Origin of the sequence: Bradyrhizobium sp. CCBAU 45394, assembly GCF_028128655.1 — a bacterium.
GTDB classification, from domain to species: domain Bacteria; phylum Pseudomonadota; class Alphaproteobacteria; order Rhizobiales; family Xanthobacteraceae; genus Bradyrhizobium; species Bradyrhizobium diazoefficiens.
In genome coordinates, this window is the sequence record NZ_LBIX01000173.1 from 342,192 (window position 1) to 399,862 (window position 57,671).

Genomic DNA, 57,671 nt, shown 5'->3' on the forward strand with positions numbered 1-57,671 from the left:
GCGTCGGGTTGGCCGCGGTCGAGAACACGCCATAGGGCAGGTTCTGGATCGGGAAGTCGGAGGCCGGATCGACGTCGATGAAGGAGCGGAGGCTGGGATCGTTGGGGTGGGGCATTGGTTTCCTGCCGGATGTTCTGAGACGGTTTCTCCGCCGTCATTCCGGGGCGCGCGGAGCGCGAGCCCGGAATCCATAACCACGATCGTGAGTATGGATTCCGGGCCTGCGCCTCTGGCGCATCCCGGAATGACGAAGTCACTACGGCCTGTTCGGATCGAACCGCTTCTCCAGGCCCTTCCAGCAATCGGCGTAATCGTCCTGGAGCGTGGACGCGTTCGCGGCATGCGCGGTGACGCGCTGCGGGTAGCGGGTCTCGAACATGAAGGCCATGGTGCCGGTCAGCTTCACCGGCTTCAATTCGCCGTTGCTGGCGTGCTCGAAGGCATCACGATCCGGGCCGTGCGGCAGCATGCAATTGTGCAGGCTCATGCCGCCGGGGACGAAGCCCTGCGGCTTGGCGTCGTAGACGCCGTAGATCAGGCCCATGAACTCGCTCATGATGTTCATGTGGTACCAGGGCGGCCGGAAGGTGTTGTCGGCGACCATCCAGCGCTCCGGGAAGATCACGAAATCGATGTTCGCGGTGCCCGCGGTCTCCGACGGCGAGGTCAGCACCGTGAAGATCGACGGATCGGGATGGTCGAAGCCGATCGCGCCGACCGGAGAGAAGGTGCGCAGATCGTATTTATAGGGCGCGTAATTGCCGTGCCAGGCGACGACGTCGATCGGCGAATGCGGCAAGGTGGTCTTGAACAGCGACCCGCCCCATTTCACGAACAACTCGGTCGGCGTGTCCTTGTCCTCGTAGTTCGCGACCGGCGTCAGGAAGTCGCGCGCATTGGCGAGGCAGTTGGCGCCGATCGGCCCGCGCTCCGGCAGCGTGAAGGCGCCGCCGTAGTTCTCGCAGAGATAGCCGCGCGCCGGCCCGTTCGGAATCTCGACGCGGAATTTTACGCCGCGCGGGATCACCACGATCTCGCCGGGCTCGGCGTCGATGCGGCCGAACTCGGTGACGAGGCGCAGGTTCCCCTGCTGGAGCACGAACATCAGCTCGCCGTCGGCATTGTAGAAATGCTGGTCCACCATCGACTTGGTGATGAGATAGACATGCGCGGCCATGCCGGCCTGCGTATTGACGTCGCCGGCGGTCGTCATGGTCTGCACGCCCTGAACGAAGGTGACCTCCTCCTTCGGCACCGGCGTCGGGTCCCAGCGCATCTGAGCGATAGGCAGATCGTATTCATGGCACGGCGCCGAGCGCCACAGGCCGGCATCGGCCTTCTCGAAGCGCCCCGAATGCTTCACCGAGGGACGGATGCGGTAGAGCCAGGAGCGCTCATTGCTGCCGCGCGGCGCGGTGAAGGGCGAGCCCGAGAGCTGCTCGGCATAGAGCCCGTAGGCGCAGCGCTGCGGCGAGTTGCGCCCGATCGGCAGCGCGCCCGGCAGCGCCTCCGTCTCAAAGCTGTTGCCGAAGCCGGACATGTAGCCCGGCGTGACCTGGGCCGAGCTGCGGATGATCTGATCGGGCGAGGTATTGATGTTCATGACTATCCTCCTCCTTGCAAGGCGGTCCACATCTCCTGATCGCGCTTGTCGGTCCAGATCACGGGGTCGTCGATCCCCGACGCTTCGTCATAGGCGCGCGACACGTTGAACGGCAGGCAGTGCTCGTAGATGGCGAAGCTCGAAAACTTCGGATCCATCACCTCGCGCGTCGCTGCCATCGATTCCTTCAGCGAGCGTCCTTTGGCGACCGAGATTTCGGCGGCGCCATAGAGCGAGGTGACGAAGTCCCGCGTCATCGCGATGGCCTCGCGCACGGTGGCTGTGCCCTTCAGCGCATCGCCGCGGCCCGGCGCGATCGCCTTGGGATTGAAGTTGCGGATCTCGTTCAGCGTCAGCGGCCATTCGCGCAAATGCGCGTCACCGCAATAGCAGGCCGAGTGGTATTCGATGAGATCGCCGGAGAACATCACTTCCGCATCCGGCACCCAGGCGACGATGTCGCCGGAGGTGTGGCCCGCGCCGAGCTGCATCAGCCGCACTTCACGCTTGCCGAGATAGATCGACATCTCGCCTTCGAAGGTCAGCGTCGGCCAGGTCAGGCCGGGAATGCTTTGCGCATCCTGGAACAGGCGCGGGAAGCGGCCGTATTCGGAATCCCAATCCTGCTTGCCGCGCTCCTCGATGAGACGATAGGTCTCCTGCGAGGCAACGATACCTTGCGCCTTGTAGGCGGAGGCCCCCAGCACGCGCACGGCGTGATAGTGCGACAGCACGACATATTTGATCGGCTTGTCGGTGACGGCGCGGACGCGCTCGATCACCTTGTTCGCCATCGCGGGCGTTGCCTGCGCGTCGAACACGAGGCAACCGTCGTCGCCGACGATCACGGCCGTGTTCGGATCGCCCTCCGCGGTGAAAGCATAGAGATCGGCGCCGATCTCGGAGAAGGTGATCTTCTTCTCGGCGAGATCGCCGGTGGACGCGAAGTTCTTCGCCATCAATTCATCCTTAGGTCACAGGGTTATTGCTGTTGCTGTTGCTGCTGCTGGCCGTCGATCATGCGGCGCTTGGCGAGCCCGATCGCTTCCCGCAGCACATCGATGTCGCCGATATGGTTGGCGAGGATCAGCACCAATGCCGCATCGAAATCGGCGCTCTGCTCCTCCGTGAGGCCGCGATGCGCCTCGACGATGGCGCGAAAGGCGTCGTCCGGGCGTGCGAAGTTGGAACTGGTGGACAGCGGCATACCAAACCTCAATTCAAGCCTTCGGCGCGCGACAGCGCCGCAGCAATGGTCTCGCGCGTCGGATGACGGAACCGCGCAGCAACGTAACCATCGGGCCTGAGCAGATAGGCAGCACCCGCGTCGGCGTCGTAGCGCCTTGCGACGAGGCCCGAGGGATCGGCAAGGCCGCCCTCGCCGCCGATGCGGATATCCTTCACGCCTTCGGGCACGCCGAGCTGCGTGCCATTGCTGAACGACAGCAAGGTGAAGTCTGTTCCGCCCTTGCGGAATGCATCCGTCAGATAGATCTGCTCGCCCGCGCTTGTGGCAACCGGCGCATCCAACATGGAACAGCCGGGCCGCGGGCCAGCGCCCCACATATCCGCATCGGGCGACGACAGCGACGTATCATAGCTGCACGGCACCGAGAGCCGCCCACCATTGACCATGCGCTTGCCGAATTCGGTCTCCTTAGCGAGCGACAGCACCGCCTTGCGCAGCCGCGCCTCCTGGTGCGAGTTCGGCGCCATGAAATCGGTCGAGCGGGTGGATTCGCGGATGTTCTCGTCGGCCGCCATGCTGCGCTCGGCGTGGTAGCTCTCCAGCAGGCTCGCGGGCGAGGTGCCGCGCAGGACGCGGTCGAGCTTCCAGGACAGGTTTTCCGCGTCCTCGAGTCCCGAATTGGCGCCGCGCGCACCGAAGGGCGAGACCTGATGCGCGGAGTCGCCGGCGAAGATCACGCGGCCATGGATGAAGCGGTCCATGCGCCGACACTGGAATTTGTAGAGCGAGATCCACTCGAACTCGAACTTGTCGTGGCCCAGCATGCGCGCAATCCGCGGCCGCACGTTTTCCGGCTTCTTCTCGACGACGGGATCGGCGTAGCGATTGAGCTGGAGGTCGATGCGCCAGACATCGTCGGGCTGCCGGTGCAGCAGCGCCGAGCGTCCCGCATGGAACGGCGGATCGAACCAGAACCAGCGCTCGGTCGGGAATTCCGCCGTCATCTTGACGTCGGCGATCAGGAACTGGTCCTCGAACACCTGGCCGGCGAACTCGGCGCCAACCATCTGCCGCAGCGACGACCGCGCGCCGTCGCAGGCGACGACATATTGCGCGTGCAGGCGGTAGGCGCCCTCCGGCGTCTCGATCGTCAGCGCGACGGAATCGTTGCGCTGCTCCAGCGCCGTCACCTTGTTGCGCCAGCGCAGGTCGATCGCAGGCAGATCGCTGATGCGATCGACCAGATAGGCCTCGGCGTAATATTGCTGGAGATTGATGAAGGCCGGCCGCTTGTGACCGTCTTCCGGCAGCAGGTTGAACTGGTAGAGCTGGGACTCGCCATGGAAGATGCGACCGACGCTCCACACCACGCCCTTCCCGACCATGCGGTCGCCGACGCCAAGCCGGTCCCAGTACTCCAGCGAGCGCTTCGAGAAGCAGATCGCGCGCGAGCCTTCGCCGATGCGGTCGGCATCATCCAGAAGGACGACGCTCTGGCCGCGCTGCGCGAGGTCGATCGCGAGCGAGAGCCCGACCGGGCCCGCGCCGACAACCACAACCGGATGCTCGGCCGGGCTTTGCCCGGGACGGTCCTGATCGGGGTGGCGGCGATAGCCGAATTGGGTCTTGGTCTGATGCACATTGACCTGCGCCATGCGCTAACCTCGGCTCTGGTCAGGAGAGGGCTGATCTGCTAGATAGTCTCACGTGCAACTATTTTGGACCGGAGCCGGCCGGCCGTCAACTGGAATTCGGAGCGCAAGCCTTGGCGAGGACATCCAGCGATGCGGCACTGAAGAGACAAGAGGCGGGCGAGGCGTCGCCGCGGCAAAAAACGCGGCTCGATCTGTTCAAGTTCGTGCCGTTCCGCCTCAACCGGCTTGCCGCGGAGGTGAGTTCCGCGCTCGCGGTCGAATATCAGGAGCGTCACGGCCTCGACATTCCGGCCTGGCGCGTGATCGCGACGCTCGGTTTCCGCAACGATGCCTGTAGCGCGCAGTACATCTCGCAATGCACCCGCACGCACAAATCGACCATCAGCCGCGCCGTCACCATGCTGTTGCATGAGGGACTAATCGAGCGCGTCGAGAACGAAGCCGACCGCCGCGAATTCCGCCTGCAACTGACCAAGAAAGGCCGCGCGCTCTACGAAGAGCTGTTCCCGCAATTGCTGCGGCGTGAGGACGAGATCCTCGCCTGCCTCTCGGCGCAGGAGCGCAAGCAGCTCTCGGCTCTGCTCGGCAAGATCGAGCAGAGTCTCGACCTGATCCAGACCAGCGAAGAGGCGGATGCCAAGCAGGCGTATTAGGGTGCGGAATAGACGCTCCAGCATGTAGTTGCTGAGCCGTCTTTGTCGCGACTTTCCGCTCGGCCGACGGCGGCCCGATGCCGAAGCGACGACGCGGTCAAGACAACTGCGCTTGGCGGCGTCGGCACATTGCGGCCGGTCAGGACCGCCGCGCGGCCGATGCGGCTCACAGAACCTCAATACTCTAACGCTACGCCCGCAACTCTCAGCGGAGCCTCAGAGATCGATGCCGACCGCGATGTTACGGCCCTTCAATTCGGCAAAGGTTAGTGTGTGCGCGTACAGCTTTGTGAATGCTTCATCCTTTGCCAATGCCTCCTGTACCTTTCCGTACACTTCCCAACTGGAATAGCGCGTAGCGATAAGAAACTCCCCAGCCCACATACCAGTGTGAAATCGGGAAAGTCGAAGAAATTCAGCGCCGTGCTTTTCGAAGATTGCCTTCGCCTGCTTGGCGGTCTTGATCAATTCCTCAGGTTTGTCGCTCTTGAAGCGCGTAAATTGTACAATAGCCATGACCTAGTCCCTCCATTGACCCTCCCATGGGTAAGTCTAGGAGTGGCCGCGGAGGTTCACAGGAAGCCCCTATGATGCGAGGTCCGGGTGTTGGGCAAAAACGCCGGTCGAGAGCCGTGCGGCCAAAGACCGGTCTAGGGGTGCAGCGAACCCATGCGGCTTCCCGAACCTCTTCGCGTCGGGCCACAAGGAGCTGTCTCCGCATTTCAGAGAGACGCGCACGACAAAATTCGCGGTACAGAAAATCGAATATCGAGGGCATGGTCAAACCCCCTTGTTTGATCTTCGCTATGCACGTCCCACTTGCACTAGCTCTTGGTGTGCAACAGGCGAACTAGAACACACGAGGCTACCAAACTTTGTCGGATACTTCGCGACGTTCGGCCTCACCCCAATTTGTGAACCTCCCTTAGCCGAAAGATACCTACTCACAAGCGGTTACAGTTCGCCCGGAGGCACCATGGGGCGGCACTGCACAGCGTTGATCAAACGCGGGATTTCGCAAATCGCCATGAGCGCGGCTATCGCGATGGTGATGTCGCCGGCGCCGGCGCCGGGGCGCGATCTCGACGGACGCTACAGGAATTCACCACTTCTCGAATGGTTTGAGAGTTTGGCAAGCGGCAAAGGCCTCTGCTGTTCGCACGCCGACGGTCATGCCGTCGAAGACGTAGACTGGGAAGCCAGAGACGGCCACTACCGTGTGCGACTGCCGAAAACCGCCGACTCCAAAGTGATGATCTGGGTCGATGTGCCTGACGATGCCATCATCACCGTACCGAACAAAGTCGGACGCACCATGGTCTGGCCGATCTACAACGACCTCTATCCGGAGATATCGATCCGGTGCTTCTTGCCAGGGAGCATGACCTAGATTGGCGGGCGCTTGTAAAGGATTGACCGATGACCAGCGGCTATTTTGAAGACACCGAGATTGGCGATAGCCGCAAGGCCGGCCCCTATTTTGTCTCCAAGGACGAAATTATTCAGTTCGCCAAGCAATATGACGCACGGCCCTTCCACATCGATGAGGAAGCTGCTGCGCGCTCAGTTTTTGCGGGACTGACGGCATCCGGTGCCCACACGTTCGCGATCTTCATCTCGCTAACGAGCAAACTACAGCCTCCGCTCCGTGTCCTTGCCGGGCTCGGCTGGGATGAGGTGAGGCTGCCGAACGCGGTACGCCCCGGAGACCACCTTGATCTTGAATCGATCGTTCTGGAGAAGCGCGAGTCGAGGTCGAGCTCCGATAGGGGAATCCTTCGCAACCAAATCCACTTGCGCAACCAAAGACGCGAGACGGTGCTACAGTGCATCGGCAATGTTCTCGTTGCGAGGCGACCGGATGCGAAAGCATCGATGTAAGCCATTCAATAAGCTGCCGTCGGTTGGTTTCGCTCTGATGTCTCTTGTGCGTCACAAGGCGACATTCCGGATTCGGAGCTGGGTGTCCGCTTTACCCTAGAAAGCAAACATCCCGGATTTACGAAGTACACGCCCCTGCATTCCTGACGACTAGTTGACCCTCATGGTGAGGAGGCGCGCAAGCGCGCCGTCCAAAACTCAATCGTCGTCCCGGACAAGCAGTGCTCTAGACAACGCGAAGCGTTGTCTAGAGCGAAGCGCAGATCCGGGATCCATAACCACAGGGAGATCTTTGGCGAAGACTCGGAGTTGCCAGCTCGCGCGGCGACTCCTCCCTGGGGTTATGGGTCCCGGATCTACGCGCGCTTTTGGCGCGCTTGTCCGGGACGACGAGCGTGGGGCAGGTCTCAACCGCTATTTCGCAAACGACCGCGACGGCGGCAAATGCAGCGCCCAGGCGTCGACCTTGTCGCTGGCGCGCGGATAGATCTCCGTCACGATCGGATCGTGGCCGGGAATGAACCTGTCGGGGTGGCCGGCGAGACGCTCGATCGTCTCCCAGCCCTGTGCCATGTCGCCGACATTGTAGACGATCGGAAACGGGCTGCGGCGCTGCAGGTTGGCGTAGTAATGCGCGGCGTCGGACGCCAGCACCACCGGCCCGCGCGCGGTCTCGACCTTGACCACCTGCAAGCCGTCCGAATGGCCGCCGACACGGTGCACGGTGATTCCGGGCGCGACCTCGCCGTCGCCCGAATAGAAATTGACGCGCTCGCCATAGACATGGCGCACCATCTGCGTGACGTGCTCGACCGAGAACGGATGTCGCAGCAGTCCGTTGCACATGCAGCGGCCGGTCGCGTAGGCCATCTCGCGCTCCTGGAGATGGAAGCGCGCGTTCGGGAAGCGGTCGAGATTGCCGGCATGGTCGTAATGCAGATGCGTCACGATGATGTCGCGAATCGCCGACGCCTTGACGCCAAAGCGCTCCAGCGCATCGACCGGATTGAGCGTCAGCTTGCGCGCACGTAGCCCCGCCTCCTCGGCATTGAAGCCGGTATCGACCAGGATGTCGCGGCCGCCGCCGCGGATCAGCCAGACGAAGTAGTCGAGGTCCTGCGCCGCGCTGTCATGCGGATCCGGCGCCAGGAAGTTCATGCTGGGAGTGCGCGGCGACATGGTCGCATAGCGCAGTGCGTAGATTTCGTAGGCGTTTCCCATGATTTTTCTTTTGGTTTTGCTTCTTGTGTGGACCTTCGGGGAGGTACGAGCGCACCAAGCCATTGTCCGCCGGAAAGGTCAAACGCCACGCGTGATGCGCGGAGGCCCGTTCCAATGTGAGACCAATCACATTTTCGGCGCCAAGATTCCCCTAAAAAAGACTCCCTAACAGGGGTGCCCCGAGATGGGCGCTGCAATGCCCAACCGGATCGCGTCGAGCACGACCATGATGGCCCGTTTATTCCCCTCGCGGCGCGCCCCTGCGTTGCGGTCAATCGTCGCGATAATGCCGAATCTCCAAGCGGTTGACGCCCCCTCTCCCCGGTTTGATAATGCACATTGCGTAAGTTAAGGTCGCCGCGGCGCAAGCTGGGAACGGCGCCCTTTTGGCTGGACCGCGCTGATTATGAAAATTCGCTTCCTTTTCCTTCTTGCCTTGCTCGTTTCGCTCATCCCGACCGCACCGTCGCTTGCGGCCGGCGACCGTTATGCGCTGGTCATCGGCAACGCCAAATATCCGGATGCAGACGCCCCGCTGAAGGAGCCGCTCAACGACGCACGTGACGTCGCCGACGAGCTCAAGCGCGACGGCTTTTCGGTCGAGATCGGCGAGAACCTGACCGGCGACGGCATGCGCCGCGCCTTCGACAAGCTCTACGGCAAGATCAAGCCGGGCTCGGTGGCGCTGGTGTTCTTCAGCGGTTTCGGCATCCAGTCGGCGCGCCAGAGCTACATGCTGCCGATCGACGCGCAAATCTGGACCGAATCCGACGTACGCCGCGACGGTTTCAGCCTGGAAGCCGTCCTCGGCGAGCTCAACACCCGCGGCGCCGGCGTCAAGATCGCGCTGATCGATGCCTCCAGGCGCAACCCGTTCGAGCGCCGGTTCCGCAGCTTCTCGGCCGGCCTGACCCCGGTCATCGCGCCGAACGGCACGCTGGTGATGTATTCGGCGGCGCTGGCCTCGGTGGTGTCGGACGCCGGCGGCGAGCACAGCCTGTTCGTCCAGGAACTGCTGAAGGAAATCCGCGTCCCCGACCTGATGGCCGAGGAGACGCTGAACCGCACCAAGATGGGCGTCACCCGCGCCTCGCGCGGCGAGCAGGTGCCGTGGATATCCTCTTCATTGGCCGAAGATTTCTCGTTCATTCCGGGAGCCGGCGGATCGCGTCCGACAATGGCGCCGCCGCCCGCGCCCCCCGCGCCGCCACCCGTCGTCGCCAATAACCCGCCGCCGGCACCACCGGCGCCGCCATCACCGCCTCCGCCGCCGAAGCCGGCCGACACGGCAGCCGCACCGGCGCCCGCGCCCGTCCCGGCCCCATCACCGAAGCCCCAGGTCGAGGCCGCCTTACCCCCGCCGCCGCCGCCGGTGAAACCGGCCGACCCCGCTACCGTGCCGAACGCGGACGCCGGGCCTAGCGCGGCCGCCCTCGCGGAGGACCCCACCATCAAGGGCCTGACGGCCAAGATCGCGGCCAATCCTGATGACGTGAACGCGCTGTACCGGCGCGGCCAGGTCTATGCCAGCAAGGGCGCCTACAACCTCGCCATCAAGGATTTTGACGACACGCTCCGGATCAACTCGAAGGACGTCGAGGCGCTGAACAACCGCTGCTGGACCCGCACGGTGGTCGGCGATCTCCAGGGCGCGCTGAAAGACTGCAACGAAGCGCTGCGGCTGCGGCCGAACTTCGTCGATGCGCTGGACAGCCGGGGGCTCGTCAATCTGAAATCGGGAGCGGTGAAGAACGCGATCGCCGATTTCGATGCGGCCCTGAGGATCAATCCCCGCCTCACCTCCTCGCTGTACGGACGTGGCATTGCGAAGCAGCGCAACGGCTCCGCCCAGGAAGGGGCTCTGGACATTGCCAATGCCAAGGCGATGGATCCGAACATCGTTCAGGAATTCGCAAGCTACGGAGTACGCTAGTATTTTTTTGAATTGAGGCGACCGACGCCTCGAACCTCGGCGGCCCAGGCAAGACTAATGGACGGATGCCGCAGGCGGCCTTTCCCGGGGGGCCTATTGCAGGAATTTTGGAACCACGCAGCTCGGCTGCGCAGGAGGGACTGGCAATGAGATCGGCTGCAAAAGGACTTACCGCAATCCTGTCCATCATGGCCATTGGCGCCGCGCTGTCGCTGCCGGCCTCCCCCGCATTCGCCGGCGACGACGGCAACAGCAAGAACGTCACCGAGGACGAGATCGTCCGCGCGCTGGCGCCGCCGCAGAAGAAGCCGCTGACCCGCGGCCTCTCGATCGCGCCGCAGGCCGATCCCGCGCCGAGCGCGTCGGAGACCAAGCTGATCCAGTCCGTGCGCGGCCGCTCGACGCGCTCGCTGTCGTCGACCGAGCGCGAGGAAATCGCGTCGGTCGCCAAGGACAAGCCGAACATCGATCTCGAGATCACCTTCGACTACAACTCCGCCAACATCAGCACCAAGTCGCTGGCTTCGGTGCAGGCGCTCGGTCGCGCGCTGACCAGCCCCGACCTGAAGGGCTCGACCTTCGTGGTCGCCGGCCACACCGACGCCGCCGGTGGCGAGAGCTACAACCAGGACCTCTCTGAACGCCGCGCGGATGCGATCAAGCGCTACCTCGTCGAGAAGTACAGCATCTCCGCGACCGACCTCGTCACCGTCGGTTACGGCAAGAGCAAGCTGAAGGACCCGAGCCAGCCGATGGCCGAGGTCAACCGCCGCGTGCAGGTCGTCAACATGGAAAACAAGACCACCGCATCGAAGTGAGCACGACGCAATCCGTTGAAGTGACCGTGCGTGATGTGGTGTAAAGTCTCGCTTCCAAAGCGCGTCCCGCAGCCTTGCGGGACGCCGCTTTGTTTCAGGGAAACGCTCTCAGCAGGCCTCGTGCGGATGGCCGTGAGCCAGGCCAGGACAATCCGGCGATGAACGTCTCCGACTATCTCAAGCCTGCCGGAACCGTGGCGTTCATCGTCGCGCTCGGCATCGGCTATTATCTGTTCGAGCATCGGCGTCGCCCCGAGGCGAAGGAAACGCCGGGCGAGGCGCTCGTCATCGTGACGAAGTCGACCAATGCCTGCTTCTCCGACCTCGTCCGGGTGACCGGCTTTTTCGTGCCGCGCCGCGAGGCCGTGGTCGTCGCCGACCAGGAAGGCTCCCGGGTCACCGACCTCTTTGTCACCGAAGGCACCATGGTCACCGACAACCAGGAGCTGGCGCGCCTGACGGCGCCGCCGCAGATCCCGGGCCAGCCGCAGCGACCCGGCGCGCAAGGCCCGATCTCGCTGAAGGCGCCGGCGCCGGGCCTCGTCACCGAAGTTCGCACCATCGTCGGCGCGCCGGCCTCGCCGCAGGCCGGCCCGATGTTCCGCATCGCCGTCAACAACGAGATCGAGCTCGACGCCCAGGTCCCGGCCGTGCACATGCCCAAGCTCAGCGCCGGCGCGACCGTGCGCATCAGCCGCGACGACGCGCCCGATCTGATCGGCCGGGTGCGGCTGGTTGCGCCCGAAATCGACCGCGCCACCCAGCTCGGCCGCGTCCGCATCAGCGTCACCAACAATCCCTCGCTGAAGGTCGGCGTGTTCGCCCGCGCCTCGATCGACGCCAAGCGAAGCTGCGGCGTCGCGGTGCCCAAGACCGCGATCGACCATCTCACCGTGCAGGTCGTCAAGGGCAACACGATCGAGACGCGCAAGGTGCGGGTCGGGCTGTCGTCCGACACCGCGACGGAAATCCTGGAAGGGCTCGACGTCGGCGAAATCGTCGTGGCCGACGCCGGCTCTTCACTGCATGACGGCGACCAGATCAAGACCATGTTCGCCGATGAACTCGATCGCACGCGGGTACGCTGATGGCTCTCAATATCTCGGCATGGTCGATCCGGAATCCGCTGCCGTCGGTCGTCTTTTCGATCATCCTGCTGATCCTCGGCTGGACCTCCTTCGCCAAGCTCGCGGTGACGCGGCTGCCCTCTGCCGACATTCCCGTGATCTCGGTCGCGGTGTCGCAGTTCGGTGCTGCGCCCGCCGAGCTCGAATCCCAGGTCACCAAGACCATTGAAGACGCGGTCTCCGGCGTCGAGGGCGTGCGACACATCACCTCCTCGATCACCGACGGCCTGTCGCTGACCACCATCCAGTTCGCACTCGAGACCAATACCGACCGCGCGCTCAACGACGTCAAGGACGCAGTGACGCGGGTGCGCTCCAACCTGCCGCAGAACGTCACCGAGCCCTTGATCCAGCGCGTCGACGTCATCGGCCTGCCGATCGTGACCTATGCCGCGATCTCGCCCGGCAAGACGCCTGAGCAGCTCTCCTATTTTGTCGACGACGTGGTCAAGCGCGCGCTCCAGGGCGTGCGCGGCGTCGCCCAGGTCGAGCGCATCGGCGGTGTCGAGCGCGAGATCCTGGTCTCGCTCGATCCCGACCGCCTGCAGGCGATGGGCCTGACCGCCGTCAACGTCAGCCAGAGCCTGCGCGGCACCAATGTCGACGTCGCCGGCGGCCGCGCCGAGATCGGCAAGAACGACCAGGCGATCCGCACCCTGGCCGGCGCCAAGACGCTGAGCGACCTCGCCGGCACCATGGTCCCACTGTTCGGCGGCGGCGAGGTCCGGCTCGACGATCTCGGCACCGTCACCGACACCATCGCCGACCGCCGCACCTTCGCCCGCTTCAACGGCGAGCCGGTGGTCGCGCTCGGCATCAAGCGCTCCAAGGGCGCCAGCGACGTGAAGGTCGCCGACGCCGTGCAGAAGCGCATCGACGCGCTCAAGGCCGCCTATCCCGACGTCGACCTCAAGCTGATCGACACCTCGGTCGAATACACCAACGGCAATTACGAAGCGGCGATCTCGACCCTGTTCGAGGGCGCCATCCTCGCCGTCGTCATCGTGCTATTGTTCCTGCGCGATCTGCGCGCCACCATCATCGCCGCGATCTCGCTGCCGCTGTCGATCTTCCCAGCATTCTGGGCGATGGACCTCCTCGGCTTCTCGCTCAACCTCGTCAGCTTCCTCGCCATCACGCTGTCGACAGGTATTCTTGTCGACGACGCCATCGTCGAGATCGAGAACATCGTGCGGCACATGAACATGGGCAAATCGCCCTATCGCGCCGCGCTGGAAGCCGCCGACGAGATCGGCCTCGCGGTGATCGCGATCTCGCTCACCATCATCGCGATCTTCGCCCCCGCGAGCTTCATGTCGGGCATCGCCGGACAGTTCTTCAAGCAGTTCGGCATCACCGTCTCGGTGCAGGTGTTCTTCTCGCTGCTAGCGGCGCGCTTCGTCACGCCGGTGCTGGCCGCCTACTTCCTCAAGCATGGCCATCACGAGGAGCCGCCGCCCGGGCGCGTGCTGCGGTCCTATCACCGGATCGTGGCCTGGTCGGTGAAGCACTATTTCATCACGGTGCTGATCGGCTTCGGCATCTTCGCCGCCTCGATCTGGAGCATCACGCTGCTGCCGCAGGGCTTCCTGCCGGCGCAGGACAGCGCGCGCTCGCTGCTTGCCCTCGAGCTGCCGCCGGGCACCCAGCTCGCCTACACCGAAAAGGTCACCGAGGACATCGTCGCGCGGCTGCGCAAGCGGCCCGAAGTGAAGAGCATCTTCGTGGACGGCGGGCGCGTCCCACCCGGCACCCAGGAAGTCCGGCGCGCCGCCCTGATCATCAACTACACGCCCAAGGGCGATCGCGACATCACCCAGCGCGAGCTGGAATTCTCGATCAGCCAGGAGCTGGAGAACATTCCCGACATCCGCTTCTGGTTCCTCGACGAGAACGGCCTGCGCGCGATCTCGCTGGTCGTGACCGGCGTCGACGCCAACATCGTCAACAACGTCGCCAGCGAGCTCGCGACGCAGATGAAGCGGATCCCGACCATCTCCAACGTGATCTCGGAAACCACGCTGGAGCGGCCCGAGCTGCGCATCGAGCCGCGCGCCGATCTCGCCGCACGCCTCGGTGTCTCCACGGAAAGCCTGTCGCAGACCATCCGCGTCGCCACCATCGGCGACGTCGGGCCTGCGCTTGCCAAATTCGACGTCGGCGACCGCCTGGTGCCGATCCGGGTGCAGCTCGAGGACGCCGCGCGCGGCAACCTCAAGACGCTCGAACAATTGCGCGTGCCGCTCGGTGAGCACGGCGAGAAGGGCGGCGTGCCGCTCTCGGTCATCGCCGACGTCAAGCTCGACCAGGGTCCGACCAGCATCAACCGTTACGATCGGGACCGCCAGGCCACCGTTGCCGCCGACCTCGTCGGCTCCGCGGCGCTCGGCGATGCCACCAAGAAGATCAACGAGCTGCCGGTGATGAAGAGCCTGCCGAAGGGCGTGAAGGTCTCACCGTCCGGCGACGCTGAAAGCCTGAACGAGCTGTCCGACGGTTTCGCCACCGCGATCACCGCGGGCCTGATGATGGTCTATGCCGTGCTGGTGCTGCTGTTCGGCACCTTCCTGCAGCCGATCACCATCCTGTTCTCGCTGCCGCTGTCGATCGGCGGCGCCATCGCGGCCCTGCTCGTCACCGGCAAGCAGCTCACCACGCCGGTATGGATCGGCATCCTGATGCTGATGGGCATCGTCACCAAGAACGCGATCATGCTGGTGGAGTTCGCCATCGAGGCGATCCGCGACGGCAAGCCGCGCGACGAGGCCATGATCGACGCCGGCATGAAGCGCGCCCGCCCGATCGTGATGACAACGATCGCGATGGCCGCCGGCATGATGCCGAGCGCGCTCGCGGTCGGCGCCGGCGGTGAGTTCCGCTCGCCGATGGCGCTCGCGGTGATCGGCGGCCTGATCTTCTCGACCATCCTGTCGCTGGTGTTCGTGCCCGCGATGTTCATGGTGATGGACGATCTCGGCGCCCTGATCTGGCGCTTCGGCAAGCGGCTGATCGTGCACAGCGAGGATACCGAGGCCCCCGGTCATCACGAAGCTTCGCCGGCACAGCCGAAGCCGGCACCGAAGAGCATCGTGCATCCGGCGGCGGAGTAAGGTTCGCGAGAGCCCCTACTCGTTCCGCGCGATCGCCGTCAGCTTGGTCATGTTCCTCAGCAGGATGCGGCCACGCTGGAGATCGAGGATCGCGTCCTTGCGCCAGGCCTGAAGCTGGCGGTTGACGCTTTCGCGGGCGGCGCCGACGAAGACGCCGAGCTGCTCCTGCGAGATGTGCACCTCCGAGCCGAAATCGGCGGCGAGCGCGCAGAGCCGCCGCGCGAGGCGAACCGGCAGCGGCTGCAGCATGGACTCTTCCATGCGCTCGCTCTGCCAGCGGATGCGCTGGCACAGCAGCGCGATGATCTTGATCGCGACCTTCGGCTCGCGCTCGAGGAAGGAGAGAAAGTCTTCGCGCCGCAGCACGAACAATTCGCTGGCTTCGCCCGCGGTCGCGTCCGCGGTGCGGTTCTGGCCGTCCAGCACCGCGACCTCGCCGAACAGGTCGCCCGGCCCCATGAAATTCAGCGTCAGCCGGCTGCCGTCGGCGGCGCCGGTCTCGATGCGGACCTGGCCGCGGCGCATGCCGAACAGCGCGTCTCCGGCATCGCCCTTCTGGAACAGCACCTCGCCGTTCGCCAGATGCTGGGTGTGGCAGAGATTGGACAGCCGCTGGAGCTCGTCTGCGCCGAGATCGGCGAACATCGGGTTCATCTTCAGGATGACCGCAAATTCGGCCTGCTTGCTCATTTCAACTTCCTTGTGAATTTACTTGTCAATTTCGCTGGCAAATCGGCTGGAACCATCAACGTCCAGAATCGCGTAAAACCGCGCCGGAGAAGTGTGTCATAAGTCACATAACTTTGCAGCACCCCCTGACTATTTTTGACCGCTTGGAGCGGCTTCCCGTCCCGGGATAAACTCACGCGCATAGGACGGGTGAGCGGCCGGGTTCGGCACCGTTCGTCCGTCGTTGGAAAGTCGACATGAGAGCAGTGAAATTCGCCGGCGCCGCGGTCGCCGCTGTCGTCATCGTGATCGCGCTTCTCCTCGTGGTCGGGATCCCATCGGGCTTCCTGACCTCGACGATTGCGTCGCGGGTCGAGAGCGCGACAGGCTATCGCCTGTCGATCGACGGCACCACCAGGATCAGCCTGTGGCCGACGCTCAACGTCACCTTGAACGACCTCACGCTTCAGGATCCGAAGGACCGCAGCGGCATCACGCGCCTCACCGTCGACAGCGTGCAGGCCGACATGTCGCTCTCCAGCGTCTGGTCGGGCCGCCCGAAGATCAGCGAGCTCATCGTCACCCGCCCCGTGCTCTACCAGCCGCTGCTGCGTGAGCGTCTGCCGAATGCCGGCGCCTCGTCGAAGCCGCTGATGCTCGACACGGACGGCGCGACCATCGACCGCGTCAAGGTCACCGACGGCGAGGTCGCATTCGCGCGCGTGCGCGATCGCGTCGAGAGCCGCATCAGCGCCATCAATGCCGATGCCGTCGTTGGCCGCGACCGCAACGTCAGCATCACCGGCACCGCGCGCGTCGGCGAGCACCCGACCAAGTTCGACATCAAGGCGGCGACGCCCGCGCCGCCAACCGACCGGCCGACGATCCCGGTGGAGTTCGCCATCGACATGCCTGATGTGCTGAAGTCCCGGCTCGCAGGTCACGCCGAGATGCGGCTGAGCGGCGATCTCGTGATGATCAACGGCGTAAACGGCACGCTCGGCGACGGCGCGTTCAACGGCTGGGCCTCGGTCGACATCGCGAGCAAGCCTCTGGTCAAGGTCGATCTCGACTTCCAGCGGCTCACGATTCCGCTGGCGAAATCGCCGGACGGTGCGTCCGGACAGCCCTGGAGCAATGCGCCGATCGACGTGTCCGGGCTCAATTATGTCGATGCACAAATCAGGATCTCCGCGAACGACGCCGTGATCGGCGATGCGCGTCTTGCGCCGCTGGCGCTCGATGCAAAGCTCGCCGGCGGCGTGCTGAAGGCCGGCACCGCCAATCTCGGCGCCTATGGCGGCCAGGTCTCCGGCGAAGTGATCCTGGATGCGACCAGCGGCGCGCCGAGTTTTGCCATGCATTCCGACCTCGTCGGCGTGCGCGCGCTGCCGCTGCTCCAGGGCCTTGCCGAATTCGACCGGATCGACGGCAAGCTGCAAGCCAAGCTCGCATTGCGCAGCGCCGGCACCAGCCAGCGCGCCCTGATGGCGAACATGCAGGGCACGGCCTTCGTCAATTTCCAGGACGGCGCCATCCGCGGCATCAACGTCGCGCAGATGATCCGCTCGCTGACATCGGGCACGCTCTCCGGCTGGCAAGACAACCAGAACAGCGGCCAGGACCAGAGCACGGATTTGTCGCAGCTCTCGGCCTCCTTCCGCATCGACAAGGGACAGGCGGTGACGACCGATCTCAACCTGATCGGGCCGCTGGTGCGCGTGACCGGCGCCGGCACCATCGCGCTCGACACCAAGATGTTGGGCTTTCGCGTCGAGCCGAAGCTGGTGATGACCACCGAGGGCCAGGGCCGCGCCTCCGAGCCGGTCGGCTTCGGCATCCCCGTGATGATCCAGGGCAGCTGGTCGCAGCCGCGGATCTACCCTGACATGGCCGGCATGCTCGACAATCCCGACGCCGCCTACGCCAAGCTGCGCGAGATGGGCAAGGGCCTGTTCGGGCCTGATGGCGCCGGGCTCGGCAATATCCTGGGCAGCCTTGGTCTCGGCGGCACGACCGCGCCGGGTGGCGGCAATGCAGGCAGCAACGCCAATCCGCAAACCCAGCAGCCGGGCCAGAACAATCTGCTCGGCGGCCCGCTGGGCGAAGCGCTCGGCAATCTGATCCAGCAGGGGCTTTCCAGCGGAGCTGCAACCGGTGCTGGCACCGGCCGCAGCCGCAGCCTGCCCGCGACGCCGTCCACACCGGCACCGCAGGCCTCGCCCGCGCCGGCGCCCCCGGCCTCGGACGAGCCGCCGGTGGCGCAGCAGGACAGCCAGCCCATGAACGACGTGTTGCGGCAGCTCTTTAATAATCGATGATTGGCGGACCAACAGGCTGGACTCCACGCCAATCCCTTACATCGGCCCGGCCTTTCCCTGCTTCCTCCGAACGGATGAGCCTGCGACAATTCACCACCCTTTAGGCCCGACCCGGCGTCCACTTCGGGTAACCACGCCGGCCGGTCCTCCGGTCCCCGGGACGTCCCTTGGCCCAAATTGTGATAGAAGGGCGGCTGGGCCTGTACGGCCCGTAGCGCCGGCGTCGATGGCGGCGCAAGAGGATCCGGATGGCGGGAGCGAACGACAAGACACGGTTTCTGCGCGAGGGCCTGTTCGCCAAATACGTCGTCTCCCTCGTCGGCCTCGTCGTGTTCGTCCTCGCCGTCAGCGGCGCGATGGAGACCTGGATCTCCTATCGCGCCACCAAGACACAGCTGACCGACGGGCTGGAGGACAAGGCGCAGGCCGCGGCCCGGCGGGTGGAACAGTCGATCTCCGAGCTCGAGCGCCAGATCAGCTGGGTGACCCGCGCGAGCCAGGACACCCTCGAGAAGCGCCGCGCCGACTACGCCCAGCTCCTGCACCAGGTCGCGGTGGTCAACCAGCTGTTCCAGCTCAACGGCGACGGCCGCGAGGTGCTGCGCGTCTCGCGCCAGTCGACCACGACCGGCGGCAATGCCGACCTCTCCCGCGACATGCGCTTCACCGACACCGTCGCCCGCGGCGTCAGCTACGCGCCGGCCTGGTTCTCCGACAGGACTCCGTTGATGTCGATCTCGGTGGCGCATTCCGGCTTCAACGCCGGCGTCACGGTCGCTGAGATCGATCTCAGCTTCCTCTCCGAATTGCTGTCCGACGCCCAGGTCGGCAAGGCGGCCTTTGCCTATGTGGTCGATCCGCGCGGCCGCGTGCTGGCGACGTCCTCGAAAGGGCCCGATGTCGGCAAGGACCTCTCCAAGCTGCCGCAAGTGGCTGCCGCGATTTCGCCCGGCCGCGGGCCCGACACGTCAGGCACCGACTTCAACGGCTATTCGGTGCTGACCGCCGCGAGCACCGTACCGAAGCTCGGCTGGAGCGTGCTGTTCGAGCAGCCGACCACGCAGGCCTTGACGCCGATCCGCGATCAGCTGGTGCGCATCGCGCTCTTGATCGGCATGGGCCTGATGGTCGCGATCCTCGCCGGCACGCTGCTCGCCCGCCGCATGATCATTCCGATCACGGCGCTGCGCGACGGCGCGCACAAGCTCGGCGAAGGCGATTTCAGCCACCGCATCGACGTGCACACCTCCGACGAGCTGGAAGATCTCGCCGGCCAGTTCAACCGCATGGCCACCCAAATCCAGGAGACCTATTCGAACCTGGAGACCAAGGTCGAGGAGCGCACCCGCGATCTCGCGCAATCGATCAACGAGCTCAAGGTGCTGGAAGAGGTCGGCCGCGCCGTCGCCTCCTCGCTCGATCTCAACGCGGTGCTGCCGACGATCGCCGCCCGCGCGATCGAGATCACCCATGCCGATGCGGTGCTGATCTACGGCTTCGACGCCGGGACGCGTCGCTTCAACCTGGTCGAATCCAACGGCATCGACAAATCGGCTGACGGCGCCCATGTCACGATCGACGAAGGCGACAACATCCTGAGCGATGCCGCGGCGAGCTGTGAGCCGATCGCGCTTGCCGATCTCGACCATGCGGCCGAGCAGCCGCTGCGCGACGTCGCGATCGCGGCCGGCTTCCACTCCGTGCTGGTGGTGCCGCTGGTGGACCAGCAGGGCACGCTCGGCTCGCTCGTTGTTTTGCGCCGTGCCGGCGGCGAGTTCGCCGCCAGCATCATCGGCCTGATGCGCACCTTCGCCAACCAGGCGGTGCTGGCGATGCGCAATGCGCGCCTGTTCACCGAGGTCGATCACAAGAGCCACGCGCTGGAGGCGGCGCACGAGACCGTGCGCGCCCAGGCGGACAAGCTGCGCGTGCAGACCGAGCAGCTCAAGGACTGGAACAAGTCGCTGGAGGAGCGCGTCGAGAAGCAGCTCGGCGAGATCGAGCGCATCCGCAAGCTCGAGCGGTTCCTCGCACCGCAGGTCGCGCAGTTGATCGCTTCCTCCGACAGCCCCGAGGGGCTGCTCACCAGCCAGCGCCGCGAGGTCACGGTCGTGTTCTGCGACCTGCGCGGCTTCACCGCGTTCACGGAAGCGACCGAGCCGGAAGAGGCGATGAACGTGCTGCGCGAATATCACGCGGCGCTCGGCACGCTGATCTTCAAGTATGAGGGCACGCTCGACAAATATGCCGGCGACGGCGTGATGATCCTGTTCAATGCACCGATTCAATTCGAGGACCACACCCAGCGCGCCGTGAAGATGGCGGTGGAGATGCGCGACACCATCGGCCCGCTGACCGAGCGCTGGCGCAACCGCGGGCATAGCCTCGGCTTCGGCATCGGCATTGCCCTCGGCTATGCGACGCTCGGCCAGGTCGGCTTCGAGCAGCGGCTGGAATATGCCGCCATCGGCAGCGTCACCAACCTCGCCTCGCGCCTCTGCGGCGAAGCCAAGGCCAACCAGATCGTGGTCAGCCGCCGCGTCTACGGCATGGTCGAACCCTGGGTGGAGGCGCGCGCGCTCGACGATCTCGTGCTCAAGGGCTTCAATCACCCCGTGCTGGCGATGGAGATATTGAGCTGGCGCGAGGAAGTGGACAACGTGGTGGATGCCGCGGCGGCGCGCAGGCGGGGGTAGCCCTCGCTCTCAGCCGCACGCTCGCTGCGTTCCCTCCCCCCTTGCGGCAGGGCAATCGCATTTGGGGCCGTTGCTCTGCGGCCCATCCTTCGAGACGCCCGCCTTTGGCGGGCCCTCAGGATGAGGACGGAGTTCGCGGCAGCAATTTCGACCGGCAAAGATGCCGCTTAGCCTCATCCTGAGGAGACCGCGGAGCGGTCGTCTCGAAGGACGAGGCGCGCGCTCAGGCCCTGCCAAAAGTCATATGCGATTACCCTGCCGCAAGGGGGGAGGGTTGCGCAGTGGAGCAAGCCGCACCGTCGTCGCGACTCTCGCGACGACACTACGAACCACATCCCTCCAACCCGCGACTAACCATCGCCTCAACGGCGAGGCGGGCTTCGGATGGGAGACGATCGTGGCGTTTGCCTTGCCTTCGCGTGCGTATGATTTGCAGATGCTGGACCGTCCCGCCGATCGGGCACGCGATCACGGCTGGGTCTATGGCTTGCCGCCGGGCATCACATCCGAGCAATGGCCGCTCGATCCCGTCACCGGCTACCCGTTGATGCACGGGTTTACGCTTCTGCTGCCGGACGATTATCGCGTGCATGGCGAGGACATCGTCGCGGTGTCGTTCTTCGCGACCGCGCCCGATCACAATGACGGCGGCGCGCCCGACGACCCTGAGATCCGCGAGGCGGTGCTGGCGCGGCCGGCGCATCCGCGCCTGTCGCGCATGACCGACATCCTCGACTACGAATATGCCGCGCTGCTGCTGACCAAGACTGAATATGACGGCGCGTTCGCGACGCCGCCGGCGCCGCTTGCGCTGGCCACCGCCGACCGGCCGCGCTGGCTGGATGTCGGCGGCGCCAATGCCTTCTTCGAGGCCGCCGCGCCCTACGCCAGGAAGATGTTCGCCGCGCCGCCGCGCGCCGATCTCGCCGAGACCCGCGCGATTGGCTTGACGCCGCGCGCGGCCGATCCCAATGCCGGCAAGGGCCCGCAGGACGAGCACGTCCGCCAAAACCCCCCGACCGGCTATCAGCCCTATTACTATTATGTCGGCGGCGTGCCGAGCCGCGACAATTTTCGCCTGCACGATTGGAGCAAGGACCACGCCCACAACCATCTCGGCGGCACCATGCGGCCGTGCCAGGCGGTGCCGGAGATGAGCCCGTTCTACATCGAGTTCGAGGAATATTTCGGCGGCTACAATTTTGGCGGCGGCAATGCGCAGCTCGACTTCAGGGACATGAAGTTCGACTGGGCGTGCGGATGATCACGCCCCGCGCTTCGGTCCGATCGCCTCGAAGCCGGCCTTCTGCTCGTCGCTCAGGTCAGCCTCGAAATCGTCGAGCGCGTCGGCAACGCCGCTCACCGCTTGCAGCATCGTCTCCAACCGCGCCTTCACGGCCGCGAGGCGGCCTTTCGGTGTCGCGGCAGGCTTGGTCGGGCAGGCGCTCAGCGTCTCCATGGTGCGCAGCGTGGTGTCCTGGAGCACGTCGAGCCGGGCGCGGCCGACGTCGTCGAGGCGAAGCGTGGACGCGATGTCGGCGACGGGCCATTGCTGCTGCACGAGCTGCTCGTACTGGCGCTGCAGCTGGGGGTCATAGCGAGGATCGCTGTCCGCCGCGCAAGCCGCGGCTGCCTGCGCATCCTTGTGCTGGCTTGACACCAGCGCGGCGCGAGCCTCGTTGGCCAGCGCATCGAGCCTGGACTTCTGGTTCGCGTCGAGAAGATCGACAAATTTCGAAAGCGGCCGCGCGATCGCATCCGTTGCCTTGATCATGGCCTCCAGGCGCTCGCGCATCAGGCCGAGGCGCTCCGATGCGGTCGCAGGCACCTGCGCCGGGCAGGTCGCGCGAATGCTGTTGCGCGCCGCCGTCCAGGCGGCACTGAGATCATCGAGCGCGGTGCGCTGCAATTCGTTCGGCTGCACGGCGGCAGCAATGCGATCCGCCGGGAAGCCGGCGGGATCGCTGACGTCACAGATGTTTTGCGCCGACGGAATCCTGCGCGCAAACCGGCCTTGCGGCGCGGCGTAGGCGGCAAGCTCCTTGGCCGCATAGGGCGAGAACAGCGCGGCATAGATGTCGCCGTAGCCATAGAGCGAGATGCTGGTCGTATCGCCAAGGATGACGGCATTGGCGAGATCGTCATGGGCGAACGGCCAGAACACCGGACCGGCCCAGCCATAGCTGCCGTCGGGATGGCGCCACCAGCCCTGCGGGCGGCGGCCGCCATGCCAGCCCGACAGCGCCGCTTGCGCCGTGAGTGCCGCGCGCAGAATGGCGGGATTGGGCGGTTGCCGGCCCTCGACGCCGCGGGGATCCTGCGACCGCAACGCGGCGGAGCGGTATCCGCCGCCTCGCACCGCCATGCGGGCATGACGCAGGCGCGACAGGCCGATCACGTGGCCGACGGCGAACCGCGCCACGCCGAGCGGCCCGCCGCGCAGCCCGAACTGCGCTTCGGCCCTGTTCGGCAGCAGCACGGCCAGAACGACAAGGGCGGCGCCCGCCAGCACGGGGGCCATCCGTGATCCCGACATGATTGCTGACCTGACCACCTTGGCCCTCCTCCAGCGCCAAGCGCGCACCACCTCGCATCACATGACGCGCGGGGGAACCAAAGGTTCCGGGAGTACGACGGTCAAAGCGTCGCGGCGGCGAGAAGAAGCGCTGCGCTCATTCCGCCTTTTGCGGCAGCACGAGAGTCTGGCCGGGATAGATCAGGTTCGGGTTGTGGATCTTCGCGCGGTTGGCGTTGAAGATCACGGCGTAGCGGGCGCCGTCGCCGTAAGCGAGCCGGCTGAGCGCCCACAGGCTGTCGCCGCGGGAGATCACCCGACTGCCGCCCGCCTCCGCCGGTGTGCCGCTGAGGGCGTCGCCCGGCGACGCCGATGCGACCGTCGTGGCGGCAGGCGCTCGCGCCATGCTGCCCCTAGATTTCGTCGCGCCCATCATTCTGGGCCGCGTCGCCGGCCTGTCCGATGCCGACGGCAGGGATGCCACGACATCCGATTTCTCGGCCGGCGTCGCGGCCCGCTTCGTTTCCAGTTTGGCGGCGGGCGGTGCAACACGCGCCGGCGGCGGCGCCGCCTCCGCGATCGTCACCGGCATGGTGCGGCTGGACTGCGTGACGGTGCCATCCGGCGCCCTGGCGCGCAGGGTCAGCTCGTAGCTGCCGGCGGGAAGTTGCGGCGGCGTCATGACGAACTGGCCCGACGCATCGGCCACGACCGAATCAAGCGGCTGGCCGTCGCGCAGCAGCTCGACCTTTGCGCCCGGCGTGGCCTGGCCCGCGATCACCGCCGCTTCGCCATGGTCGTCGATGCGCGCGACGTCGAACCGGGGACCGGCGTCGGTCGCGGCCACCGGCGGCTTGACCGGCACGAGATCCGCCAGCGCCGTGACCTGCTTCTGCGTCTCGGCCAATGGACCCGCAGGCTTCGGCGCGGCGGCGGGCGCCGGCGACGCGGGCGGCGCGCCGGCGGCGAGCTTCGGTTCTTCGGGCGTCGGCGCTGCCTTGGTCTCGGCTTTAGGTTCGGTCTTGATTTCGGTGTTGGCTCCGACCTTGGCCTCAGGCTTGGCCGCGACGGCGATCTCGGTGCTCGTCCCGCCCGGCAACAGGCGGCGCAGCTCGGTGGGGCCGATCACCAGCACGGTGCCGACCACCGCGAGCAGGCAGAATGCAATGAAAGCCTTGGAAGCGGTCATCATCAGAAAGCAGACCCTTGCTGGCAAATCGGCCGATGACGGCAAGTTGCTCCGATTTGGCTACGGCAGCAAGACGGTCGAAGGGATTACCGCCCTCCGTTCCCGCCCGCCGCGGATGAACCGGCGCGGCCCCGTCGGCGTCCAATGATCGAGGCCGCATCGCGGCCTATTTTTTGAGGATTTTTCCCGTGACTGCATTTTGCCGCCCCGCGCCATGGCTGGCGCTTGCCGTGATGCTCGCCGCCACCCCCGCACTTGCCGCCTCGGGCCCGCCGCCGGACTACATCCTCACCGACAACGCCGATCTCGCCTTCACCTCGCCCGACGGCGCCACCCGGATCGAGCAGTACATGAAGGACAGCAAGGATTTCGACGTCAAATGGCAGGCCTGGGCGAGGAACGGCGAGCGGATGACGGAGCTGAAGCCCGAGCAGGGCTATGGCGCCGGCTTCCGCTTCACCAGCGACTCGCAATGGCTGGTGCGGATGCAGAAGACCGGCTCGGGCGAGCAGTATCTGTTTCTCTATCATGTCGAGAACGGCACCTTCGTCAGCGCGACGAAGAAGTCGCTCAGTGACCTCGCCTGGGCCTATTTCCACAGCCGGCCGGACACGAAGAAGATGAAGCTCGACTACCACATCTCGGCCAATCTGATGAAGGGCACCGAAGATGCTCATCGCTGGCTCGGCGTTGACTGGCCCAACAATCGCTACCTCCTGATCTCGCTGTCGGGCGAAATGGACAAGCATCCGAAGAACGTCGCCGTGAAGGGACTGGCCGACTGGAAATGCCGTTATGACCTCAAGACCGGCAAGTTCGACGTGCCGGCGATGTTCGCCAAGGGCAATGCGGAAGCGCTGAACTGGGAGATCAAGCGGTGAGATTTGGCCTCGCCGGCCCCCTCCAAAGCGGGGCGATCTCATATGTCTCCTTGGCGCCAGTCTACGCGCGCCTCGCCCTTCGAGACGACTGCTTCTCGCGGTCTCCTCAGGATGAGGCTAAGCAGCATCGGCGCCCGCAAAAATTGCTGCCACGCACTCTGCCCTCATCCTGAGGAGCCCGCCAAAGCGGGCGTCTCGAAGGATCGGCCGCCCGGAGAACCAACCTCCCGATTCCGTTCCGATTCATATTTTCGTAACCCTCACTGGTAACGGGGTCTTGTCGGTTTTGCTGCATCTTGCATCCCACGGGAGGGCTGGATGGGCACATCGATCCGATGGACCGCGCGGATGCGCGCGCTGCTGCGCCGTTGGCGCGGGGCGCCGCTGACATGGCTGATCGTCGGCGGCTTCGTGCTGATGGCTGCAACCGCCATCGGCACCGCGCTCACCGTCGATCGCTTCCGGCAGAATGCGATCGAGAGCGGCCGCGACAGCCTGGAGAGTGCCGTCCGCCTGCTGGCCCGCCATTTCGACCGCGAGTTCGCGGATTTCGCGGTGCTCCAGAAGAGCGTCATCGCCGAGCTCGAAAGCCACGGCATCGCCTCCACCGACGTCTTCCGCAGCGAGATGGGCACCCTCGCCATGCACGAGGCGTTGCGCGCAAAAGCCAGCGGCTGGTCCGACGTCGCCGGCGCCAATGTGTTCGACGCCAACGGCGTGCTCATCAACTCGTCGCGGCGCTGGCCGGTCGCCGACATCTCGGTCGCCGACCGCGGCTATTTCAACCGCCTCAAATCCGACCCGACCTCGCAGGAGGAGATCGAGGTCGTGCCCGGACGGTTCGGCAACGGACCGGCGATCGTGTTCGCGCGGCGCGTCTCCGGCCCCCATGGCGAATTCCTCGGCATGGTCTCGCGCGCGATCACGCCCGACCAGCTCGAATCCTTCTTTGCCTCGACGGGGCTCGGCGACGATTCCTCGATCGCGATGCACCACCAGAACGGCCAGCTGCTTGCGCGCATTCCGCATGTCGACGCGATGATCGGGCAGAACTACCACACCGGCTCCCCCGAGCAGAAAGCCGTGTTCGAGCGCACCTTCGTCACGATGCAGCTCGCGAGCCCGATCGACGGCAAGGACCGCATCGTCGCCTCCCGCCTCCTGACCGGCGCGCCGCTGGTGATCGTTGCGACCAGGTCGCTGGACGCGACGCTCACCACCTGGCGCACGCAAACGAAATTCTTCGTCACCGTGGCCGTGCTGTCGATCGGCTTGCTCGTCCTGACGCTGTTCCTGATCTTCCGCCAGATGACCCGCCGGCTCTCGCTGGAGAAGCAGCGGCTCGACACCGCGCTGAACACCATGACGCAGGGCCTTCTGATGTTCGACCAGGACGAGCGGCTGATCGTCTGCAACCGGCGCTACATCGAGATGTACCGCCTGTCCACCGACGTGGTGAAGCCCGGGGCCTATTTCCGCGACGTGATCCAGCACCGCCACGACACCGGATCGTTCGACGGCGACGTCGATTCCTATTGCGACGGCATTTTGGGCAGTGTCGGACGGACCCAGAGCACGATCGTCGAGACCGCCGACAGCCGCCTGATCGAGATCAAGAACCAGCCCGGCGCCGCCGGCGGCTGGCTTGCCACCCATGACGACGTCACCGAGCGCATCCGCGCCGACGAACGCATCGCGCATATGGCGCATTACGACGCGCTGACCGACCTGCCCAATCGCGTGCTGATGCGCGGCCATCTGGAACGCCGCGTGGCGGAGCTTGCCGAGGGCAAGCCGTTCGCGATCCTCTATATCGACGTCGACGAGTTCAAGGGCGTCAACGATTCGCTCGGACACGAGGTCGGCGACGAGCTGCTGCGCCAGGTCGCGAACCGCCTGCGCGCCTGCGTCAGCGGCAACGACCTCGTCGCGCGGCTGGGCGGCGACGAATTCGCCATCGTCAAGGCCGGCACCAGCGACCAGGCCGAGCTGACGGCGCTGGCGGAAGCGATCCTCAACGCATTGCGTGCGCCCGTGAACTGCAAGGGCCAGGAGGTTCCGACCGATGCCAGCATCGGCATCGCGATCGCGCCCGACCACGGCGACAATCTCGACGATCTGCTCAAGCGCGCCGACCTGGCGATGTATGCCGCCAAATCCGAGGGCCGCCGCACCTTCCGCGTCTTCGTGCCCGAATACGACGCCAAGGCGCGGCTGCGCCGGCAGCTGGAGCTCGATCTGCGGCAGGCGCTCGCGCGCGGCGAGTTCGAGGTGCACTATCAGCCGCTGGTCGACCTCGCGGCCAATGTCGTGACCGGTTGCGAGGCGCTGCTGCGGTGGCACCATCCGGAGCGCGGCATGGTCTCGCCCGCCGACTTCATTCCGGTCGCGGAAGACACCGGACTGATCGGCGAGATCGGCGAATGGGTGCTCAAGCAGGCCTGCACGGAGGCAGCCTCCTGGCCCGGCGATATCCACATCGCCGTCAACGTCTCGCCGGTGCAGTTCCGTTCCAAGACGCTGGCGCTCAAGGTCGCCGCCGCGCTTGCCGAATCGGGCCTCGCGCCCGGGCGGCTCGAGCTCGAGGTCACCGAAACCGTCCTCATTCGCGACGACGAGGAGGCGCTGACGATCCTCCAGCAGTTGCGCGAGCTAGGCGTGCGCATCGCGCTCGACGATTTCGGCACCGGCTATTCGTCGCTGAGCTATCTGCACCGCTTCCCCTTCGACAAGATCAAGATCGACCGCAGCTTCATCAGCGACATCGGCGAGCCCGAGGACTCCTCTCCGATCGTCCAGGCCGTGGTGCACATGGCCGCCGCCCGCCGCATGGCGACGACGGCCGAAGGCGTCGAGACCGAGGCGCAGCGCGAGGTGCTGCGCCAGCTCGGATGCAGCCAGATGCAGGGCTGGCTGTTCAGCCCGGCCGTCCCGGCCGCGAAGCTGAAGCGGTTGCTGTCGGCGCAGGCGGCCGCGGCTTAAGCGCCGTTTGCGCAGGCGATGACGGTGAAAACACCTCTCGCGCGGCCCGGAATAGGCTTCAGGTGGCGAATTGACGCGCACGGCGGCCTTATCGATTGACACGGCGGCCCGGGAGTGTTCACGTCGTCCCCGAACTGTATCGCGGCGACAAGCAGCTCGCGTGTTCGAGGCCGGCGCTGAAGATCGCCGTCACTGTCATCCTCACGATCGCAATGAAGCTCCTGCGCAATCGGCTGCGTGCAGGACTGCCGTATTTCGCAGCCGGACGAGGAGACACAATTGCAGGTACTTGTTCGCGACAACAATGTCGACCAGGCGCTTCGTGTCCTGAAGAAGAAGATGCAGCGCGAGGGCGTGTTTCGGGAAATGAAACAGCGGCGCTCCTACGAGAAGCCGTCGGAGAGAAAGACGCGCGAAAAATCCGAGGCCATTCGCCGCGCCCGCAAGCTCGCTCGCAAGCAGGCGATCAGGGAAGGCTTGCTGCCGGCGCCGCCGAAAAAGAAGCTTCCGGAGCGCAAGCCGCCGCTGCCGCAGACCGCTGCCAGGCCCGCGGGCTGAAACGGCGGCACGACAACGCCGTGAGACCGACCGGGCAATGAGAACAGGCCGGCATCGTTGCTGCGCATCTTGTATCCGGGAAGATGGTCCATATCTCATCGGCATGATGAAGCTCACACTCGTCCAGGACCAGGCTATCCAGGCGCTCATGGCAGGCATCGTCGGCGCCGAGACGTTCGATCGCGTCTTCGCGGGCATCCGCTTCGACAATATCGAGGGCACGATGCTCTACGCCTTCGCCGGGAACGCGGAGGTCGCGTCCGACATCGAGGACAGCTACTCGCCCTACATCGCCGCGGTCGCATCGCAGGTGCTGGACAAGCAGGTCGACGTCGTCATCGTGATGCCGAAAGTGCTGCAATAGGGTTCATCGAGCGAGACGGCGCACGCCCGCCGTCCGTCTCGCCCCGCGGCATCGTCCCACCCTGCAGACCTCATGGCGCCACCAACAAAAGCCGTGGCGTGACCTCGAAATAAATCCGCGCTAACCTCTTGGGCACAAGAACAAGAGGGAACGCCAATCGTGTACGACTACATTATCGTGGGCGGCGGCTCGGCGGGGTCCGTGCTGGCCCACCGGCTCTCCGCAAAGAGTGCCAACAAGGTCCTGCTCTGCGAAGCCGGACAGGACACACCACCCGGCAACGAGCCGGCCGAGATCAGGGACAGCTATCCGGGCACGGCCTATTTCGATCCGCGCTTCCACTGGACGGAATTGAAGGTCACGACGCAGGTCGTCAGCCACAACAATCCGAACGAAGCGCGTCCGCCCTTGCGCAAATACGAGCAGGCGCGCGTGCTCGGCGGCGGCTCGTCGATCAACGGCCAGATGGCCAACCGCGGCGCGCCGACCGACTACGACGAATGGGATGCGCGCGGCGCCGAGGGGTGGACGTGGAACGACGTGCTGCCGTTCTTCAAGAAGGTCGAGCGCGACCTCGATTTCGACGGCCCGTATCACGGCAAGGACGGCCGGATCCCGGTGCGCCGGATTCCGCGGGAGCACTGGACACGGCATTCGCAGGCCTTCGCCGATGCCTTCCAGCAGGCCGGTCATCAATTCGTGGCGGACCAGAACGGCGAGTTCGTCGACGGCTATTTCGCGGTGACGCACTCCAACCAGGCCGAGCAGCGCGTCTCCGCCGCGATGGGCTATCTCGATCGCGACACCCGCAAGCGCGCCAACCTCACGATCTCCACCAACACGCAAGTTCGGGAGCTGCTGTTCGAAGGCACGCAATGCGTCGGCGTGAAGGCCAGGGTCGACGGGCGGGAGCAGGAATTCCGCGGACGCGAGATCATTCTCTCCAGCGGCGCCATCCATTCGCCGGCGCATCTGCTCCGCGCCGGTATCGGCCCGGTCGGCCACCTCAAGGACATGGGGATTCCCGTGCTGACGGGCTTGCCGGGCGTCGGCCAGCGCCTGATGGATCATCCCTCGATTTCGCTGTCGTCCTTTGTCCGCCGCGGCGCGCGCATGAACGAGCATACCAGGCGCCACATGCAGCTTGGCCTGCGTTATTCGTCCGGGCTGTCAGGGGTGCCGAAGGGCGACATGTTCGTCGTCGTGCTCAGCAAATCGGCCTGGCACGCGGTCGGCGCGCAAATCGGCTCGCTGCTGACCTTCGTCAACAAGACCTATTCCGAGACCGGACAGGTCAAGCTTGCCTCGCGCGACCCTTCCGCAGAGCCGATCGTCGAGTTCAACCTGCTGTCGGACCGGCGCGACCTCGATCGGCTGATGAGCGGCTTCCGCAAGATGGCGGCGGTGCAGATGAGCGAAATCGTCAGGAAGGTGACGGACAAGCCGTTCCCGGCCGCCTATACCGACAAGGTCCGCAAGATCGGCGTGGTCAACACCAGGAACAAGATCCTGACCAGGATCGCTGCGGCGCTCATGGACGGGCCGGCGGCGCTGCGTCACTACCTGATCGACAATTTCGTGGTCGAAGGCTTCACCTTCGATGACGTGATGAACGACGACGAGGCGCTTGAAGCCTTCGTGCGCAAGGCGACCATCGGCGTGTGGCACGCCTCGTGCTCATGCCGCATGGGCCGGGCCGACGATCCGATGGCGGTGGTCGACAACCAGGGCCGCGTCAGGGGTGTCCAGGGTCTGCGGGTCGTCGACGCCTCGATCTTCCCGGTGGTGCCATGCGCCAACACCAACTTTCCGGTGCTGATGTCGGCAGAGAAGATCGCTGCAACCATGCAGTGAGCGATCCCGGCGGGACGAGGTCCGGAAGCGGAGGCGAGTCCAAACTGGACCTCGGACCGCAGACGTCGCCCTCGGGCGAGGCCGGCGATCGGGGAACAGCATCCCGGTCGGGACGAAAGTTCACATCAGCCGTTTGGCCGCGTGCACTTCGACGAACTCGGCGTCGGGATGCGTGACGATGGTGGCGAACATGATGCCGCTGATGATCAGCGACCAGGCGGTGTCCCAATAAATCCAAAACACGTGCCAGCCTCCGTTTTGGCGTCCTCCGCCCGCGAGATCAGGGGTAACGGCGGGAAGGGGGCTGCCGTTCCCTAGCGATCATGTGGCCCTGCGGCCTGAGATGGAGCAGAGGAAGCGCAGCGCTGTTCAAGTTTGTCGGAGAGACCTTGCGATCGGTTTAACCGGTGTGGCGCTTTGCCACGACATCCTCATCCCGCGGACCCTTTCATCCCCTTGGGCTGTGAACGAGTTCATAGAGGCGCGGCCGTTTGCAGTGCACGATGGTTCGCACGCGCCCCGGCGCATCGAACATTCGACCAACGGATTTTCGCCATGCGCAAACGACTCGTCGCCTGGACCATCCTGACCTCGGCATTGCTCGCGGTCGTCGTGTGGACCGTGCTCGGGCCGCCCGACCATCCTGCCGGCCCGAATCTGCACTTCCGCAACCTGACGGCCGCGGTGCGGTAGCCGCCTTCGGCGCGACGCAACCGATACCATTTCGGCATCGATCGATCTCATTTGGAATTTGGTGCGGCGAGGCGCCTGCCGCTATCCTCTGCGACAAAACAACAATGCCGCACTGGCCCCGAGGAGAACGCCCATGCCGAGACCGACACGCTGCGTCGCATCCAAAACGCCCCGCGCTGCGATCGCCACCACCCTCGCCTTCCTTGCCCTCATTTCGGGAGTTCGCGCCGGCATGGCCGAGACCTTTGCCTATGTCGGCAATGCCGACAGCAACGACATCAGCGTGTTCAAGCTGTCCGAAAGCGGCGAGATGACACCGGTGCAGACCGCCGCCTTCACGGGCGTCGAAAAGCCGGGCTCCTCGACGCCGCTCGCGATCACACCCGACCACCGCGTGCTGATTGCCGGCGTCCGCTCGCAGCCGTTCCAGGCGGTAAGTTTTGCGATCGACCCCAAGACGGGCCAGCTCAGCCATGTCGGCAACGGGCCGCTCGCCGACAGCATGGCGAACATCGCAACCGACCGCGGCGGCAAGGTCCTGTTCAGCGCCTCCTATGGCGGCAACAAGGTCGCGCTGAATCCGCTTTCCGCGAACGGCGTCGTGGGCGAGCCGAAGCAGGTGATCCCGACCGGGCTGAACGCGCACGCCTTCCTGCCCTCGCCCGACAACCGCTTCGTGTTCGCGACCAATCTCGGCTCCGACCAGGTGCTGAGCTTCGCGTTCGACGCCACGACCGGTACGCTCACGCCGAGCGATCCGCCGAACTACAAGGTGCCGGAAAAATCGGGGCCGCGGCACTTCGTGTTCCATCCGAACGGCAAGTTCGTCTATCTCATCCACGAACTGAACGGCGATGTCGCTGCTTTCACCTATGAGGCCAAGAGCGGCGCATGGGACGAGATCCAGCGCACCACCGCACTGCCGGAGGGTTTTAATGGGAAACCCTGGGCCGCCGACATCCACATCACCCCGGACGGGCGCTTCCTCTACGCCTCCGAGCGCACGACCAATACGCTCACCGCCTACAAGGTCGATGCGGCCAGCGGCAAGCTGACCACGGTCGGCAGCGTGCCGACCGAGAAGCAGCCGCGCGGCTTCAACATCGATCCGTCCAGCCGCTACCTCGCCGCGGTCGGCGAGCTGTCCGACGGCATGACGGTCTATGCCATCGACCAGAGCAGCGGCGCGCTCAGCAAGCTGAAATCCTACCCCACCGGCAAGAAGCCGAACTGGGTGGAGTTCCTGAGCCTGCCGTGAGGGGCCGCGGCCGGCCTAAGTAATCATCCGTAATTTCAAAGTCCGGGGCTTTTCATCATATGACGGTCATGGACAGTCATATTGTCTTCAAGTGCCCCCAGACCGGCATGAACGTGCAGCATCGGCTTGGCGACGAGCCGGCCGACCGCACGCACGTGTCCGTACCCTGCCCGGCCTGCACGCGACTGCATCTGATCGACCGTTCCTCCGGCAAGCTGCTCGGCGATCGCCGAAGCTGACCGGCAGCCAGGCAGAACCGTCGCACCCCATCTCGAACCACGAGCTGTGCGGTCGCCGCGCCCTGCCCGGCGGCGAGCGAACCTGTTCTCCAATCCCGCGACTAATCAAAGACTTGCCGCGGCAGCCCGGGCGGCGCGGCATCCCGCTTTGGGACAACGCTGCCGTAGTCCTTGCCGCTGCCATCTGCTATCGATTGGAGGCATAGCCCCCGTGGAATTTCCGATGCGCCATTTGCCCCGTGCCGCTGTTCGAGCCCTGTTTCCCGCAACCATCGCCGCAGTGCTCGTCTTCGGCCAATATCCGGCCGGAGCCGCCGATGACGACGCGCCCAAGGGGCCGGCCGTCACGGTGCTGAAGGTCGCAAAATCCTGCTTCTCCGACATCGTCGAGGCCACCGGCACAATCATCGCGCGCGAGGAGACCTCGGTGCGGCCCGAACGTCCTGGCCTGAAGGTAACGGAAGTGCTGGCGGAAGCCGGCGAGACCACCACCGCCGGCCAGGTGCTGGCGCGCCTCGCGCTGCCCGAAGGCGGCACGCTTCAGGTCACCGCGCCGGTCGCGGGTGTGATCGCCACCTCGACCGCGCAGATCGGCAACCTCGCCTCGGCCAAGGGCGAGGCACTGTTCACGATCGTGGCGCGCAGCGAATACGATCTCGTCGGCCTCGTGGCGACGACCGACATGCGCAAGCTCGCAGTCAACCAGCAGGCGACCGTGCGTATCGCCGGCGCCGGCGACATCGACGGCAAGGTGCGCCGCATCGGGCCGACCGTCGAGCCGAACATCCAGCAGGGCATGGTCTATATCGGCATCTCCTCGCAGAAGCGGCTGCTGCTGAATGCGAGCGGGCGCGCGCTGATCAAGACCGGGCAGAGCTGCAACGTCGCGGTGCCGCTGACCTCCGTGCAATATTCGTCCGCCGGCACCGTGGTGCAGGTGATCCGCCGCAACCGCGTCGAGACCAAGCGCGTCGAGATCGGCTTGATGTCGGGCGGCAATATCGAGGTCCGCGACGGCCTCAACGAAGGCGACGTCGTCGTCGCTCGCGCCGGCGCACTGCTCCGCGAAGGCGATCCCGTGCGCCCGGTGATGGCCGCGGAAGCGGCGAAGTAGCAGCCACGATCGTCATTGCGAGGAGCTCTTGCGACGAAGCAATCCAGAGTCTTTCCGCGGAAAGATTCTGGATTGCTTCGCTGCGCTCGCCATGACGGTGTAGGGGCAGATGTGCGTTACACACGCATATCGTAGGCTGGATTAGCCGAAGGCGTAATCCACCTCTTTGCTTTCCGCTCTGAGAGAGAAGTGGTGGATTACGCTTCGCTAATCCACCCTACAATCGCCGGGAAAAACTAGCCGCCGGCTTCGCCGAAATGGACGTCTTCGAGCAGCGAGGAGGAGACGGTCGGGACCTGGTCGCCTTCGGAGGCGCGGGAGATGGCGACGCGGGTCTTGTTGAAGGCGCTTTCGGCGCTGCCCTGCGCAGCGAGGTTGCCGAGCAGCTCGCTCACCAGCACGCTGTGCTCGCCCTTGCCGTCGTCGACGACCTTGCCGGGCGAAGCGGAGGAGAGGATCAGCGCATTGTCGGGCGCGCTGATCGGCGCGAGGCCGTGGCTGTAGGAGCGGAAGCGGCGCTCGTAGGGGTTACGGCGGGAGGCATCGACGACGACGAGCTTGGCCTTGGCGCCCTGCTCCTTCATCATGTCGAGCACGCCGTCGATGGAGACGCCCTGGCGGCGGACGTCGCTTTCCTTCCAGATCACGGCGTCGATCGGCAGCATGTAGCTCTGGCGGCCGGCCTGCACGCCGTAGCCGCCGAAGAACAGCATGACGACGGTGTCGCGCTTGATCCGGGACTTCAGGCGGTTGACGGCGCGGACCATGTCGTCCTTGGTCGCGTCTTCCACCATGTCGACGTCAAAGCCGTTCTTGCGCAGGGTCGAGGACAGCGCGCGGGCGTCGTTGATCGACTGCGTCAGCGGCGCGTTGGCGTCGGGATAATGTCCATTGCCGATGACGAGCGCGAGCCGGGAGGCCTGGCCGATCGACCCGGTGACCTGGTCGGTCGTAACAGCCTTGGCGGCATCGAGCGCGCGCATGTTGAGGGCAGCATGGGCGCCGATCACGAGCGAGACCGTGCCGATGAGGGCTGCGGCCACCGCAATCGTGCGTCGGGAAATGTCGAGCTGCCTTACATTCATCTCGCTTCATTCCTGTCAGTGCCAAAGACCGGCCACGCGCGCGCATACAGGTTGAGTAGCGCGATAGCGTCTTTAGGTTTGAGGGATTGGCCGGGGGAGTGCCCCCGAATTGCGCGCAATTTGCGGCGCCGCACCAAACAAACCTTTAACGGGATATAGGGTGTCCCGCAATAGATTGCCCAAAATTTGAGCTAAGTCGCTGAAGATGTTAGTTAATTACCTGACCTGGATTTCTCCGTTTTTGGTATCCCCGTAGCCTTCCGGGCTCTGATCATGCAGCCCTCGTGCCGACTTTTTCCGTGACTGCCATCACATTTGTTTTTCCTGCGAATCCGGGTAGCTTTTTCAAAGACTTGCAGGGGTGGTGCGCAGATGGGAGCGCACCGGCCGTCCCCGACCAAGGCCCCGCGACCAGGTATTTCATGAGCTTTCATTATTTTGCCGGCGCCGCCTGCCGGGCGCTGACGGCGCGGAAGGACGGCCCCTCGCTTTACGACGTCTGCGATCCCGTATTGTCAGGCCCCGCCAGCGGCGATCCGCATCTGGCCAAATTCTACAAGACCGCGCTCGGCAATCCCGCGCTGCGGGTGCTGCTCCGGCGGGCCGGGCTGCCCGAGTTGCGCAACGAGGCCAAGCTCACCCGGCTGCGCGAGGCACTCACCCGCGCCCGCGACGAGGCCGAGCCGGACTGGGCGGCGGTCGGCCAGCCCGTCGCCGAACTCGTCGACAGCATCACGCTCGACCATCCGAAGCCGCCGCCGGCGCCGTTCGTCGGCGCCATGCCGCAGGCTTCACAGATCGACGGCGTGATCCGCGACTGCGCGCAACATCTGCTCGGCTCGTACCGCAAGAACGGTTTCCTGCCGACCTATGCCGCCTTCAACCTGATCGGCGACCCTGATTTCCGCGGACGCGAGCTGACCATGGCGCTCACCGGGTTGAACGCGCGCGGCTACAAGAACTCCTCGCTGCTGTTCAACCTCGCCCGCGTCTTCATCGCGCGCTCGAGGGCAGCCGCCGTGGTCAATCCGCCCTGGACCGGCATCGCCGAGCCGATGTGGGAGCCGGTGCAGATCCGCCACCGCTCGGCCTATTACGATGCGTTCTTCATTGAAGCGCTGCTCAGCTTCGTCGAGACCGGGCTCGCTTCGCCGGCCGACAAGACGGCGGCAGAGCACGCCATCGCCGACATGGTCGATTTCTGCGTCAACATCAGCCGCGAGGAGGTCGAGGGCACCGACGGTGCGCGCTTCAATGTCATCACCGCGCTCGCGCCCGCGCCGCATCCGCGCTTTTCCCGCTTCTTCGCCCAGATCAAGCAGGATCTCGGCTTCGGCGTCTATGTGCCGGACTGCGACACCACGGCCTGCTCGATCTCGGCGGCGACGCAGGCGGGCTGCACTGATCCGATCATCGACCAGCCGCTGCTGGATTTCTACAGCAGTTACCAGGTGCGCGCCGGCGTCAACGAGCCGCGCGTGACCGTGCCGCTCAATGACAATATCGACTACGAGGGCGGGGTCGCGACCTGGATCGACAATCTCAGGGGCGAACGGCCCTACGGCAACGATCTCGATCCGACGCTCAATCTCGACATTCTAGAGGTCAGCTTCCGCAACCTCGTGCGCTGGAAGATTCTGGAGACGCCGGCCCGGCTTGCGACCGTGCATCGCATCATCGGCTTCCAGAAGCGGCTCGCGGCCAGCGGCGCCTTCGCCAATCCGCGCTCGCACATCTATTACCTGCCGGAACTCTACAGCGCCTATTTCGGCCGCTGCTATGCCGCTTTCCTCGCGCTGCCGCTGGCGGCGCAGGCGGCGATCGATCCGGACGGCGACTTCGATTTCATCCGCCACCGCGTGCTCTCCTACGTCAAGGGCGAGCTGATGGCCGCCGAGATGAACGTGTTCGACGCGGCACTCGCCTTGATCGCGCTCGGCCATCTCGGCGCCGACCCGCGTGCCTTCGCGCCGGCGCTGAATGTCATCGTCGCGAGTCTGGGCGAAGGCGGCCGCCGCGGCCCGTTCCGCGCCTATGAATGGAACAAGATGAAGACGCCGACGCGGATCCTGGTGGGCGGACCGGAGGTGACGTCGGCGTTCGTGCTGATGGCGCTGGCGGTGGCGAAGCGGGCGATGGCGCGGGGGTGACGTGTCTTCCCCCTCCAGGGGAGGGTAAGTGGCGTCCACGACAATGACGGGAAGTTGAAAGCTTAATCGTTAGGCAAGCGCTGGCCGGGCGGCCAAAAGCCGACCACAATTGCGCGGCTTATCGAGATTTTCCTGAACACTGGACCGGCATGTTGCGAAAATTCCTGCTTGCGCTGTCTTTGCTCGCCCCGACGCTCGCCCAGGCCGCCGACATCACCGGCACCGCAAAGGTCCGCGACGGCGATTCCGTCGTGATCGGCAACACGAGGGTCCGGCTCGGCGGCATCGACGCGCCGTCGTCCGACCAGCTCTGCCTCAACACCCATACCGAGCGCTGGACCTGCGGGATCGCGGCACGCGACGAACTCGCCAAATACACCGAGGGCAAGAACTGGGTCTGTCATGCCCGCGCGATCGACCGGCGCGGCCGCACCGTGGCGCGCTGCGAGGTCGGCGGCGAGGACATCCAGAAATGGCTGGTGCGCAGCGGCTGGGCGCTGTCCTACACCCGCGTTTCGCACGATTACGACGCCGACGAGGCTGCCGCGCGTGAGGCTAAGGCCGGCATGTGGCAGGGCGCCTTCATTGCGCCCTGGGACTGGCGCGTGCGCAACAAGAAGACGACGATATTGGGCGCCACCAAGCCGCCGGAGGGAGCGCATGCCGTGCTGCTCGCTTCGGCCTCGGGGCCGGTCGCGCCCTCGCCGGACTGCACCATCAAGGGCAACGTCAACACCGCCGGCGAGTGCATCTATCACCAGCCGACCAGCCGCTGGTACACCCAGATCAAGATGAAGATCAGCAAGGGCACCCGCTGGTTCTGCTCGGTGGAGGAGGCGGAAGCCGCCGGCTGCCGCGAGACCAAACGATAACCCAGCCCTGCATTTTGCGTGCTTTTCTTGGCTTCCAGCAGCGCGTAAAAGTACGACTCGAGCGACCCACCAGCCTGTCCTCCAGCAACAAGGACCAACAGCAATGACCGTTCGCGCGGGCCGGGAATTTCTGGCCATCCCCGGGCCCACCACGATGCCCGACGAGGTGCTGCGGGCGATGCATCGTCCGGCGATCGACATCTACTCCAAGGAGATGCTCGACCTGACGGAGAGCCTGCTCAGTGACATCTCGAAACTGTTTGCGACCAGGGGCAAGTCCTACATCTACATCGCCAACGGTCATGGCGCCTGGGAAGCCGCGCTGAGCAACGTGTTGTCGCGCGGCGACAAGGTGCTGGTGCTGGAGAGCGGCCGCTTCGCGATCGGCTGGGGCAATGCGGCAGCGCTGATGGGCGCCGAGGTCGAGGTGCTCAAGGGCGACTGGCGTCGCGCGGTGCGGCCGCACGAGGTCGAGGAGCGCCTGCGCCGCGACAAGGAGCACAGGATCAAGGCCGTCGTCGTCGTCCAGGTCGATACGGCCTCGGGCGTGCAGAACGACATCGAAGCGATCGGCAAGGCGATCAAGGCGAGCGGTCATCCCGCGCTGTATATGGTCGACACCGTCGCCTCGCTCGGCTGCATGCCGTTCGAGATGGACAAATGGGGCGTGGACGTCGCGATGTCCGGCTCGCAGAAGGGTCTGATGACGCCACCCGGCCTCGGCTTCGTCTCCGCCAATGCGCGCGCGCTCGAGGTGCACAAGAAGGCGAACATGTCGACGCCCTATTGGAGCTGGAGCGAGCGCGAGGGCACCGAGAATTATCGCAAATATGCCGGCACCGCGCCGGTGCATCTGCTGTTCGCGCTGCGCAAGGCGATCGACCTGCTGCACGAGGAAGGGCTTGAAAACGCCTTCCGCCGCCACAGCCTGCTCGGCGAAGCCGCGCGCCGCGCGGTATCCGCCTGGACGGAGGGCCAGGTGCTCGGCTTCAACATCGCCGAAGCCAGCGAGCGCTCCAACACCGTGACCACGGTGACCATGAGCAACGGCCATGATCCCGCAGTGCTGCAACGCTATTGCAAGGACAAGTGCGGCGTGGTGCTCGGCACCGGCATCGGCGACCTCTCCGGACAAGCCTTCCGCATCGCCCATATGGGCCACATCAACGCGCCGATGCTGCTCGGCACGCTGGGGGTGGTCGAGATCGGCCTCAACGCGCTGAAGATCCCGCACGGCAAGGGCGGGCTGGAGGCGGCGGTCGCGTATCTCGGCGAAGAGGTGGCGGCGTAGGCGCAAGCCACCGCTGTCGTCCCGGCGAAGGCCGGGACCCATACCGCGTGATCTATCAGTGACGCACGGTGTGCGTACCACGAGAAGACTCTTAACTACGAGTCTTCGCCAAATTCCTCCCTGGGGTTATGGGTCCCGGCCTTCGCCGGGACGACAGCGGGGTTTTTGGCTACTGCTGACCATCACAGCTGCAGTCTTGTAGCCCGGGTGAGCGAAGCGACACCCGGGATCTGCGCAAGGTCCCGCATATCGCTTCGCTCTTGCGGGCTACGGCTGCGGCACGCGATACGCCTCGACCTGCGCCTTCAGCTCCTCCAGCGACGCGAGCGGCGCCTTCGGATCGACCCGGTATTCCCCGCTCGCCAGCCATTTCAACACCATCGCGTCCACGGCCGGCGAATGGTGGATGACTCGCCGTAATTGTTGAGGTCGTGGGTCACCGCCTTGATCGCGCGGAAATCGTGGAGGCGCACGTTGGCAAGCTGCGTCAGGCGCTGCGCGATGCGGGCCGTGAGATCGGTGACGATGGTCAGCGTCGCCGGTGAGGCATCGCGCATCGCGACGAATTGCAGGATCGAATAGGGCGGGAAGTAGACGTCGAAGGTCACGTCCGGATGGCGCGTGATCAGGCTGGCGGCGTCACGCTCGAAATGCCTGATCATGGCGTCACGCTCGTAGCCCTCGCCGAGAAAGCTGCTGCGCACCGGATCGGTGATATAGGCGAAGGCGGCGCGTGTCCTCTCGGCGTTGTAGGCGCGCGCGACGTCGAAATCCCGTGGCAGCGCGTAGATGTCGTCGACGTCGGACAGCGCGAACTTGACGGGGAGAAACGGCGCCGCACGGCTCAGCGGCTCCCGCAGCGGCGGGACAGACCGCAGCAGCGCGAACAGGGATTCCTTCGCCATCGGCGCGCTGAACAGATAGGCCGCGATCCCCTTGGCCGTCCTCCGATAAAGATCGACGGACAGATAGGGATCGGCCTCGATGCCGGCCGCATCGACAAAGCTGAAATCGTCCATCGCCCAGATCACGCGCCGGGCGCCGCGATCGATCGCCTGCTCCAGCACAAAGCCCTGCTGGCGCGAATTGGATCCGGTCATCGCCAGCTTGAGCGAACGGACGCCGAGCGCGCGGTCGATGTCGCTCTGGCGGAAATGGATCGCGAGCGAGGTGCCGATGAAGGCGGTGTCGAACGACTGGCTGCGGATCAGCCCGGCATTCTGCATGCGCGTGTCGTCGGAATAGAACGGCGCGACGAGGCGCGACGGGCGGAACAGTTGCAGGGGATCGACGGCAAAGGTGAGCGCCGCGGCGCCCAGCACGCACGCGACGCTCGCAAGGAGAAGGCGCATCACGCTGGTGAACGATCCCCGCATCAGAACCGGAAGTAGATGAATTCGCTGTGGCTCTGGATGCCCAGAAGCCCGAATGCCAGCACGAGCGATGCACCATAGAGGAACAGCGGCCGCATGCGCCCTGCCCGCAAGCTTTCGCCGACCCTGCGATTGCCGTGATCGTAGCCCATGATTCCTTGCGTGTTCGGCGCCAGCCACACCAGCGCCGCATAGATCGCGACCTGCACCAGCGCCGCGATCTCCTCGCGGCCGAGGACGATGTTCAAGGGATCAGCCATGGCACTGATGATCCGCAACGCCCAATCGACCCGCTCGGCGCGGAAGAACACCCAGGCGACGACGACGGCGAGGAAGGTCAGCACGGCGCCAAGGATGCGGACCGGGCGCGCATGAAGCGATGGGATGGTCTGCACCAGCGCGCTGAAGGCGTGATTGACGCAGAGATAGGCGCCGTGCAGCGCGCCCCACACCACGAATGTCCAGGCCGCGCCGTGCCAGAGCCCGCCGAGCAGCATCGTGATCAGCAAATTGACATAGCGCAGCACGTGGCCGCGGCGGTTGCCGCCGAGCGGGATGTAGAGATAGTCGCGCAGGAATTGCGACAACGTCATGTGCCAGCGGCGCCAGAACTCGACGATGCTCGCAGCCTTGTACGGCGAGTTGAAGTTGACGGGCAGGAAGATGCCGAACATCAGGGAAATCCCGATCGCCATGTCGGAATAGCCGGAGAAGTCGAAATAGAGCTGGAACGTGTAGGCGAGCGCACCACACCAAGCTTGGTCGAAGCTCGGCGAGCGCGCGTCGAAGGCGAGCGCGACCAGGGGCTGGATGCCGTCGGCAAGGCAGGTCTTCTTGAACAGGCCGATGGCGAAGATGATGATTCCGCACAGGATCAGATGCGCGTGCGGCTGCTTGGACTCCTCCCGCTCGAATTGCGGGATCATGTCCTTGTGGTGGAGGATCGGCCCCGCGATCAGATGCGGGAAATAGGTCACGAACAGCGCGTAATGCGGCAAGGCATAACGCGCGACCTGGCCGCGATAGGCATCGACCAGGAACGCGATCTGGGTGAACGTGTAGAAGGAGATGCCGACCGGCAGCAGGATGTGGACCGCGACATGCGTGCCGAGCAGCGCATTGAGATTGTCGGCGGCGAAGCCCGCATATTTGAAGATGCCGAGCACGAGGAGGTCGCCGGCGACACCAAGGGCAAGTGCCGCCCGGCGCTGCGTTGGCATGAGCTCCGCTGCAATCAGGAGATGGCCGACACCGTAGTTGAAGGCGATCGACGCCAGCAGCAGCGCGACAAACTGCCAATTGCCGATGGCATAGAAGGCGAGCGAGGCGGCCGCCAGCCAGATCACCGGGGTCAGATTGCCGCGCCGCCCGAGCCAGAAGTACCCGGCCAGCGCAGCCGGCAGGAACAGCAGGATGAACGGGTAGGAATTGAACAGCATCAGGCTGGACCGGCGGCGGGGTACTGCCCCTAAAGCATACACGGGGGCGATCAACAACCCGGCGACTTGGCGCAGTCCTTTGTCCGGTCCTTGGCGCAGCGACGCTGGCAATCCGCGGAATCGGGACGATATAAGGTGGGACACGCTGTGCTAATTTCCCCTCTCCCCGTTCTTACGGGGAGACGGTCGGGGTGAGGGGCCTCTCTCCACACGCGAGATGGTCGAGAGACCTGTACCCCCTCACCCGGATTGCATCTCCGATGCAATCCGACCTCTCCCCGCAGGCGGGGAGAGGTAAGGAAGAGGCGCCGTACGGACGTGAGATGATGAGGATCGAGTGACCCAGATCAAGACACCTTCCCAGCCCCCCGTCGCCCCGCGCCGGCCGCACAGCTTTACCCGGCACGGCATCACCGTGACCGACGACTATGCCTGGCTGAAGGACGAAAAATGGCAGGAGGTGCTGCGCGACCCCGGGGTGATCGACCCCGACATCCGCAAATATCTGGATGAAGAGAACGTCTACACCGAGAGCCTGCTCGGCCATACCGCGGCGCTGCAGAAGACGCTGGTGCGCGAGATGCGCGGGCGGATCAAGGAGGACGATTCTAGCGTGCCGTCGCCGGACGGCCAATTCGCCTATTTCCGCAGGTTTCGCGAGGGCGGGCAGCACGAGCTGTTCGGCCGCATGCCGCGCGAGGGCGGCGACGGCCATATCGTGCTCGACGGCGATGCGCTCGCCAAGGACCACAAATATTTTAAGTTCGGCGGCAGCCGGCATTCGCCCGATCACAAGCTGCAGGCCTGGAGCGCCGACACCAAAGGCTCCGAATATTTTTCGATCCGCGTGCGCGACTGGGCGACGGGGAAGGACTTTGACGACCTCGTCGAGGAGACCGACGGCGGCATCGTCTGGAGCAAGGACGCGAAAAGCTTCTTCTATGTGAAGCTCGACGACAATCACCGGCCGATGCAGGTGTGGCGGCACCGGCTGGGGACGAAACAGGCCGACGACACGCTCGTCTATGAGGAGCAGGATTCCGGCTGGTTCACCCATCTGCACGAGAGCACCAGCGGCCGCTTCTGCGTGATCGCGGGCGGCGATCACGAGACCTCCGAGCAGCGGCTGATCGATCTCGAAAGCCCTGATACGCCGCCGCGGCTGGTCGCGGCGCGTGAGGAAGGCGTGCAATATTCGCTGGCCGATCGCGGCGATCAGCTCTTCATCCTCACCAATACCGATGACGCCATCGACTTCAAGATCGTCACCGCACCGCTTAGCTCGCCCGAACGGAAGAACTGGCGCGATCTGATCCCGTATCGTCCGGGGATCTACATCATCGACCTCGATCTCTATGCCGGCCATCTGGTGCGGCTGGAGCGCGCCAATGCGCTGCCGGCGATCGTGATCCGCGATCTCGCATCGAACGAGGAGCATGCCATCGCCTTCGACGAAGCCGCCTATTCGCTCGACACGATGGGCTCCTACGAATTCGAGACGACGAATTTGCGCTTCGCCTATTCGTCGATGACGACGCCGTCGGAGGTCTATGATTACGACATGGCCAAGCGGACGCGGACCTTGCGCAAGCGCCAGGAGATCCCGTCCGGCCACAATGCGAGCGACTACGTCACCACGCGCATCATGGCGAAGGCACAGGACGGCGCCGAGGTGCCGGTCTCGATCCTCCATCGCCATGGGCTGAAGCTCGACGGATCGGCACCGCTCCTGCTCTACGGCTACGGCTCCTATGGCATGGCGATGCCGGCCTCGTTCAACGCCAACCGCCTGTCGCTGGTCGATCGCGGCTTCGTCTATGCCATCGCCCACATCCGCGGCGGTGCCGACAAGGGCTGGGGCTGGTATCTCGACGGCAAGCGCGAGAAAAAGACGAATTCGTTCGACGATTTCGCCGCCAGCGCCCGCGCGCTGATCGACGCAAAATACACCAGCGCAAAGCGCATCGTCGGCCATGGCGGCTCGGCCGGCGGCATGCTGATGGGCGCGGTGGCCAACCGCGCCGGCGAGCTGTTCGCCGGCATCGTCGCCGAGGTCCCGTTCGTCGACGTGCTCAACACCATGCTCGACGACACGCTGCCGCTGACGCCGCCGGAATGGCCGGAATGGGGCAACCCGATCGAGAGCGAAAAGGATTTTCGCACCATCCTGTCCTACTCGCCGTACGACAATGTCGCGGCCAAGGCCTATCCGGCCATCCTGGCGATGGGCGGATTGACCGATCCGCGCGTCACCTATTGGGAGCCCGCCAAATGGATCGCGCGCCTGCGCGCCACCATGCGCGGCGGCGGCCCGGTGCTGCTGCGCACCAACATGGGCGCCGGCCACGGCGGCGCCTCGGGACGATTTGATCGTCTGGACGAGGTGGCGATCGTCTATGCGTTCGCGCTGTGGGCGGCGGGAATGGCGGAGGCCGGGATGTAGCCCCATCGTCGTCCTGGCGAAAGCCAGGACGACGATGGAGTGTAAACTACCTGCCGTTCTTCTTCCGCCATTCCGCGAAGTCGGTGAGCGTCTGCGGATCGGTGGCAGGATAGAGACCGAAGATGCCGCGCCCCTTGCCGACCTCCTCGGTGACGAAGTCCTCGAACGCGGTCATCTCGAACGTCTCGTTGGCGATATCGTCGGCAAGATGCGCGGGGATCACGATGACGCCGTCGGCATCGCCCAAAATGACGTCGCCGGGAAACACCGGCGCATCGCCGCAGCCGATCGGCACGTTGATCTCGATCGCCTGATGCAGCGTGAGGTTCGTCGGTGCGCTCGGACGATGGTGGTAGGCGGGGATGCCGAGCTTGGCGATCTCGGCGGAATCGCGAAAGCCGCCGTCGGTGACGACGCCGGCGACACCGCGCTTCATCAGCCGCGTCACCAGGATCGCACCGGCCGAGGCCGCGCGCGCATCCTTGCGGCTGTCCATCACCAGCACGCTGCCTGCCGGGCAGTCCTCGACCGCCTTGCGCTGCGGATGCGAGCGGTCCTTGAAGACGTCGATGGTGTTGAGGTCCTCGCGCGCCGGCATGTAGCGCAGCGTGAAGGCCTCGCCGACCATTGTCGGCTGATCAGGGCCGAGCGGGTGCACATCCTGGATCATCTGGATGCGCAGGCCGCGCTTGAACAGCGCGGTGGCGACCGTGGCGGTGGAGACGGATTTGAGCTTGTTGCGGGTGGCTTCGCTGAGTTTTGTCATTGGCGCTTTCTTTCTCGTTCGTCATTCCGGGGCGCGCCACTTGGCGCGAACCCGGAATCTCGAGGTTCCGGGTTCGCTTCGCGCCCCGGAACGACGGTGTTAGTAGATCGACGGCTCGCCGATCGGCGCGCCGAAATCGGTCTCGAGGAAGTCGAAGTCGCAGCCGTCATTGGCCTGCTTGATGTGCTTGGTGAACATCCAGCCATAGCCGCGCTCGAAGCGGCGCTCGGGCTGCTTCCAGGCGGCGCGGCGTTTTTCGAGCTCGGCTTCGCTCACATCGAGATTGATGGTCCGCGCGGCGACGTCGAGGGTGATGCGGTCGCCGTTCTGCACCAGGGCCAGCGGGCCGCCGATGTAGGACTCCGGTGCAACGTGCAGGATGCAGGCACCGTAGCTGGTGCCGCTCATGCGCGCGTCCGAGATGCGCACCATGTCGCGCACGCCCTGCTTCACGAGCTTGGTCGGGATCGGCAACATGCCCCATTCCGGCATGCCAGGTCCGCCCTGCGGCCCCGCATTGCGCAGGATCAGGATGTGATCCTCGGTGACGTCGAGATTGGGATCGTCGACCGCCTTCTTCATCGACGGATAATCGTCGAACACCAGCGCGGGTCCGGTGTGCTTGAGGAAGCGCGGCGCGCAGGCGGAGGGCTTGATGACGCAGCCGTCGGGCGCGAGATTGCCCTTGAGCACGGCGAGCGCGCCTTCCTTGTAGATGGGATTGTCGATCGAGCGGATCACGTCGTCATTGTGCACTTCGGCACGCGCGATATCCTCGCCGAGCGTCTTGCCGGTGACGGTGATGCAGTCGAGATGCAGATGCGGCTTGATCTGGCCCATCAGCGCCGGCAGGCCGCCGGCATAGAAGAAGTCCTCCATCAGATAGGCATCGCCGCTCGGCCGCACGTTGGCGATCACAGGCACCTTGCGGCTCGCGATCTCGAAATCGTCGAGACCGATGTCCTGGCCGGCACGGCGAGCCTGCGCGATCAGATGGATGATCGCGTTGGTGGAGCAGCCCATCGCCATCGCGACCGCGATCGCGTTCTCGAACGCCTTGCGGGTCTGGATCACCTTCGGCGTCAGATCCTCCCACACCATCTCGACGATGCGACGGCCACATTCACTGGCCATGCGGATGTGGTTGGCGTCCGCCGCCGGAATCGAGGAGGCGCCCGGCAGCGTCATGCCGATGGCCTCGGCGATCGCGGTCATGGTCGACGCCGTGCCCATGGTCATGCAGGTGCCGTAGCTGCGGGCGATGCCGGCCTCGATGTCGAGCCAGTCCTTGTCGGAGATCTTTCCGGCGCGGCGCTCGTCCCAGTATTTCCAGCCGTCCGAGCCGGAGCCCAGCGTCTTGCCCTTCCAGTTGCCGCGCAGCATGGGACCTGCCGGCAGATAGATCGCCGGGATGTTCATCGAGGTCGCGCCCAGCAGCAGCGCGGGCGTGGTCTTATCGCAGCCGCCCATCAGCACCACGCCGTCGACGGGATGGCTGCGCAGCAGCTCCTCGGCGTCCATCGCCAGCAGATTGCGATAGAGCATCGTGGTCGGCTTGAGCAGCGATTCCGATAGCGACAGCGCCGGCAGCTCGAGCGGCAGGCCGCCGGCCATCAGGATGCCGCGCTTGACGTCGTCGACGCGCGACTTGAAGTGCATGTGACAGGGCTGCGCGTCCGACCAGGTGTTGAGGATCGCGATGATCGGACGGTCCTTCCACTCCTCGGGGGCGTAGCCCATCTGCATGGTGCGGGAGCGGTGGCCGAACGAGCGGAGATCGTCGGGCGCGAACCAGCGCGCGCTGCGGAGCTGGTCGGGTGTTTTCTTCTTCTTGGTCATGATTGAGTGCCCCATTTCTGGACCGTGTTCCGCTCGATGGCGCGGAAGATCAGGTTCTCGACAAAGAGCCCGATGATAATCACCGTCAAGAGGCCTGCGAAGACGGCGGGTATGTCGAGGAGGTTGCGGTTCTCGAAGATGAACCAGCCGAGCCCGCCTTGGCCCGAGGACACGCCGAACACCAGCTCGGCCGCGATCAGCGTGCGCCAGGCGAAGGCCCAGCCGATCTTGAGGCCGGTGAGGATCGAGCCGAAGGCGGCGGGGATCAGGATTTTCGCCACATAAGGCAGCCCGCGCAGGCCGTAATTGCGCCCGACCATGCGCAGCGTGTTGGACACACTCTTGAAACCGGAATGGGTGTTGAGCGCGACCGGCCACAGCACCGAATGGATCAGCACGAAAACGAGGCTGCCGTTGCCGAGTCCGAACCAGATCAGCGCCAGCGGTAACAGCGCGATCGCCGGCAGCGGATTGAACATCGCCGTGACGGTCTCGAGGAAATCGGTGCCGATGCGGGTCGAGATCGCAAGCACGGTGAAGATCGCGGCGAGCACGATGCCGGCCGAATAGCCCATGAACAGGACCTTCAGCGAGGCCCAAGCCCGCATTGGAATCGTGCCGTCCTTCACGCGCTCATACATCGTGACGATGGTGTCGTGCAGCGTCGGAAACAGCAGCGGATTGTCGAGGGCGACGCCGTAGGCCTCCCAGATCGCCGCCAGGAACAGGATGATAACGGTCTTGCGGACAAAACCGTCGTTCCACAACAGCTCGGTCACGCTCAGCTTGCGCTCGACCTCGGCAGCGCCGCTGGCAGCAGCGACCGGCGCGTCACGCAGCAATATTCTCGCTTCGCCCATGTCGAGGCTCCCTCAATGCGCGGTGGCTTCGGCGGCGAACAGGAGATCGTGGATCTCCTTCTCCAGCCGGCCGGCGCTGCCGTCCGCACTCGAGACCTTGTCGACATCGACCACCTCGGCCTTGACGCGGCCGGGATGCGGCGACAGCAGGAGGATGCGGTTGCCGATGCGGATCGCTTCCGCGATCGAATGGGTCACGAACAGCACGGTGAATTTGGTCTCGCTCCAGAGCTGGAGCAGCTCGTCCTGGCAGGTCCGGCGCGTCAGCGCGTCCAGCGCCGCGAACGGCTCGTCCATCAACAGGATGTCAGGCTCCATCGCCATGCCGCGCGCGATCGCGACGCGCTGCTTCATGCCGCCGGACAGCGTGTGCGGATAGGCATCGACCACGCGGGTGAGGCCGACTTTCTCGATATAGGCCCGCGCGCGGGCCTCGGCGTCCTTGTGCGGCAGCTTTCGCGCCGTCAGCAACGGAAACATCACGTTGGCGAGCACCGTCTTCCACGGCAGCAGCTGGTCGAACTCCTGGAAGATCATCATGCGGTCGGCGCCCGGGCCGTGGATCTCGCGACCGTTGATACTCATGCGGCCTTCGCTCGGGCTCATGTAGCCGCCGACGGCCTTGAGCAGGGTCGACTTGCCGCAGCCGGACGGTCCGAGCAGCACGAAGCGGTCGGACCTGTCGACGGTGAAGCTCACCCTCTCGGTGGCGGTGACGACGGCGCTGGAGGTCTTATAGCGCAGCGTCACTCCGTTGACGTCGAGCAGCGCCATCAGTTGCCCTTCAGGTCGTGCGCGACGGGGAGATAATAGTCGGTCCAGGCCTTGGGCTGATTCTTCAGCGTGCCAGTCTTGTAGAGATGGGCGGCGAATTTCATCGTACCCTGCGGCTCGAGATTCCACTCCATCATGCCGGGCTCCTTCAGCAGATCGAGCAGCTCCTCCGCCGAGGTCTTGTCGCCGGTGATCTCCTTGTAGATCTCGACGGCTTGCCTGGTGTCGCTGCGGATCAGGTCCTGCGCTTCCTTGGTGGCGTCGCGCACGGCCTGGATGATCTTGGGATTGGCGTCGGCGAATTTGGTCGTGGTGAAGAACTGGGCCTGGCTGAGCGGGCCGCCCATCACGTCGGGCGACGACAGCACGACATGCGCGCCCGGCACGTTCTTCAGCTCCAGGAACGTGAAGGGCGGGATCGAGAAGTGGGTGTGCACCTCGTGCTTGGAATTGGCGAGCGCCGCATAGGCGTCGGGATGGCCGAGCTGCACGGTGTTGGCGTCGAGCTTCGACCATTGATCGGCGCCGAAGGCCTCGGCCGCCGCGATCTGAAGCACGATCGCCTGGGTCGAGACTTTCACCGTCGGCACCGCGATCTTGTCGCCGGGGCCGAAATCCCTGATCGACTTGATGTTGGCATCGCGGCTGATCAGCGTCATCGGCTGCGCCGAGGTTGCGACGATGCCCTTCACGCCGCCGCGGGTACGGTCCCACAGCAACAGGAGATTGCCGGTGCCGGTGTTGAGGATGTCGACGCCGCCCGCGAGCAGCGCATCGGTCTGGGCGCCGCCGCCGGAGAAGGTGACCCATTTGGTCGTGACGCCGGGCACACCGAGGCTGGCGGCATGCTTCTCGATCAGCTTCTGCTTCTCCATGATGTGGCTCGGCATGTAGAAAATGCCGGGCTGGCGCGACAGCGAGATCTCGGACTTCTGCTGTGCATGCGCCGCGGACACCGAGAGGGCGGTTGCGGCGATCAGGGCGGCAGCCGCAAGCTTGCTACGAAGATGCATCATCATTGTTGTGTGTTTCCTCCGGCCAGCGTCGAGCTGCGTTGACCCTGCTGATGCACTAATATATTAGTGCATCAAAGGCAAGCCCGCGGGACCCGACATGGAAGTAACCCATACCGCGCCGCGCGCGGCACGACCCGCCCGGCTCGACCGCGCCCGCCAGGCCGCGCCGCAGGTGTTCGAACGGCTGCGCAATGCGATCATCGCCCTGGAGCTGCCGCCGGGCGCGCCGCTGTCCCGCGCCGAGCTCGCCGGCCAGTTCGGCGTCAGCTCGACGCCGGTGCGCGATGCCTTGATGCGGCTCGAGGAAGAGGGCCTGGTCGACGTCTTTCCGCAGCACGCGACCGTGGTCAGCCGGATCGACATCGGCCGCGCCCAGCAGGCGCATTTCCTGCGCCAGGCGCTGGAGCTCGAGATCGTCCGCCTGCTCGCGGAGAAGCATGACGACGCCCTGATCATCCGCCTCGACCACGCCATCGCACTCCAGCAGCAATTCGCGAAGGCCGGCGAGTTCGAGGCGTTCATGGCCGCCGACAACGACTTCCACGCCCAGCTCTACGCCGCCGCCGGCAAGCAGGAGCTGTGGGCACTGGTGCGCAGCCGCAGCGGCCATATCGACCGGCTGCGCCGGCTGCATCTGCCCTCACCGGGCAAGGCCCAGAACATCGTGCGCCATCACAGGCTGATCACCCGCGCGATCGAGACCGGGGACGCCGACGCCGCGCAACAGCATCTGCGCAAGCATCTGTCGGGCACGCTGAGCGAGCTCGACAAGATCCGGAGCCACCACCCGGAGTACCTGACGGACTAGTCAGGCGGCGTTGCGCCGGTCCGGCCCGCGATAATCGGCATCGTCGCTGTTGCGGCGGTCCATCGGACCAGTGCGCAGCCTGACGAAGAAGGCCTGGACCTCGGTGGCGAGACGTTCGGCTGCTCCCGAAACGTGGTTCGCGGCGCCCATCACGTCGTCGGCCGAGCGGTTGGTTTCCGCGATGGCGCCGGAGACGGTCCCGATGCTGGTCGCCAGCGTCTGCGTGCCCGACGCCGCCATCTGGACGTTCTGCGAGATCTCCCGCGTCGCGGCGCCCTGCTCCTCCACGGCGCTGGCAATCGCCGCGGTCACCTCGTCGATCCGGCGCATGGCGGTTGCGACCTCCTTGACGGAGGCGACTGCGCTGCCGGTCGAGTTCTGGATCGCGGCAATGTGCTGAGCGATGTCCTGCGTCGCATTGCGGGTCTGGTCGGCCAGCGCCTTGACCTCGGAGGCCACGACCGCAAAGCCGCGGCCGGCCTCGCCGGCGCGCGCGGCCTCGATGGTGGCGTTGAGCGCCAAAAGGTTGGTCTGGCCCGCGATCGCCTGGATCAAATCGACCACCGAGCTGATGCTCTGGGCGGCGTGCGCGAGGCCTTCGATCTCGGCCTCGGAGCGCGCGGTCACCTCGCCCGCCGACCGCACGGTCTTGTTCGACAGTTCGATCTGCCGGCCGATCTCGACGATGGAGCTCGCGAGCTGCTCGGCCGCCGCGGCGACGGTCTGGACGTTGACCGCGGTCTGTTCGGATGCGGTCGCTGCGGACGCGGCCTGGCTCGTCGCATGGTTGGCGATGCCGCCGAGGCTCTCTGCGGTCTGCCGCATGGTGCCGGCGTTCTCGCCGACCAGCGCGAGCAGGTCGCGCGAGGTCCCGCGAAATTCCTCGACCGCGTCCTCCATGTTGCGGTTGGCCGCTTCGCGCGCCTCCGCCTCGCGCGCGAGAGACGCCGCCGCCTGCTGCTGGGCGATCACGTTGTCGCGGAACTTGGCCACCGCCTGCGAGACCACTCCGATCTCGTCGCCGCGCCCGGCCGTCTTGAATTCGACACTGGTGTCGCCCCCGGACAGGCGCGCGGAATCGCCCACCAGCTCGACGATCGGACGGGTGATGGAGCGCGCAACCAGGATCGCAATCGTTGTCCCGAGCGCAAGCCCCGCGGCGAGCAGGATCCATTGCAGCAGCAGCAACCTCTCGACCGCGTCGGCCACGCTGCGGGCGTCCTCGGCGAGCTTCGACTGCTGGTCGCTCTTGAGTCCGCCGGAGCGCTTGCCATCGGTGTCCTTGCGACCGTCGAGCAGATCGAGGATGCGGGCTGCGCGCGGCGCGGCCTCGGTGGACAGGATGAAGACCGGCGCGTTCCATTGCGGCGTCCGGCGGATCGCGAAGATCTTTTGCGGCAGCGGGGTGAAGGCCTCGTTCGCCCTGGCGATGGCCCGGTAAGCGGTCGCCTGCCTTTCGGTGAGCAGATCCGCCTGGGTGCCGACCGATGCGAGCGCGGCCCTGAAGGTCGCCAGCGGCTTTTCGAACTTGTCACGATCGGCCGCCTCGCCCGAGGCGACGTAGAGCCGCAATTGCGATCCCGCCGCGGCGAGATTGCCGCGCACGTCGGCGAAGGTCTTGAGCAGGCGCTTGCGCTGGGGCGTCGCCTCCAGCGCCTCCTCCTCGTCGATCATCGAGGGGCGAACATGGTCGCGATCAGCGGCGCGGCCTCCTTGGCCAGGAGCTCGCTCGCCGGATAGGCCGACGGGGTGAAGGCGGCGAGCTCGGCCTTGTCCTGGGCCTGGCGGAACTCCGCGATCAGCGCCCTGGCTTCGCTCCAGTTGGTCTTGTTCTGCGGGTTGGAAAACCCCTCCGCCATGCGGTCGACCGCGGCGGCGGTGCGATCCAGGTCGGCCCAGACCGCCGCCCGGTCACGCTTGCCCTGCGCATCGCCGGTCAGCAGATAGCCGCGCAGCACCGAGAGCGTGGAGTAGAGATTGCCGACGAGTTCCGTGCTTGCGACTGCGACCGGCGCTCGCAGATCCACGACCGTCTTGATCCGCGACGAGATGTCCGAGACGGCGGCGACGGTGTAGATCACGGTCGCGGCGAGCAGAATGCAGATCAGCGCAAAGCCGCCGAGCAGCCGGGTCCGAATTCCGGTGTTCGCAATCGATTTGAACATGGAAGATCTCGTGCTGGTGGTCGGTTGATCGGTTGGCGTGGTGGGACGCCAGAATGTGAGCAATGAAATGCGCGAAATACTGATACGAGGACTATCGGAGATTGTAGTCAGCGGCCTTTAATCCATAGTGAAGGCTCGGGTTCCGTACAACTACGGCGAGAGAAATATCTCCCGATGCTAAAACGGGTTACGATGTTTGGAACCAGGCCCGACCTCAAATGCACGCAAGAGTGCGTATGATGTGCAAGGCATTGCCTCCCGGCGCGCCAGGAAAGGCAATCGCGGCAGACGCGAGGCGCTTGCGGGGCGGATAGAATCCGCGCAACAATTTCGTATTTGATGCCTTGATTTGCGGTCACTGGAACGTCCCAGCCGACCCGGAGGAATTCAGACGTGGCCAACATCCTGATCGTGGATGACGACCCGGCCGTGCAGATCACGATCCGGCTGCTTCTGGAGAGAGCCGGTCATCACGTCACCGTCGCCGGCGACGGCCACAAGGGACTTGCGCTGTTCGAGGCCAGCCCGTTCGACCTCCTGTTTCTCGACATCTTCATGCCCGGCATGGACGGGCTGGAGACGATGCGCCACATCCGGGCGCTAGCCCCGGCGATTCCGATCATCGTCATTTCCGGCCGATCAATCACGCCGGACCCCTATGCGGAGCCGGATTTCCTGAAGATGGCGACCAAGCTCGGCGCAGTGGCAAGCCTTCAGAAGCCGTTCCGGGCAGACGCGCTGCTCGCCGCGGTGAGCGGCTGCCTCGACGCGGGCAAGCCGGAGGGGCCCGATGTCAGTACCGGCCGCCGATGACGAGGCGTCTCCTCTGCTGCAGGCCAGAACACGCACGGTCATCCGGGAACCCCTGTGAATATCTCCATGACCCTCGCAACCCGGCTGGCCATCGCGATGATCCTGCTGGTGGCGGCTACCGTGACCGCCGTCGGCTGGCTGGGCTATCGCAACATCACACAAGCCGTCATTCCGCGGGTGCTGGAGCGGGTCGAAGCCCAGTCACGCCTGCTGGCCACCAATCTTGAATCCTACGTTGCCGGCGTTCGCGGCGATTTGGTCGGCTATCGCTCCGCCGCGGCAATCAACGGTCTGATCCGGGCCCACCTCGGCGGAGGAATTGACGCTCTTGACGGCGTCTCGGAGCAGACCTGGCGCGAGCGTATCGCGGCGCGGCTCGCGGCCGAGATCGAGGCCAAGCCCAGCTATGGACAGTTTCGAATCATCGGTCTTGACGACGACCAGCGCGAGCTGGTCCGCGTCGATCGCTCCGGCCCGAACGGAGCAGTACGAGTTGCCCCCGACAGCGAACTGGAGCGCAAGAGCGAACGAACCTACTTTCAGGAAACGATACGACTGGCGCCGGGCGAGATTTATGTGTCGCCCATCGAACTCGCGACCCGCCAGGGGGGAACCACGGCCTTGCACACTCCGACCCTGCGGGCCGCGACGCCGCTGTTCACGCCCGACGGCAAGCCGTTCGGCATCATCATCGCCAATATCGACATGCGTCCGGTACTCGACCGCATTCGCTCGACGACGAGCTCGGGAGGCGAGATCTACGTCGTGAATGCGCGCGGCGACTATCTGGTTCATCCCGATCAGACGCGAGAATTCGGCTCGTTGCGCGCCCCCCCCACCAACTGGCGCAGTGATTTTCCATTTTTCTCAGCCCTGGCAGGCTCGCCGGGAGTATCCACGCAGCTCGCGACCGATGGATCGGGCCGGCCGAGCGGCGCGGCGATCGCGCCTGCGCTGCTTGCGAGCAAGGAATGGGTCGCAATCATCGTGACCATTCCCCCGGCCGTCTTTGGCCGCGTGCCGGCCGCCATTCAAAAAACGTCCTTGCTCGTCGGCTTGCTTGCCGTCCTCGCCGCGGCTTCGCTCGCGGTGCTGCTGGCGCGCTCCCTGACTCGCCCGATCGGGCGCCTGACCGCGGCCGTGGAGGCCATCGGCAGCGGACGGCCAGCGGACATTCCCGTCGATGCAAGCGGCGAGACGGGCGTGCTGGCGCGGGCCTTTGCCCACATGGTCGAGGAGATGAAGGCAAAGACGTCGGCACTGGAGCACGAGGTCGAGGAGCGGCGTCGCACCGAGGCCGTCCGCGACCAGCTCGCCGTCCGCGAAAGCCTGTTCAGCGCGGCGGTCCAATCCTCCGACGATTCGATCGTCCTGCAAACGCTCGACGGCATCATCATCGGCTGGAACGCGGCAGCCGAACGCCTCTACGGCTATTCGGCCGAGGAAGCGATCGGACAGCCGACGTCGATCCTGCTTCCGCCGGATCGCCGCGAGGAGGGCAAGGACTATCTTCGGCGGATTGCGAGGGGTGAGCGGATCGAACATTTCGAAACCGTGCGCCTGCGCAAGGATGGCAGCCCGGTCGAAATCTCGGTGAGCCTCTCACCGATCAGGGGCCCCTCCGGCGAGATCATCGGCGCCTCGGGCTCGGCGCGCAGCCTCACCGAGGCGCGACGGACCGAGCGGGCGCTACAGCAGCAGCTCGAGGAGCGGCGGCAGCTTTTCGACGCCTCGCAGGACCTGATCATGATCATGGACTCGCAGGGCCATATCGCGCAGATCAGCCCGAGCTGCGAGGCCATTCTCGGCTACCGGCCCGACGACATGATCGGCTACAGCGGCGCCGATTTCATCCACCCGGCCCATCTCGAACAATCGCGCGAGGAAATGCGCGCACTCAGGCGCGGCGGGCACCCGAAGCTCGCCGACACCCGCTGCCTCCACAGGGACGGACGCGAGATCTGGCTGTCCTGGCTCGGCAACTGGTCCGATCAGGCCAAGCGCTACTTCTTCGTCGGGCGCGACATGACCGAGGCAAGGCTGGCCGAGGAGTCCTTGCGCGAAAGCGAGCAGCTGGCCCGCAACATCGTCGAGACCGCGCTCGACGCCTTCGTCCAGACCGACGACCGCAGCATCATCCTGAACTGGAGCTCGCGGGCCGAAGAGCTGTTCGGCTGGCGCCGCGACGAAGCGCTGGGCAGGAATGCGATCGACCTCATCGTCGCCACAGGTGAGCGCGAGAGGGTCAAGGCGGGTCTCGCTCGCTTCCTCGATTCCGGAGACGGTCAGACGCTCAATCGCCGCCGCGAGCTGGTCTGCTGCCGCCGTGACGGCAAGGAATTCAAGGCCGAACTGAGCGTCACGGCGCTGAAGCGCCGCGAAGGCATTCTGTTCAACGTCTTCTACCGCGACCTCACTGACAAGATCGCGTCCGAGGAACGCATCCGCCATGCGGAGAAGATGGAGGCGGTCGGCCAGCTCACCGGCGGCGTGGCGCACGACTTCAACAACATCCTCACCGTGATCACCGGGACGATCGAAATCCTCAGCGACGCAGTGGCCAAGGAGCCCGAGCTTGCGGCGATCACCCGGATGATCGACGAGGCCGCCGGCCGCGGCGCCGAGCTGACCCAGCACCTGCTCGCGTTCGCGCGCAAGCAGCCGCTCCAGCCGCGCGAGGTCGACATCAACTCGCTGATCGTCGACACCGCAAAGCTGCTGCGGCCGACGCTGGGCGAGCAGATCCAGATCGAATCCGTGTTCGAGGAGGAGAGCTGCGTTGCGATCGTCGATCCCAACCAGCTCACCACCGCGATCCTCAACCTCGCGCTCAACGCCCGCGACGCCATGCCCGGCGGCGGCAAGCTGATCGTGGAGACGGGCGCCGCCTATCTCGACGAGGTCTATGCCAGCGTCAACGACGTCCGGCCCGGGCACTACGTGCTGATCGCCGTGAGCGACACCGGAACCGGCATTCCGTCCAACATGCTGACCAGGGTGTTCGATCCCTTCTTCACCTCGAAGGGACCGGGCAAGGGCACCGGGCTCGGGCTTTCGATGGTCTACGGCTTCATCAAGCAGTCCGCGGGCCACATCAAGATCTACAGCGAGGAAGGCCACGGCACCACGATCAAGATGTACCTGCCGCCGGGCAAGACGGCGACGGCGGTCGGCGACGGTGTGATCCCCGCGACGATCGAGGGCGGACACGAGACGATCCTGGTGGTCGAGGACGACCGGCTGGTGCGCGACTACGTGCTGGCGCAGCTGCATGCGCTGGGCTACGTCACCTTGCAGGCTGCGAACGCCGCGGAAGCGCTCGCGATCGTCGCCGCCGGAAAGCCGTTCGACCTCCTGTTCACCGACGTCATCATGCCCGGCAGGATGAACGGACGGCAGCTCGCCGACGAGCTGATGAAGACGCGCCCCGATCTCAGGGTGGTCTACACGTCAG

At 65.4% G+C, this 57,671-nt stretch carries 44 protein-coding genes and 2 pseudogenes (2 of these 46 cut by a window edge); 26 read left to right on the top strand and 20 right to left on the bottom strand.

Features of this window, described 5'->3' with window-relative positions; genetic code table 11:
• The 5 genes from fahA to WN73_RS33010 form a co-directional block, all read right to left on the bottom strand.
• Positions 1-115, bottom strand: partial view of a fumarylacetoacetase gene (fahA, locus tag WN73_RS32990; protein ID WP_271556300.1) — the start only. The gene continues 1,160 nt to the left of window position 1, outside the view; 115 of the gene's 1,275 nt are visible here — the first part of the coding sequence; the start codon lies at positions 113-115; its stop codon lies beyond the left edge, outside the window.
• Positions 116-256: 141 nt separating this feature from the next.
• On the bottom strand, positions 257-1,603 hold the full coding sequence (gene hmgA, locus WN73_RS32995) for a homogentisate 1,2-dioxygenase (RefSeq protein ID WP_028175658.1): 1,347 nt from the start codon (positions 1,601-1,603) through the stop codon (positions 257-259).
• Between the two features lie 2 nt (positions 1,604-1,605).
• A complete protein-coding gene (locus tag WN73_RS33000) occupies positions 1,606-2,562 on the bottom strand; it encodes an MBL fold metallo-hydrolase (RefSeq protein ID WP_028175659.1) in 957 nt (318 codons plus the stop codon).
• A gap of 23 nt (positions 2,563-2,585) precedes the next feature.
• Complete coding sequence (locus tag WN73_RS33005) at positions 2,586-2,810, bottom strand: DUF2783 domain-containing protein (protein ID WP_025032749.1); 225 nt, start codon at positions 2,808-2,810, stop codon at positions 2,586-2,588.
• 8 nt (positions 2,811-2,818) lie between these two features.
• Entirely contained in the window at positions 2,819-4,447 is a 1,629-nt protein-coding gene (locus tag WN73_RS33010; RefSeq protein ID WP_028175660.1) for an FAD-dependent oxidoreductase, read from the bottom strand.
• A gap of 110 nt (positions 4,448-4,557) precedes the next feature.
• On the opposite strand from WN73_RS33010, the gene WN73_RS33015 reads away from it, so the two are divergent.
• Positions 4,558-5,100: a MarR family winged helix-turn-helix transcriptional regulator gene (locus WN73_RS33015; RefSeq protein WP_028175661.1), complete on the top strand. Its 543-nt coding sequence runs from the start codon at positions 4,558-4,560 to the stop codon at positions 5,098-5,100.
• A 216-nt stretch (positions 5,101-5,316) separates the two neighbouring features.
• Here the strand turns inward: WN73_RS33015 and WN73_RS33020 are convergent, their stop codons facing one another.
• The gene (locus WN73_RS33020) at positions 5,317-5,616 is read right to left on the bottom strand and encodes a hypothetical protein (protein ID WP_028175662.1); all 300 of its coding nucleotides are present in this window, start codon (positions 5,614-5,616) and stop codon (positions 5,317-5,319) included.
• A 511-nt stretch (positions 5,617-6,127) separates the two neighbouring features.
• Between WN73_RS33020 and WN73_RS33025 the strand changes: the two genes are divergently transcribed.
• Together WN73_RS33025 and WN73_RS33030 are read left to right on the top strand one after the other, a co-directional pair.
• A complete protein-coding gene (locus WN73_RS33025; protein WP_060909787.1) occupies positions 6,128-6,490 on the top strand; it encodes a hypothetical protein in 363 nt (120 codons plus the stop codon).
• A gap of 29 nt (positions 6,491-6,519) precedes the next feature.
• Positions 6,520-6,981: a MaoC/PaaZ C-terminal domain-containing protein gene (locus WN73_RS33030; RefSeq protein WP_028175664.1), complete on the top strand. Its 462-nt coding sequence runs from the start codon at positions 6,520-6,522 to the stop codon at positions 6,979-6,981.
• A 414-nt stretch (positions 6,982-7,395) separates the two neighbouring features.
• On the opposite strand, the gene WN73_RS33035 is transcribed toward WN73_RS33030, so the two are convergent.
• Complete coding sequence (locus tag WN73_RS33035) at positions 7,396-8,202, bottom strand: N-acyl homoserine lactonase family protein (RefSeq protein WP_028175665.1); 807 nt, start codon at positions 8,200-8,202, stop codon at positions 7,396-7,398.
• 406 nt (positions 8,203-8,608) lie between these two features.
• Here WN73_RS33035 and WN73_RS33040 point away from each other — a divergent pair, with 406 nt between their 5' ends.
• The 4 genes from WN73_RS33040 to WN73_RS33055 all read left to right on the top strand — a co-directional run bounded on the left by WN73_RS33040 (position 8,609) and on the right by WN73_RS33055 (position 15,190).
• Positions 8,609-10,135: a caspase family protein gene (locus WN73_RS33040; RefSeq protein WP_028175666.1), complete on the top strand. Its 1,527-nt coding sequence runs from the start codon at positions 8,609-8,611 to the stop codon at positions 10,133-10,135.
• A gap of 146 nt (positions 10,136-10,281) precedes the next feature.
• Complete coding sequence (locus WN73_RS33045) at positions 10,282-10,953, top strand: OmpA family protein (protein WP_028175667.1); 672 nt, start codon at positions 10,282-10,284, stop codon at positions 10,951-10,953.
• A 158-nt stretch (positions 10,954-11,111) separates the two neighbouring features.
• Positions 11,112-12,041, top strand: coding sequence for an efflux RND transporter periplasmic adaptor subunit (locus WN73_RS33050; protein ID WP_060909784.1), 930 nt, complete (start codon positions 11,112-11,114; stop codon positions 12,039-12,041).
• Entirely contained in the window at positions 12,041-15,190 is a 3,150-nt protein-coding gene (locus tag WN73_RS33055) for an efflux RND transporter permease subunit (RefSeq protein ID WP_271556312.1), read from the top strand. Before WN73_RS33050 ends, WN73_RS33055 begins: the two co-directional genes overlap by 1 nt.
• A 15-nt stretch (positions 15,191-15,205) precedes the next feature.
• Here the strand turns inward: WN73_RS33055 and WN73_RS33060 are convergent, their stop codons facing one another.
• Positions 15,206-15,880 carry a Crp/Fnr family transcriptional regulator gene (locus WN73_RS33060; RefSeq protein ID WP_028175670.1) on the bottom strand — a complete coding sequence of 225 codons (675 nt, stop codon included), beginning with the start codon at positions 15,878-15,880 and terminating at the stop codon, positions 15,206-15,208.
• Between the two features lie 236 nt (positions 15,881-16,116).
• On the opposite strand from WN73_RS33060, the gene WN73_RS33065 reads away from it, so the two are divergent.
• From WN73_RS33065 to WN73_RS33075, 3 genes are all read left to right on the top strand, one after another.
• A complete protein-coding gene (locus WN73_RS33065; protein ID WP_271556314.1) occupies positions 16,117-18,180 on the top strand; it encodes an AsmA family protein in 2,064 nt (687 codons plus the stop codon).
• A 248-nt stretch (positions 18,181-18,428) separates the two neighbouring features.
• The gene (locus WN73_RS33070; RefSeq protein WP_271556316.1) at positions 18,429-20,876 is read left to right on the top strand and encodes an adenylate/guanylate cyclase domain-containing protein; all 2,448 of its coding nucleotides are present in this window, start codon (positions 18,429-18,431) and stop codon (positions 20,874-20,876) included.
• Between the two features lie 397 nt (positions 20,877-21,273).
• A complete protein-coding gene (locus tag WN73_RS33075; protein WP_271613135.1) occupies positions 21,274-22,140 on the top strand; it encodes a hypothetical protein in 867 nt (288 codons plus the stop codon).
• On the opposite strand, the gene WN73_RS33080 is transcribed toward WN73_RS33075, so the two are convergent.
• Together WN73_RS33080 and WN73_RS33085 are read right to left on the bottom strand one after the other, a co-directional pair.
• Positions 22,141-23,412, bottom strand: a complete 1,272-nt coding sequence (locus WN73_RS33080; protein WP_271556320.1) for a Spy/CpxP family protein refolding chaperone — start codon at positions 23,410-23,412, stop codon at positions 22,141-22,143.
• Positions 23,413-23,548: 136 nt separating this feature from the next.
• Positions 23,549-24,583, bottom strand: coding sequence for a LysM peptidoglycan-binding domain-containing protein (locus WN73_RS33085; RefSeq protein ID WP_271556321.1), 1,035 nt, complete (start codon positions 24,581-24,583; stop codon positions 23,549-23,551).
• Positions 24,584-24,768: 185 nt separating this feature from the next.
• Between WN73_RS33085 and WN73_RS33090 the strand changes: the two genes are divergently transcribed.
• From WN73_RS33090 to WN73_RS33110, 5 genes are all read left to right on the top strand, one after another.
• The gene (locus WN73_RS33090; protein ID WP_271556323.1) at positions 24,769-25,461 is read left to right on the top strand and encodes a hypothetical protein; all 693 of its coding nucleotides are present in this window, start codon (positions 24,769-24,771) and stop codon (positions 25,459-25,461) included.
• Positions 25,462-25,779: 318 nt separating this feature from the next.
• Complete coding sequence (locus WN73_RS33095) at positions 25,780-28,443, top strand: bifunctional diguanylate cyclase/phosphodiesterase (RefSeq protein ID WP_271556325.1); 2,664 nt, start codon at positions 25,780-25,782, stop codon at positions 28,441-28,443.
• A 279-nt stretch (positions 28,444-28,722) separates the two neighbouring features.
• Positions 28,723-29,001, top strand: coding sequence for a 30S ribosomal protein S21 (gene rpsU, locus WN73_RS33100; RefSeq protein WP_011083197.1), 279 nt, complete (start codon positions 28,723-28,725; stop codon positions 28,999-29,001).
• 103 nt (positions 29,002-29,104) lie between these two features.
• A complete protein-coding gene (locus WN73_RS33105) occupies positions 29,105-29,365 on the top strand; it encodes a hypothetical protein (RefSeq protein WP_038967442.1) in 261 nt (86 codons plus the stop codon).
• Between the two features lie 159 nt (positions 29,366-29,524).
• Entirely contained in the window at positions 29,525-31,219 is a 1,695-nt protein-coding gene (locus tag WN73_RS33110; RefSeq protein ID WP_271556328.1) for a GMC family oxidoreductase, read from the top strand.
• Positions 31,220-31,339: 120 nt separating this feature from the next.
• Here the strand turns inward: WN73_RS33110 and WN73_RS33115 are convergent, their stop codons facing one another.
• On the bottom strand, positions 31,340-31,462 hold the full coding sequence (locus tag WN73_RS33115; protein WP_256380414.1) for a hypothetical protein: 123 nt from the start codon (positions 31,460-31,462) through the stop codon (positions 31,340-31,342).
• Between the two features lie 312 nt (positions 31,463-31,774).
• Here WN73_RS33115 and WN73_RS33120 point away from each other — a divergent pair, with 312 nt between their 5' ends.
• From WN73_RS33120 to WN73_RS33135, 4 genes are all read left to right on the top strand, one after another.
• Positions 31,775-31,912 carry a hypothetical protein gene (locus WN73_RS33120; RefSeq protein ID WP_156149861.1) on the top strand — a complete coding sequence of 46 codons (138 nt, stop codon included), beginning with the start codon at positions 31,775-31,777 and terminating at the stop codon, positions 31,910-31,912.
• Positions 31,913-32,045: 133 nt separating this feature from the next.
• The gene (locus WN73_RS33125; protein ID WP_028175679.1) at positions 32,046-33,170 is read left to right on the top strand and encodes a lactonase family protein; all 1,125 of its coding nucleotides are present in this window, start codon (positions 32,046-32,048) and stop codon (positions 33,168-33,170) included.
• Positions 33,171-33,238: 68 nt separating this feature from the next.
• Entirely contained in the window at positions 33,239-33,409 is a 171-nt protein-coding gene (locus WN73_RS33130) for a hypothetical protein (RefSeq protein WP_271556332.1), read from the top strand.
• Between the two features lie 223 nt (positions 33,410-33,632).
• Positions 33,633-34,523: an efflux RND transporter periplasmic adaptor subunit gene (locus WN73_RS33135; protein WP_028175680.1), complete on the top strand. Its 891-nt coding sequence runs from the start codon at positions 33,633-33,635 to the stop codon at positions 34,521-34,523.
• A gap of 236 nt (positions 34,524-34,759) precedes the next feature.
• Here WN73_RS33135 and WN73_RS33140 read toward each other — a convergent pair whose 3' ends face one another.
• The gene (locus tag WN73_RS33140; RefSeq protein WP_011083202.1) at positions 34,760-35,608 is read right to left on the bottom strand and encodes a caspase family protein; all 849 of its coding nucleotides are present in this window, start codon (positions 35,606-35,608) and stop codon (positions 34,760-34,762) included.
• Between the two features lie 422 nt (positions 35,609-36,030).
• On the opposite strand from WN73_RS33140, the gene WN73_RS33145 reads away from it, so the two are divergent.
• The 3 genes from WN73_RS33145 to WN73_RS33155 all read left to right on the top strand — a co-directional run bounded on the left by WN73_RS33145 (position 36,031) and on the right by WN73_RS33155 (position 39,921).
• A complete protein-coding gene (locus WN73_RS33145) occupies positions 36,031-37,758 on the top strand; it encodes a hypothetical protein (RefSeq protein ID WP_028175681.1) in 1,728 nt (575 codons plus the stop codon).
• Positions 37,759-37,907: 149 nt separating this feature from the next.
• Entirely contained in the window at positions 37,908-38,630 is a 723-nt protein-coding gene (locus WN73_RS33150) for a thermonuclease family protein (protein WP_011083204.1), read from the top strand.
• A gap of 103 nt (positions 38,631-38,733) precedes the next feature.
• Entirely contained in the window at positions 38,734-39,921 is a 1,188-nt protein-coding gene (locus WN73_RS33155; protein ID WP_011083205.1) for a pyridoxal-phosphate-dependent aminotransferase family protein, read from the top strand.
• 267 nt (positions 39,922-40,188) lie between these two features.
• On the opposite strand, the pseudogene WN73_RS33160 reads toward WN73_RS33155, so the two are convergent.
• Together WN73_RS33160 and WN73_RS33165 are read right to left on the bottom strand one after the other, a co-directional pair.
• Positions 40,189-41,297, bottom strand: a pseudogene (locus WN73_RS33160) (hypothetical protein).
• Entirely contained in the window at positions 41,297-42,733 is a 1,437-nt protein-coding gene (locus WN73_RS33165; RefSeq protein ID WP_028175683.1) for an MBOAT family O-acyltransferase, read from the bottom strand. The pseudogene WN73_RS33160 and the gene WN73_RS33165 overlap by 1 nt, the downstream one beginning before the upstream one ends.
• 337 nt (positions 42,734-43,070) lie before the next feature.
• Between WN73_RS33165 and WN73_RS33170 the strand changes: the two genes are divergently transcribed.
• Positions 43,071-45,176 (top strand): S9 family peptidase, encoded by a 2,106-nt coding sequence (locus WN73_RS33170; RefSeq protein ID WP_028175684.1) that lies wholly within the window; start codon positions 43,071-43,073, stop codon positions 45,174-45,176.
• A gap of 46 nt (positions 45,177-45,222) precedes the next feature.
• On the opposite strand, the gene WN73_RS33175 is transcribed toward WN73_RS33170, so the two are convergent.
• The 5 genes from WN73_RS33175 to WN73_RS33195 form a co-directional block, all read right to left on the bottom strand.
• The gene (locus tag WN73_RS33175; protein WP_011083209.1) at positions 45,223-45,942 is read right to left on the bottom strand and encodes a ribonuclease activity regulator RraA; all 720 of its coding nucleotides are present in this window, start codon (positions 45,940-45,942) and stop codon (positions 45,223-45,225) included.
• 99 nt (positions 45,943-46,041) lie between these two features.
• Positions 46,042-47,781, bottom strand: a complete 1,740-nt coding sequence (gene araD / locus WN73_RS33180; protein ID WP_028175685.1) for an L-arabinonate dehydratase — start codon at positions 47,779-47,781, stop codon at positions 46,042-46,044.
• The gene (locus WN73_RS33185) at positions 47,778-48,641 is read right to left on the bottom strand and encodes an ABC transporter permease (protein ID WP_011083211.1); all 864 of its coding nucleotides are present in this window, start codon (positions 48,639-48,641) and stop codon (positions 47,778-47,780) included. The genes araD and WN73_RS33185 overlap by 4 nt, the downstream gene beginning before the upstream one ends.
• 12 nt (positions 48,642-48,653) lie before the next feature.
• Positions 48,654-49,415: an ABC transporter ATP-binding protein gene (locus tag WN73_RS33190; RefSeq protein ID WP_011083212.1), complete on the bottom strand. Its 762-nt coding sequence runs from the start codon at positions 49,413-49,415 to the stop codon at positions 48,654-48,656.
• On the bottom strand, positions 49,415-50,434 hold the full coding sequence (locus WN73_RS33195; RefSeq protein ID WP_011083213.1) for an ABC transporter substrate-binding protein: 1,020 nt from the start codon (positions 50,432-50,434) through the stop codon (positions 49,415-49,417). Before WN73_RS33195 ends, WN73_RS33190 begins: the two co-directional genes overlap by 1 nt.
• 94 nt (positions 50,435-50,528) lie before the next feature.
• Here WN73_RS33195 and WN73_RS33200 point away from each other — a divergent pair, with 94 nt between their 5' ends.
• Complete coding sequence (locus WN73_RS33200) at positions 50,529-51,239, top strand: GntR family transcriptional regulator (protein ID WP_028175686.1); 711 nt, start codon at positions 50,529-50,531, stop codon at positions 51,237-51,239.
• On the opposite strand, the pseudogene WN73_RS33205 reads toward WN73_RS33200, so the two are convergent.
• A pseudogene (locus WN73_RS33205) lies at positions 51,240-53,404 on the bottom strand (methyl-accepting chemotaxis protein).
• Positions 53,405-53,797: 393 nt separating this feature from the next.
• Here WN73_RS33205 and WN73_RS33210 point away from each other — a divergent pair.
• Together WN73_RS33210 and WN73_RS33215 are read left to right on the top strand one after the other, a co-directional pair.
• Positions 53,798-54,217, top strand: coding sequence for a response regulator (locus WN73_RS33210; RefSeq protein ID WP_028175688.1), 420 nt, complete (start codon positions 53,798-53,800; stop codon positions 54,215-54,217).
• 66 nt (positions 54,218-54,283) lie between these two features.
• A protein-coding gene (locus tag WN73_RS33215) for a PAS domain S-box protein (protein WP_244944544.1) crosses the window boundary here: on the top strand, positions 54,284-57,671 show its 5' portion. 119 nt of this gene lie beyond the right edge of the window; 3,388 of the gene's 3,507 nt are visible here — the first part of the coding sequence; its start codon is at positions 54,284-54,286; the stop codon falls past the right edge of the window.

What these genes read in the sequence shown, in the direction of transcription:
- WN73_RS33040 (WP_028175666.1), top strand. Translation starts at nt 8,609, where the DNA reads ATGAAAATTCGCTTCCTTTTCCTTCTTGCCTTGCTCGTTTCGCTCATC.
- WN73_RS33030 (WP_028175664.1), top strand. Translation starts at nt 6,520, where the DNA reads ATGACCAGCGGCTATTTTGAAGACACCGAGATTGGCGATAGCCGCAAG.
- araD (WP_028175685.1), bottom strand. Translation starts at nt 47,781, where the DNA reads ATGACCAAGAAGAAGAAAACACCCGACCAGCTCCGCAGCGCGCGCTGG.
- WN73_RS33095 (WP_271556325.1), top strand. Translation starts at nt 25,780, where the DNA reads ATGGGCACATCGATCCGATGGACCGCGCGGATGCGCGCGCTGCTGCGC.
- WN73_RS33135 (WP_028175680.1), top strand. Translation starts at nt 33,633, where the DNA reads ATGCGCCATTTGCCCCGTGCCGCTGTTCGAGCCCTGTTTCCCGCAACC.
- WN73_RS33140 (WP_011083202.1), bottom strand. Translation starts at nt 35,608, where the DNA reads ATGAATGTAAGGCAGCTCGACATTTCCCGACGCACGATTGCGGTGGCC.
- WN73_RS33085 (WP_271556321.1), bottom strand. Translation starts at nt 24,583, where the DNA reads ATGATGACCGCTTCCAAGGCTTTCATTGCATTCTGCCTGCTCGCGGTG.
- WN73_RS33060 (WP_028175670.1), bottom strand. Translation starts at nt 15,880, where the DNA reads ATGAGCAAGCAGGCCGAATTTGCGGTCATCCTGAAGATGAACCCGATG.
- WN73_RS33025 (WP_060909787.1), top strand. Translation starts at nt 6,128, where the DNA reads ATGAGCGCGGCTATCGCGATGGTGATGTCGCCGGCGCCGGCGCCGGGG.
- WN73_RS33080 (WP_271556320.1), bottom strand. Translation starts at nt 23,412, where the DNA reads ATGTCGGGATCACGGATGGCCCCCGTGCTGGCGGGCGCCGCCCTTGTC.
- WN73_RS33190 (WP_011083212.1), bottom strand. Translation starts at nt 49,415, where the DNA reads ATGGCGCTGCTCGACGTCAACGGAGTGACGCTGCGCTATAAGACCTCC.
- WN73_RS33125 (WP_028175679.1), top strand. Translation starts at nt 32,046, where the DNA reads ATGCCGAGACCGACACGCTGCGTCGCATCCAAAACGCCCCGCGCTGCG.
- WN73_RS33050 (WP_060909784.1), top strand. Translation starts at nt 11,112, where the DNA reads ATGAACGTCTCCGACTATCTCAAGCCTGCCGGAACCGTGGCGTTCATC.
- WN73_RS33155 (WP_011083205.1), top strand. Translation starts at nt 38,734, where the DNA reads ATGACCGTTCGCGCGGGCCGGGAATTTCTGGCCATCCCCGGGCCCACC.
- WN73_RS33065 (WP_271556314.1), top strand. Translation starts at nt 16,117, where the DNA reads ATGAGAGCAGTGAAATTCGCCGGCGCCGCGGTCGCCGCTGTCGTCATC.
- WN73_RS33195 (WP_011083213.1), bottom strand. Translation starts at nt 50,434, where the DNA reads ATGATGATGCATCTTCGTAGCAAGCTTGCGGCTGCCGCCCTGATCGCC.
- WN73_RS33200 (WP_028175686.1), top strand. Translation starts at nt 50,529, where the DNA reads ATGGAAGTAACCCATACCGCGCCGCGCGCGGCACGACCCGCCCGGCTC.
- WN73_RS33070 (WP_271556316.1), top strand. Translation starts at nt 18,429, where the DNA reads ATGGCGGGAGCGAACGACAAGACACGGTTTCTGCGCGAGGGCCTGTTC.
- WN73_RS33120 (WP_156149861.1), top strand. Translation starts at nt 31,775, where the DNA reads ATGCGCAAACGACTCGTCGCCTGGACCATCCTGACCTCGGCATTGCTC.
- WN73_RS33145 (WP_028175681.1), top strand. Translation starts at nt 36,031, where the DNA reads ATGAGCTTTCATTATTTTGCCGGCGCCGCCTGCCGGGCGCTGACGGCG.
- WN73_RS33105 (WP_038967442.1), top strand. Translation starts at nt 29,105, where the DNA reads ATGATGAAGCTCACACTCGTCCAGGACCAGGCTATCCAGGCGCTCATG.
- WN73_RS33185 (WP_011083211.1), bottom strand. Translation starts at nt 48,641, where the DNA reads ATGGGCGAAGCGAGAATATTGCTGCGTGACGCGCCGGTCGCTGCTGCC.
- WN73_RS33165 (WP_028175683.1), bottom strand. Translation starts at nt 42,733, where the DNA reads ATGCTGTTCAATTCCTACCCGTTCATCCTGCTGTTCCTGCCGGCTGCG.
- WN73_RS33000 (WP_028175659.1), bottom strand. Translation starts at nt 2,562, where the DNA reads ATGGCGAAGAACTTCGCGTCCACCGGCGATCTCGCCGAGAAGAAGATC.
- WN73_RS33055 (WP_271556312.1), top strand. Translation starts at nt 12,041, where the DNA reads ATGGCTCTCAATATCTCGGCATGGTCGATCCGGAATCCGCTGCCGTCG.
- WN73_RS33005 (WP_025032749.1), bottom strand. Translation starts at nt 2,810, where the DNA reads ATGCCGCTGTCCACCAGTTCCAACTTCGCACGCCCGGACGACGCCTTT.
- WN73_RS33045 (WP_028175667.1), top strand. Translation starts at nt 10,282, where the DNA reads ATGAGATCGGCTGCAAAAGGACTTACCGCAATCCTGTCCATCATGGCC.
- WN73_RS33150 (WP_011083204.1), top strand. Translation starts at nt 37,908, where the DNA reads ATGTTGCGAAAATTCCTGCTTGCGCTGTCTTTGCTCGCCCCGACGCTC.
- WN73_RS33020 (WP_028175662.1), bottom strand. Translation starts at nt 5,616, where the DNA reads ATGGCTATTGTACAATTTACGCGCTTCAAGAGCGACAAACCTGAGGAA.
- WN73_RS33130 (WP_271556332.1), top strand. Translation starts at nt 33,239, where the DNA reads ATGGACAGTCATATTGTCTTCAAGTGCCCCCAGACCGGCATGAACGTG.
- hmgA (WP_028175658.1), bottom strand. Translation starts at nt 1,603, where the DNA reads ATGAACATCAATACCTCGCCCGATCAGATCATCCGCAGCTCGGCCCAG.
- WN73_RS33010 (WP_028175660.1), bottom strand. Translation starts at nt 4,447, where the DNA reads ATGGCGCAGGTCAATGTGCATCAGACCAAGACCCAATTCGGCTATCGC.
- WN73_RS33035 (WP_028175665.1), bottom strand. Translation starts at nt 8,202, where the DNA reads ATGGGAAACGCCTACGAAATCTACGCACTGCGCTATGCGACCATGTCG.
- WN73_RS33175 (WP_011083209.1), bottom strand. Translation starts at nt 45,942, where the DNA reads ATGACAAAACTCAGCGAAGCCACCCGCAACAAGCTCAAATCCGTCTCC.